The 54,749-nt window shown below is 62.6% G+C and carries 60 protein-coding genes (2 of these 60 only partly in view); 33 read left to right on the forward strand and 27 right to left on the reverse strand.

Going from position 1 to position 54,749, the window contains the following annotated elements; translation table 11 throughout:
* The 3 genes from lysS to BSG09_RS04015 form a co-directional block, all read left to right on the forward strand.
* On the forward strand, nt 1-499 hold the 3' portion of the coding sequence (gene lysS, locus BSG09_RS04005) for a lysine--tRNA ligase (RefSeq protein WP_092930419.1). The gene continues 1,190 nt to the left of window position 1, outside the view; 499 of the gene's 1,689 nt are visible here — the last part of the coding sequence; its start codon lies off the left edge, out of view; its stop codon occupies nt 497-499.
* Between the two features lie 171 nt (nt 500-670).
* Complete coding sequence (locus tag BSG09_RS04010; RefSeq protein ID WP_092930421.1) at nt 671-2,512, forward strand: site-2 protease family protein; 1,842 nt, start codon at nt 671-673, stop codon at nt 2,510-2,512.
* A gap of 137 nt (nt 2,513-2,649) precedes the next feature.
* A complete protein-coding gene (locus BSG09_RS04015) occupies nt 2,650-4,134 on the forward strand; it encodes a heme-binding protein (RefSeq protein WP_092930423.1) in 1,485 nt (494 codons plus the stop codon).
* A gap of 44 nt (nt 4,135-4,178) precedes the next feature.
* Here the strand turns inward: BSG09_RS04015 and BSG09_RS04020 are convergent, their stop codons facing one another.
* Nucleotides 4,179-4,367 carry a hypothetical protein gene (locus tag BSG09_RS04020; RefSeq protein WP_092930425.1) on the reverse strand — a complete coding sequence of 63 codons (189 nt, stop codon included), beginning with the start codon at nt 4,365-4,367 and terminating at the stop codon, nt 4,179-4,181.
* A 400-nt stretch (nt 4,368-4,767) separates the two neighbouring features.
* On the opposite strand from BSG09_RS04020, the gene BSG09_RS04025 reads away from it, so the two are divergent.
* Nucleotides 4,768-5,904, forward strand: a complete 1,137-nt coding sequence (locus BSG09_RS04025) for a DUF1214 domain-containing protein (protein ID WP_092930427.1) — start codon at nt 4,768-4,770, stop codon at nt 5,902-5,904.
* A gap of 423 nt (nt 5,905-6,327) precedes the next feature.
* Here the strand turns inward: BSG09_RS04025 and BSG09_RS04030 are convergent, their stop codons facing one another.
* A complete protein-coding gene (locus BSG09_RS04030; protein WP_092930429.1) occupies nt 6,328-6,711 on the reverse strand; it encodes a DUF5611 family protein in 384 nt (127 codons plus the stop codon).
* A gap of 195 nt (nt 6,712-6,906) precedes the next feature.
* On the reverse strand, nt 6,907-7,992 hold the full coding sequence (locus BSG09_RS04035; RefSeq protein WP_092930431.1) for a DUF7093 family protein: 1,086 nt from the start codon (nt 7,990-7,992) through the stop codon (nt 6,907-6,909).
* 221 nt (nt 7,993-8,213) lie between these two features.
* Between BSG09_RS04035 and BSG09_RS04040 the strand changes: the two genes are divergently transcribed.
* From BSG09_RS04040 to BSG09_RS04055, 4 genes are all read left to right on the forward strand, one after another.
* Nucleotides 8,214-8,510, forward strand: a complete 297-nt coding sequence (locus BSG09_RS04040) for a DUF6432 family protein (RefSeq protein WP_092930433.1) — start codon at nt 8,214-8,216, stop codon at nt 8,508-8,510.
* A 39-nt stretch (nt 8,511-8,549) separates the two neighbouring features.
* Nucleotides 8,550-9,641, forward strand: a complete 1,092-nt coding sequence (gene ygfZ / locus BSG09_RS04045; protein ID WP_092930435.1) for a CAF17-like 4Fe-4S cluster assembly/insertion protein YgfZ — start codon at nt 8,550-8,552, stop codon at nt 9,639-9,641.
* Between the two features lie 67 nt (nt 9,642-9,708).
* Nucleotides 9,709-10,836: a pyruvate dehydrogenase (acetyl-transferring) E1 component subunit alpha gene (pdhA, locus tag BSG09_RS04050; protein WP_092930437.1), complete on the forward strand. Its 1,128-nt coding sequence runs from the start codon at nt 9,709-9,711 to the stop codon at nt 10,834-10,836.
* Nucleotides 10,837-10,913: 77 nt separating this feature from the next.
* Nucleotides 10,914-11,417 (forward strand): hypothetical protein, encoded by a 504-nt coding sequence (locus BSG09_RS04055; protein ID WP_092930439.1) that lies wholly within the window; start codon nt 10,914-10,916, stop codon nt 11,415-11,417.
* An 88-nt stretch (nt 11,418-11,505) separates the two neighbouring features.
* On the opposite strand, the gene BSG09_RS04060 is transcribed toward BSG09_RS04055, so the two are convergent.
* The 3 genes from BSG09_RS04060 to glnA form a co-directional block, all read right to left on the reverse strand.
* Nucleotides 11,506-12,024 (reverse strand): gamma carbonic anhydrase family protein, encoded by a 519-nt coding sequence (locus tag BSG09_RS04060; RefSeq protein ID WP_092930441.1) that lies wholly within the window; start codon nt 12,022-12,024, stop codon nt 11,506-11,508.
* A gap of 151 nt (nt 12,025-12,175) precedes the next feature.
* A complete protein-coding gene (locus BSG09_RS04065; protein ID WP_092930443.1) occupies nt 12,176-12,445 on the reverse strand; it encodes a hypothetical protein in 270 nt (89 codons plus the stop codon).
* A 229-nt stretch (nt 12,446-12,674) separates the two neighbouring features.
* Entirely contained in the window at nt 12,675-14,030 is a 1,356-nt protein-coding gene (gene glnA / locus BSG09_RS04070) for a type I glutamate--ammonia ligase (protein WP_092930445.1), read from the reverse strand.
* 126 nt (nt 14,031-14,156) lie between these two features.
* Here glnA and lrp point away from each other — a divergent pair, with 126 nt between their 5' ends.
* From lrp to BSG09_RS04085, 4 genes are all read left to right on the forward strand, one after another.
* A complete protein-coding gene (lrp, locus tag BSG09_RS04075; RefSeq protein ID WP_092930448.1) occupies nt 14,157-14,624 on the forward strand; it encodes an HTH-type transcriptional regulator Lrp in 468 nt (155 codons plus the stop codon).
* Between the two features lie 223 nt (nt 14,625-14,847).
* On the forward strand, nt 14,848-15,036 hold the full coding sequence (locus BSG09_RS20640; protein ID WP_175542135.1) for a hypothetical protein: 189 nt from the start codon (nt 14,848-14,850) through the stop codon (nt 15,034-15,036).
* A gap of 271 nt (nt 15,037-15,307) precedes the next feature.
* Entirely contained in the window at nt 15,308-16,579 is a 1,272-nt protein-coding gene (locus BSG09_RS04080; protein ID WP_139246182.1) for a chymotrypsin family serine protease, read from the forward strand.
* A gap of 10 nt (nt 16,580-16,589) precedes the next feature.
* Nucleotides 16,590-16,835, forward strand: a complete 246-nt coding sequence (locus BSG09_RS04085; protein WP_092930452.1) for a hypothetical protein — start codon at nt 16,590-16,592, stop codon at nt 16,833-16,835.
* A 276-nt stretch (nt 16,836-17,111) separates the two neighbouring features.
* Here BSG09_RS04085 and thsB read toward each other — a convergent pair whose 3' ends face one another.
* Entirely contained in the window at nt 17,112-18,764 is a 1,653-nt protein-coding gene (thsB, locus tag BSG09_RS04090; protein WP_092930454.1) for a thermosome subunit beta, read from the reverse strand.
* Nucleotides 18,765-19,082: 318 nt separating this feature from the next.
* On the opposite strand from thsB, the gene BSG09_RS04095 reads away from it, so the two are divergent.
* A complete protein-coding gene (locus tag BSG09_RS04095) occupies nt 19,083-19,844 on the forward strand; it encodes a hypothetical protein (RefSeq protein WP_092930456.1) in 762 nt (253 codons plus the stop codon).
* Nucleotides 19,845-19,881: 37 nt separating this feature from the next.
* Here the strand turns inward: BSG09_RS04095 and BSG09_RS04100 are convergent, their stop codons facing one another.
* The 3 genes from BSG09_RS04100 to BSG09_RS04110 form a co-directional block, all read right to left on the reverse strand.
* On the reverse strand, nt 19,882-20,208 hold the full coding sequence (locus tag BSG09_RS04100; RefSeq protein WP_092930458.1) for a DUF7577 domain-containing protein: 327 nt from the start codon (nt 20,206-20,208) through the stop codon (nt 19,882-19,884).
* A 74-nt stretch (nt 20,209-20,282) separates the two neighbouring features.
* Entirely contained in the window at nt 20,283-21,182 is a 900-nt protein-coding gene (locus BSG09_RS04105; RefSeq protein ID WP_092930460.1) for an acyltransferase, read from the reverse strand.
* 100 nt (nt 21,183-21,282) lie between these two features.
* On the reverse strand, nt 21,283-21,498 hold the full coding sequence (locus tag BSG09_RS04110) for a hypothetical protein (protein WP_092930462.1): 216 nt from the start codon (nt 21,496-21,498) through the stop codon (nt 21,283-21,285).
* 120 nt (nt 21,499-21,618) lie between these two features.
* Here BSG09_RS04110 and BSG09_RS04115 point away from each other — a divergent pair, with 120 nt between their 5' ends.
* Entirely contained in the window at nt 21,619-22,674 is a 1,056-nt protein-coding gene (locus BSG09_RS04115; protein WP_092930464.1) for an aldo/keto reductase, read from the forward strand.
* A 45-nt stretch (nt 22,675-22,719) separates the two neighbouring features.
* On the opposite strand, the gene BSG09_RS04120 is transcribed toward BSG09_RS04115, so the two are convergent.
* Nucleotides 22,720-22,995 (reverse strand): hypothetical protein, encoded by a 276-nt coding sequence (locus tag BSG09_RS04120; RefSeq protein ID WP_092930466.1) that lies wholly within the window; start codon nt 22,993-22,995, stop codon nt 22,720-22,722.
* Between the two features lie 260 nt (nt 22,996-23,255).
* Here BSG09_RS04120 and BSG09_RS04125 point away from each other — a divergent pair, with 260 nt between their 5' ends.
* On the forward strand, nt 23,256-23,390 hold the full coding sequence (locus BSG09_RS04125; protein ID WP_092930468.1) for a DUF7560 family zinc ribbon protein: 135 nt from the start codon (nt 23,256-23,258) through the stop codon (nt 23,388-23,390).
* Between the two features lie 156 nt (nt 23,391-23,546).
* The gene (locus BSG09_RS04130; protein WP_092930470.1) at nt 23,547-23,999 is read left to right on the forward strand and encodes an NUDIX hydrolase; all 453 of its coding nucleotides are present in this window, start codon (nt 23,547-23,549) and stop codon (nt 23,997-23,999) included.
* 17 nt (nt 24,000-24,016) lie between these two features.
* Here BSG09_RS04130 and BSG09_RS04135 read toward each other — a convergent pair whose 3' ends face one another.
* Together BSG09_RS04135 and BSG09_RS04140 are read right to left on the reverse strand one after the other, a co-directional pair.
* Nucleotides 24,017-25,447, reverse strand: coding sequence for a ribonuclease FAU-1 family protein (locus tag BSG09_RS04135; protein ID WP_092930472.1), 1,431 nt, complete (start codon nt 25,445-25,447; stop codon nt 24,017-24,019).
* A 67-nt stretch (nt 25,448-25,514) separates the two neighbouring features.
* A complete protein-coding gene (locus tag BSG09_RS04140) occupies nt 25,515-25,892 on the reverse strand; it encodes a DUF7532 family protein (RefSeq protein ID WP_092930746.1) in 378 nt (125 codons plus the stop codon).
* A gap of 158 nt (nt 25,893-26,050) precedes the next feature.
* On the opposite strand from BSG09_RS04140, the gene BSG09_RS04145 reads away from it, so the two are divergent.
* Both BSG09_RS04145 and BSG09_RS04150 read left to right on the forward strand, forming a co-directional pair.
* Complete coding sequence (locus BSG09_RS04145) at nt 26,051-26,476, forward strand: DUF7522 family protein (RefSeq protein WP_092930474.1); 426 nt, start codon at nt 26,051-26,053, stop codon at nt 26,474-26,476.
* Between the two features lie 110 nt (nt 26,477-26,586).
* Nucleotides 26,587-27,603, forward strand: coding sequence for a PrsW family intramembrane metalloprotease (locus BSG09_RS04150; RefSeq protein WP_092930476.1), 1,017 nt, complete (start codon nt 26,587-26,589; stop codon nt 27,601-27,603).
* A 29-nt stretch (nt 27,604-27,632) separates the two neighbouring features.
* Here BSG09_RS04150 and BSG09_RS04155 read toward each other — a convergent pair whose 3' ends face one another.
* Nucleotides 27,633-28,244, reverse strand: a complete 612-nt coding sequence (locus BSG09_RS04155) for a riboflavin synthase (protein WP_092930478.1) — start codon at nt 28,242-28,244, stop codon at nt 27,633-27,635.
* 84 nt (nt 28,245-28,328) lie between these two features.
* On the reverse strand, nt 28,329-30,245 hold the full coding sequence (locus BSG09_RS04160; protein WP_092930748.1) for a sensor histidine kinase: 1,917 nt from the start codon (nt 30,243-30,245) through the stop codon (nt 28,329-28,331).
* A gap of 185 nt (nt 30,246-30,430) precedes the next feature.
* Here BSG09_RS04160 and BSG09_RS04165 point away from each other — a divergent pair, with 185 nt between their 5' ends.
* Complete coding sequence (locus tag BSG09_RS04165; RefSeq protein WP_092930480.1) at nt 30,431-30,685, forward strand: DUF7533 family protein; 255 nt, start codon at nt 30,431-30,433, stop codon at nt 30,683-30,685.
* Nucleotides 30,686-30,718: 33 nt separating this feature from the next.
* On the opposite strand, the gene BSG09_RS04170 is transcribed toward BSG09_RS04165, so the two are convergent.
* From BSG09_RS04170 to BSG09_RS04180, 4 genes are all read right to left on the reverse strand, one after another.
* Nucleotides 30,719-31,885 carry a M24 family metallopeptidase gene (locus BSG09_RS04170; RefSeq protein ID WP_092930482.1) on the reverse strand — a complete coding sequence of 389 codons (1,167 nt, stop codon included), beginning with the start codon at nt 31,883-31,885 and terminating at the stop codon, nt 30,719-30,721.
* A complete protein-coding gene (locus tag BSG09_RS04175) occupies nt 31,882-33,753 on the reverse strand; it encodes a UvrD-helicase domain-containing protein (RefSeq protein WP_092930484.1) in 1,872 nt (623 codons plus the stop codon). Before BSG09_RS04175 ends, BSG09_RS04170 begins: the two co-directional genes overlap by 4 nt.
* A 63-nt stretch (nt 33,754-33,816) precedes the next feature.
* Nucleotides 33,817-33,975, reverse strand: a complete 159-nt coding sequence (locus BSG09_RS21820; protein WP_449289258.1) for a DUF7563 family protein — start codon at nt 33,973-33,975, stop codon at nt 33,817-33,819.
* 157 nt (nt 33,976-34,132) lie between these two features.
* Entirely contained in the window at nt 34,133-34,318 is a 186-nt protein-coding gene (locus tag BSG09_RS04180) for an HVO_0416 family zinc finger protein (RefSeq protein ID WP_092930487.1), read from the reverse strand.
* 160 nt (nt 34,319-34,478) lie between these two features.
* On the opposite strand from BSG09_RS04180, the gene ubaA reads away from it, so the two are divergent.
* A complete protein-coding gene (gene ubaA / locus BSG09_RS04185) occupies nt 34,479-35,315 on the forward strand; it encodes an SAMP-activating enzyme E1 (protein ID WP_092930750.1) in 837 nt (278 codons plus the stop codon).
* Between the two features lie 27 nt (nt 35,316-35,342).
* On the opposite strand, the gene BSG09_RS04190 is transcribed toward ubaA, so the two are convergent.
* Together BSG09_RS04190 and BSG09_RS04195 are read right to left on the reverse strand one after the other, a co-directional pair.
* Entirely contained in the window at nt 35,343-36,314 is a 972-nt protein-coding gene (locus tag BSG09_RS04190) for a hypothetical protein (protein WP_092930489.1), read from the reverse strand.
* A gap of 88 nt (nt 36,315-36,402) precedes the next feature.
* Nucleotides 36,403-37,188, reverse strand: coding sequence for an SDR family oxidoreductase (locus BSG09_RS04195; protein WP_092930491.1), 786 nt, complete (start codon nt 37,186-37,188; stop codon nt 36,403-36,405).
* A gap of 113 nt (nt 37,189-37,301) precedes the next feature.
* Here BSG09_RS04195 and BSG09_RS04200 point away from each other — a divergent pair, with 113 nt between their 5' ends.
* Nucleotides 37,302-37,625: a DMT family transporter gene (locus tag BSG09_RS04200; RefSeq protein WP_092930493.1), complete on the forward strand. Its 324-nt coding sequence runs from the start codon at nt 37,302-37,304 to the stop codon at nt 37,623-37,625.
* Between the two features lie 16 nt (nt 37,626-37,641).
* Here BSG09_RS04200 and BSG09_RS04205 read toward each other — a convergent pair whose 3' ends face one another.
* The 3 genes from BSG09_RS04205 to BSG09_RS04215 all read right to left on the reverse strand — a co-directional run bounded on the left by BSG09_RS04205 (nt 37,642) and on the right by BSG09_RS04215 (nt 40,067).
* A complete protein-coding gene (locus BSG09_RS04205; RefSeq protein ID WP_092930495.1) occupies nt 37,642-38,100 on the reverse strand; it encodes a Tfx family DNA-binding protein in 459 nt (152 codons plus the stop codon).
* Between the two features lie 242 nt (nt 38,101-38,342).
* Nucleotides 38,343-39,335 carry an MBL fold metallo-hydrolase gene (locus BSG09_RS04210; protein ID WP_092930497.1) on the reverse strand — a complete coding sequence of 331 codons (993 nt, stop codon included), beginning with the start codon at nt 39,333-39,335 and terminating at the stop codon, nt 38,343-38,345.
* Nucleotides 39,336-39,602: 267 nt separating this feature from the next.
* Nucleotides 39,603-40,067 carry a TRAM domain-containing protein gene (locus BSG09_RS04215; protein WP_092930499.1) on the reverse strand — a complete coding sequence of 155 codons (465 nt, stop codon included), beginning with the start codon at nt 40,065-40,067 and terminating at the stop codon, nt 39,603-39,605.
* A 206-nt stretch (nt 40,068-40,273) separates the two neighbouring features.
* On the opposite strand from BSG09_RS04215, the gene BSG09_RS04220 reads away from it, so the two are divergent.
* From BSG09_RS04220 to BSG09_RS04230, 3 genes are all read left to right on the forward strand, one after another.
* The gene (locus BSG09_RS04220) at nt 40,274-41,065 is read left to right on the forward strand and encodes an electron transfer flavoprotein subunit beta/FixA family protein (RefSeq protein ID WP_092930752.1); all 792 of its coding nucleotides are present in this window, start codon (nt 40,274-40,276) and stop codon (nt 41,063-41,065) included.
* Entirely contained in the window at nt 41,062-42,015 is a 954-nt protein-coding gene (locus BSG09_RS04225; RefSeq protein WP_092930501.1) for an electron transfer flavoprotein subunit alpha/FixB family protein, read from the forward strand. The genes BSG09_RS04220 and BSG09_RS04225 overlap by 4 nt, the downstream gene beginning before the upstream one ends.
* A gap of 181 nt (nt 42,016-42,196) precedes the next feature.
* Nucleotides 42,197-43,039 carry a polyprenyl synthetase family protein gene (locus BSG09_RS04230; protein ID WP_092930503.1) on the forward strand — a complete coding sequence of 281 codons (843 nt, stop codon included), beginning with the start codon at nt 42,197-42,199 and terminating at the stop codon, nt 43,037-43,039.
* Nucleotides 43,040-43,048: 9 nt separating this feature from the next.
* Here the strand turns inward: BSG09_RS04230 and BSG09_RS04235 are convergent, their stop codons facing one another.
* Entirely contained in the window at nt 43,049-44,164 is a 1,116-nt protein-coding gene (locus BSG09_RS04235; protein WP_092930505.1) for a DUF373 family protein, read from the reverse strand.
* Between the two features lie 183 nt (nt 44,165-44,347).
* Here BSG09_RS04235 and BSG09_RS04240 point away from each other — a divergent pair, with 183 nt between their 5' ends.
* Complete coding sequence (locus BSG09_RS04240; protein WP_092930507.1) at nt 44,348-45,343, forward strand: radical SAM protein; 996 nt, start codon at nt 44,348-44,350, stop codon at nt 45,341-45,343.
* 190 nt (nt 45,344-45,533) lie between these two features.
* Nucleotides 45,534-46,244, forward strand: a complete 711-nt coding sequence (locus BSG09_RS04245) for a hypothetical protein (RefSeq protein ID WP_092930509.1) — start codon at nt 45,534-45,536, stop codon at nt 46,242-46,244.
* A gap of 36 nt (nt 46,245-46,280) precedes the next feature.
* Here the strand turns inward: BSG09_RS04245 and BSG09_RS04250 are convergent, their stop codons facing one another.
* The gene (locus BSG09_RS04250) at nt 46,281-47,429 is read right to left on the reverse strand and encodes a helix-turn-helix transcriptional regulator (protein ID WP_092930511.1); all 1,149 of its coding nucleotides are present in this window, start codon (nt 47,427-47,429) and stop codon (nt 46,281-46,283) included.
* A gap of 423 nt (nt 47,430-47,852) precedes the next feature.
* Here BSG09_RS04250 and BSG09_RS04255 point away from each other — a divergent pair, with 423 nt between their 5' ends.
* Both BSG09_RS04255 and BSG09_RS04260 read left to right on the forward strand, forming a co-directional pair.
* Entirely contained in the window at nt 47,853-49,082 is a 1,230-nt protein-coding gene (locus tag BSG09_RS04255; RefSeq protein ID WP_463508176.1) for a DUF7096 domain-containing protein, read from the forward strand.
* 70 nt (nt 49,083-49,152) lie between these two features.
* Nucleotides 49,153-49,650 (forward strand): type IV pilin N-terminal domain-containing protein, encoded by a 498-nt coding sequence (locus BSG09_RS04260; RefSeq protein ID WP_092930515.1) that lies wholly within the window; start codon nt 49,153-49,155, stop codon nt 49,648-49,650.
* A 4-nt stretch (nt 49,651-49,654) separates the two neighbouring features.
* On the opposite strand, the gene BSG09_RS04265 is transcribed toward BSG09_RS04260, so the two are convergent.
* Entirely contained in the window at nt 49,655-50,278 is a 624-nt protein-coding gene (locus tag BSG09_RS04265) for a methyltransferase domain-containing protein (RefSeq protein WP_092930517.1), read from the reverse strand.
* A gap of 157 nt (nt 50,279-50,435) precedes the next feature.
* Between BSG09_RS04265 and ahaH the strand changes: the two genes are divergently transcribed.
* The 5 genes in view from ahaH to BSG09_RS04290 are tightly spaced (at most 22 nt apart) and all read left to right on the forward strand, a layout consistent with a single transcriptional unit that may run on beyond the window.
* Nucleotides 50,436-50,768: an ATP synthase archaeal subunit H gene (gene ahaH, locus BSG09_RS04270; RefSeq protein ID WP_092930519.1), complete on the forward strand. Its 333-nt coding sequence runs from the start codon at nt 50,436-50,438 to the stop codon at nt 50,766-50,768.
* Nucleotides 50,755-52,983, forward strand: coding sequence for a V-type ATP synthase subunit I (locus BSG09_RS04275; RefSeq protein WP_092930521.1), 2,229 nt, complete (start codon nt 50,755-50,757; stop codon nt 52,981-52,983). Before ahaH ends, BSG09_RS04275 begins: the two co-directional genes overlap by 14 nt.
* Nucleotides 52,984-52,985: 2 nt before the next feature.
* Nucleotides 52,986-53,231 (forward strand): hypothetical protein, encoded by a 246-nt coding sequence (locus BSG09_RS04280; RefSeq protein WP_092930523.1) that lies wholly within the window; start codon nt 52,986-52,988, stop codon nt 53,229-53,231.
* Nucleotides 53,232-53,253: 22 nt separating this feature from the next.
* On the forward strand, nt 53,254-53,835 hold the full coding sequence (locus tag BSG09_RS04285) for a V-type ATP synthase subunit E (RefSeq protein WP_092930525.1): 582 nt from the start codon (nt 53,254-53,256) through the stop codon (nt 53,833-53,835).
* Nucleotides 53,832-54,749: the 5' portion of a V-type ATP synthase subunit C gene (locus tag BSG09_RS04290; RefSeq protein WP_092930527.1), read on the forward strand. Its footprint extends 150 nt past the window's final position; the window shows 918 of its 1,068 coding nt (coding positions 1-918); its start codon is at nt 53,832-53,834; its stop codon lies beyond the right edge, outside the window. The genes BSG09_RS04285 and BSG09_RS04290 overlap by 4 nt, the downstream gene beginning before the upstream one ends.

Consider the following 54,749-nt stretch of genomic DNA (forward strand, 5'->3'; position numbering starts at 1 on the left):
CTATCCGTTCGTGGTCGAGGAGCCACGCGAAGAACGCATTCGACTGCCCTACACCTTCGCGGCGGTGCTCGGGATGACCGACGATCCCGATCTTCGCGAAGAGATCGCCCGCCGCGAGGGCCACATTCCCGACGATCCGCCCGAGTGGGCCGTCGAGGGTGCCCTAAAGCGCGTCGAGCGGGCCCGCAACTGGGCGCGCCGAACTGGCAACGAGTTCGATTACGAACTCAAGCGCAGCGAGATTCCGGCCCACGACTTCGGTGCGGACACCGAAGCCGCACTCGCGGAACTAGCCGACTTTATTGAGGAGGGCCACGAGCCCGACGAGATTCAGGGCGAGATCTACGAGACCGCGAAACGCAACGACGTCGATGTCGGCGACTTCTTCGGGGCTGGCTACCGGCTGTTCTTCGACGAAGACCAGGGACCGAAACTCGGCCCCTTCCTCGCGAAAGTCGACCAGGAATTCGTCGTCGACCGGCTCCGGCGCGAACGCTGAGCCGGTCCCGGACGACAAACCAACAATTAGTGACAGGCAACTGACTTGCAGCAGCCGGCCCAACGGGCGGTCGTCTGCGCTCGAGACGTGATTCGAGAGGGGTACCAGTCTCGGTTCCGACCAATGGGATAGACAAAAGCCATTTGAGACTGCCGGCCCGAATCACTACCAATGGATCACGGTTTCCCCGCTGTCGTCTCACCCCCCGAGATCTACGGATCGGAGGTGCTGACGTGGGTTCTGGTCGGCCTCCTCCTCTACTGGGTCGCAGTCCTCAGCCTGCGAAATGGCGGCTATTTGCCCGACTACATCGGTACACAGGGGCCGATTCTCACGTTCCACACCAAACGCGGCCGTGCCCTGCTCGACCGGCTCGCACAGCCAAAGCGGTTCTGGCGTGCGTGGTCGAATCTCGGCGTTGGCATTGCGATCGTCGTGATGGTGAGCATGTTCGTGTTCCTCATCCGTGCGGCGATGGTCACGCTCTCGTCGCCACAGGTGTCGTCATCGGCAGTCCGACAGCCACGCAACGTCCTCGTGATCCCCGGCGTCAACGACTTCCTGCCGCTTGCGGCCACACCGGGCATCGTCTTCGGGCTGCTCGTCGGGCTCGTCGTCCACGAGGGTGGCCACGGGCTGCTCTGTCGCGTCGAGGACATCGACATCGACTCCATGGGTGTTGCGATGCTCGCCATCCTCCCCGTCGGTGCGTTCGTCGAACCCGATCAAGAGAGCAGCAAGGCGGCCTCCCGTGGCGGCCAGACGCGGATGTTCGCCGCCGGCGTCACGAACAACTTCGCGATCACGATCCTCGCCTTTGCGCTCCTCTTTGGTCCGGTTGCTGGCTCGATCGCCATCGCACCGGGCGCTGCCGTCGGCGGCGTCGCGGACAGTTCCCCTGCTGCCGACGCCGGGATCGAACCCAACGACCGCATCACGGCGATCAACGGCACCGCAGTCGAGAGCAACGGCGACCTTGCGAACCGACTCGAGGCCACCAACGGCGAGCAGGTGCGTGTCGAACTCAACGGCGAGGAGACGGTCCCCGTTGACCGCGCGCTGCTCGTGACCGCGGCGACCGACGACGGGCCGACAGGACTGTCCGCTGGCGATAAGGTCCGGGCGGTCGATGGGCAGTCGGTCGCGACTGAACGCGGCTTCACCGACGCTGTCGGCGACAACGAGCGCGTCACGCTGACGATCGAACCCGAAAACAGCGGGGAGCGCACTGAACGTGAGGTAACGATCGGTGCTGCAGTTTCGATCGTCGACGACGAGCCACTCGAGTCTCAGACTGGGCCGACCGACGAGACGTTCGTCATCACCCACTTCGATGGCGAACGGGTGCACGACTACGGGAGCCTCGCCGGGCTGCTCGAGGACACCGAGCCGGGCCAGGAGGTCACCGTCGAGGGCTATTTCGGCGATGAGCGTGGGACCTACACTGTCACCCTTGACGAGCATCCGCGCACCGACAGCGGGTTCCTCGGCATTCAGCCCCAGCCGGGAACGTCCGGCATCTCGATGAGCGATATCGGCGTCCAGCTCTACCCCGCAGGCGAATATCTCGGCCTGCTCGGTGGCGACAGCGAGACGCGGTTCGGCCCGGTTGCCGACACCTTCCTCGGTAAGATCGGCGTGGCACTGTTGCTGCCCGTTATCGGCGTCAGCGGCGTGCTTCCCTTCAACTTCGCCGGCTTCACCGGTGGGATTCAGAACTTCTACGAGGTCCAGGGCGCACTCGGCGCGTTCGGCGACGGAGGCATCTTCCTGCTGGCGAACCTGTTGTTCTGGACCGGCTGGATCAACGTCCAGCTCGGCTTTTTCAACTGCATCCCGGCGTTCCCGCTCGACGGCGGGCACATCCTCCGGACGAGCACCGAAGCGATCGTCTCGCGGCTCCCGATCAACGCCACCCGTGGCATGGTCCGCGTGGTGACGACCACGATCGGCGTGACGATGCTCGTCAGCTTCCTCATGTTGCTGTTCGGGCCGCAACTGCTCGCGGGCTGAACCCGGAGCTGGGGCGGTCAGCCGACGAAACAGCCGATAACGCGCAGTGTGCGCGACCGCTCACAGACAGGAGGATCATCACACGATATTGGGGAGAAACCCGGCCCTTCTTAGCGTCGCCGTCCTAACCCGCGTCTATGGAACGACGGCAACCACCACAGACCGAAGAGGGCTGGTACGTCCTGCACGACTTCCGGTCGATCGACTGGGACGCCTGGCGAGACGCGCCCGAGCGACGGCGCGAACGGGCGATCGAGGAGGGTATGGAGTATCTCACGTCCTGTGAACACGTCGACGACGCCGACGAGGGCGAGTCGGCAACGTTCGCGGTGCTCGGCCACAAGGCCGACCTGCTCGTCTTGCACCTGCGGCCGACGCTCGCCGACATCGACACGCTCGAGCGCCGGTTCGAACACACCGCCCTCGCCGAGTTCACCGAGCGGACCGACTCCTATCTCTCGGTGACGGAAGTCTCGGGCTATATGTCCCAGGACTACTTCGAGGAGGGCGAAACCGCCGACACCGGGATCGCAAACTACATCGAGTCCCGGCTCAAGCCAGAGCTGCCGGACAGCGACTTCCTCTGTTTCTACCCGATGGACAAGCGCCGCGGGCCCGACCACAACTGGTACGAGCTGCCCTTCGACGAGCGCGCGGACTACCTCTCGAACCACGGCGAGATCGGCAAGGACTACGCCGGTCGCGTCACACAGATCATCGCCGGCAGCATCGGTTTCGACGACTTCGAGTGGGGGATCACCCTCTTTGGCGACGACCCGACCGACGTCAAGGAACTGCTCTACGAGATGCGCTTCGATCCCTCGAGTTCCCGCTTCGCCGAGTTCGGACAGTTCTTCTCGGCCCGCCGGATGGATCCCACCGATCTGGATGCCTATCTCGCGGGCGAGCCGGTGCCACAGGAAGACGATGCACACGGCGGCCACCCCCATGCGAGCAGCGACACCGAAGGCCACCACCACGGCGAGTCGGGCGGCCACCATGGCGGCTCCGGCGGCTCACACGGCGACGACGAGGACGTCCGCAGCGAACTCAAGGAGCAGGGCGTCTACGCGGGCCAACCACACGGCGAAGACGTCCACGCGGTCGTGCTCTACTCCGAGGCCAACGCCGATGAGCTCTCCGACGAAGTCGACGGGCTGCGCCAGAACTTCGACCACTACGACACGCACGTGAAGACGGCCGTCTACGAGGCACGGGACGAAGACAGCGAGACCGCAGTCGTCAGCCTCTGGGACACCGAACGCGCTGCGAACACGGCTGCCGGCTTCCTCGCGGACCTCCCTGATATCGTCCGGCAGGCGGGCGACGACGAGGACGACTCGTGGGGCACGATGGGGATGTTCTACACGGTCAAGCCGGAGCATCGCAGCGACTTCACCGGCGTGTTCGATGACGCCGCCGACATGCTCGCCGACATGGACGGCCACCGAAAGACCGACCTGCTGGTCAACCGCGAGGACGAAAACGACATGTTCATCGCCAGCCGCTGGGACTCTCGCGAGGACGCCATGGAGTTCTTCCGCAGCGACGCCTTCTCGGAGACCGTCGAGTTCGGTCGCGACGTCCTCGCCGACCGGCCGCGACACGTCTTCCTCGCCTGAACACTGGGCGCTTTTTCCGACCGGCTCGAGATCGAGACTCGAGCTTAAATCGCGCCTGCGTCCGACGACTCGTCGTAGAAGAAGTACGCGGCGACCCCGGCTAACCCGAACGCGAGCGTCACGAACGGCCACTTGCCGGCCTCGGTCTCAGTCAGGCGCGCGTGGCCGGTCACGAACAGTGCGAGCCCGACGTGGGCAACGAGCGTTGCAACGACAAACGCCTGTGGGTCCATGACTCGAGGGTTCGACGCAGCGATCAAAGCCGTTACGAAGAGGACAGCATCCAATTCCTCACAAGGTATTGATTTCAGATAGAGACGAATGAATCAACTGATCAGTGTCTCTGCGAACGTATCGCAGAATTGTCTCCCAGTTGGAGCACATGTTTTGGGAGGCGTGCGAGATACACAGCGCAAGTGCAACACGAACTGACGGGTGAATAGCGGGGTCCGTGAACGCTCACTACAGGGACAGGAGGTCCATTGAGAATTTAGAAACACTCAGCAATCTACTACCAACATCACATCATGAAATCATTCTCGAGTCGTGTCACTGTATTATATGGAATGCTGGAGTGGATGCGTGTGAGTCGGCCGCAACTGCTGCTGTGGGCCACTCAGAGAGGCACGAGCCATGCGTAACGAGTCAAATGACACGACACCAGAATCGGACTTCGAACCGCTTCGGGCAACGCGTCGAACCGCGCTTCGCGGGGCAGGTCTCGCCGGAATACTCGCGCTAGCCAGTGGCAGTGCCACTGCCAGCCAAAACTCCTCGGAGGCGAACACCCAGCAGACGGACCAGCAGTCGTCAGCAGCTGACGAGTCGATCCCAGTGACGTGGGAGAACTACCCACGCGCCAACTGTCATGCTTCGTTCCAGGCAACCGTCGACGAGGGCGGGTTCGGACAGCTCTATAATTTCAGAAATATAACTCCAGTCAGCGAGCAGTTGGACGTCGAGCCAAATCGTGACACGGTCTACTCACTCGGGGTGTTCGATTTGACCGAACCAGTCTCTATCACGCTCCCAGACAGTGGTGACCGCTACCAGTCAATGAGTGTCCAGAACGAGGATCAATACGTGAAGATATTCGCCACCGACGCCGGCGAGTACACGATCACACAAGATATGGTTGGGACTCGGTATGCTGGCGTCCTGATCCGCATGTTTGTTGACCCGAACGATCCGACTGATCTGGACCAGGTCCGGCAACTCCAAGACGAGATCAGCGTCGAACAAGCATCGTCTGGCTCGTTCGAGATCCCCAACTGGGATCAGCAATCGTTCAAACAGCTCGACGAGGCGATGACAACGGTTTTTAGAACGCTCGAAGACTTCTCGGGCGCGTATGGTGACGTCGACCAGGTCGACCCGGTGAAATTCTTCGTCGCCAGCCCGTCGGGGTGGACCGGCCCCCCGCAGCCATCGGAAGCGCTGTTCCTCCAACGGATTCCAACCCAGAACGACGGCACAACGCCATACACCCTCACCGTTGGCGATGTCCCGGTCGACGCGTTCTGGTCGGTCACCGTCTACAACAGTGATCTCTTCCTCGAGGAGAACGAGTTCGACGCGTATTCGGTCAACAACGTGACCGCAGAACCAAACGACGACGGCAGCGTCACGATCCACTTCGGTGGCGACCCCGACCAGCCGAACTTCATCTACACGCCAGAAGGATGGCACTATATCATCCGGCTCTACCAACCGCGCGAACCAATCATCGACGGAAGTTATCAGTTCCCCGAAGCCCAGCCGGTCGAGTGAGGGAACCGCACGGATATCGGTCTTGAGGCTTCAGGCGACTGAATCGTCGCGATATCAAACGTCGACTCGTCTTCCATCTTCAACCGACGAGCGTACTGCACTGGATTCACACCGAATACAGCGGCCTGTGGCCGAGAGCCGTCCGACCCAACGGAAGCACACGCTCTTCCGAGCAGCGAGGGACCAACAGTCGGCGCTTTACGCCGACGACGTCGCGGACGCGAGCGTCCGCTCAACGAGGGATAACGAGCAAGCGGGCCGACGACCGACCCGTAGGGGAGAGGAGTGCTTTTGATCAACACTAAGCGGGAGCGTCGCTCCCGCGAGGTCCGAGAGAGCTTTGCTCTCTCAAGATTTCACCGAGGGGCGTCGCGAGCGAGACGCTACGCGCTCGCTCGCGACAGACCGCAGTGTAAAAGGGTGTTAGAAGTCGTGGTCGCCGTCGTCTTCGACTTTCCGCTTCATCGAGTCGCGGCGAGACTTGGCGTCGCGGCCGGTCGCCTCGAGCAGGAAGTCGTTTTTGGCGTCGACGGCATCGGCGGCGGCCTCGAGTTCGTCGGGGCCGAGTTCGGTGGGGTCGCGTTCGTGGAACTCGACGCCGAGTTTGTCCTTCTTGCCGGAGTACTCGACGGCACCGACGACGATCTTCTCGAAGACAGGGTTGGCAGGCTCCTCGATGCAGAAGAGCTCGCTGCCCTTGTACTCCTGGGTGCCCGTGATCGGACCGAAGTAGTCCTCGACGGTCGACTCCAGATCCGGAATTCGCTCCTCGAGATATTCACCGCGGCGCATCTTGTACTCCTTCATGGGTTGGGAGAAACACGGCGGAGCGTTTACCTCTTTTCATAGCCGACGTTTCGGTCTCCTGACCGATCACTGCTACTGAACGCGCTTGTCGGGCTACGGGGGTGCGTATTCGACCACCGGCTGGGTGGGTCGTCGACCGATCGGCCGGCCAGCAGCGGTGTAAGTGAACGGACGACCACAACTGGTGGGTGACGGCTACTGATGCTCGCGTTCACTGAGATAGCCTTTGCGACAGTCAGGACAGATGTCGCCGGCGCGCAGCGAGGTGCGGTCGCCGCTGGCGACGTAGTCACACCGCGGACAGTAGAACTCGGTCGGAACGTCATCTGCGGTGTCATTTTCGCGTTCGGTCGGCGTCGGAACCGAGTCGGCCCACTCGATACCGCTCGCCGACTCGGACGAGGCGTCGTTGGTCGCGTCGTCAGTCGCGTCGGTCGGGGGCGCTGCGGTCACTGACCGAGCGTCGTTTCTGGTATCTGCTGGCACGTCGTTGTCAATCACGACCGCGTCGTCGTCGGTCGAGGGCGGGTCGGATGCCACGTCTTCGGTGTCAGTCTCAGTGTCGGTGTCATCATCGGGCCATGCCGTCGGGGAGGAGTCGGCACCGACCGGTGGACCGACGTCGCTCGAGTCGGGCCACTCACCGTGTTCGCGGTCCCGTTCGGGGGCATGATCGTCGTCCTCGAGGATCTCGCCGTCATCGACGACGGGGTCGCCGTTTTCGTCGGTCGGGAGATCGATATCGTCGGTGGCCGTGGTCTCCGCGGCGGCAGTCACCGTGTCCGAGTCAGTGGCTGTGCTTTCAGCGGTCGACTCGGTGGTGTCGTCGATACCATCGACATCGGTCTCGGAACCGGATTCGTCGGCGTCGATGAACTCCGCATCCGACTCGATGGCAGGTTCGTCAGCGTCAACGAACGCAGCGTCCCCTCCGGAATCGGGTTCGTCGGCGTCGATGAACTCCGCATCCGTCTCAGTGACGGATTCGTCAGTATCGATGACCGCGGCGTCCGTTTCGGACGTGAGTTCGTCAGTAGCGTCTGGCTCGAGGGGCGGTTCAGTTGGCTCGGGATCGTGATCGTTGGGGAGTGAGTCGGCATCTGTTCCGGCGGCAAGGCTGGTCACCTCAGTGTTCTCGCTGATGACGTTGCGCTCGCCACAGCGGGAACACTCTTCGAATTCCTGGACGGTGACGACGACCTCACTGCCCCGTTCTTCGCGCTCGTGTTCGACTTCGGTGTCGCCGAAGTCGTGTCCGAGCAGCGAACATCGCAGGACCATTGTCCAATCGTACCGATCCAGTCCATAAAAAACGTACTGCCTGTATGTCTGCTATTCGTGAAAGTAATTCGAACTGTCTTGCGGTTCCAGCCTGTCGAAAAGCGCAACGGTGTCCGTTCAGGTCCGATCCCAATACTGTGATTGAGTATCGTGAATCGAGCCGATCGCCACGTCGTCAGAACGACAAACGTCAAATCCCGGGTCGTCGAATGGGAACATGGATGAGAGCAAAGCGGGAGTACCGGAACCGAGAGGGGACGGAGGTGGCGATACTCGATGCCTTGGTCGATCGCGCCGATGACGGCATGACCGTCTTCGAACTCCGGGCGGCCGTCGAGGTCGACATCGATGAACTCGAGCAGGCCCTGTCGATGCTCAAAGAAGACGATCTGATCGTCGTCGAGTCGAACTCAGAGACGGTGATCAAGCCCGCTGACCGCGTCGTCCCCGACGAGCCGGCCGACGAGGACGACGAGCAATCGATCGGCGAGTGGCTGCGCGATCGGATGCCTTTTTGAATCGAAACGCCTGATACGCGCAGCGCCCAGAGGGTATCCATGAGCGTCATCGAGTCCATCCACGAAGATCTCGGGGCCACGTTCGGCGAGCGCGCAGACCAGCGGATCGTCGAACACTACGGGCGACCGGAGCGCACGCATCGGGCGGTTCGCAACGGCGTCGGCTTACTCGAGTTGGCTTACGGCGTACTCGTCGTCGAGGGTGACGACCGTCTCGAGTACGTCGACAACGTGGTGTCGAACCGCGTTCCAGCAGAAGACGGACAGGGGTGTTACGCGCTCGTGCTCGATCCACAGGGCGGGATCGAGGTCGAACTCTACATTTACAATGCGGGCGAGCGACTCCTCTTGTTTACCCAGCCCGAGACCGCCGAGGGGCTGGCCGAGGAGTGGTCTGAGAAGGTGTTCATCCAGGACGTCGAGATTCGCGTTGCAACCGACGAGTACGCGATTTTCGGAATTCACGGCCCACAGGCCACCGAGAAGATCGCAAGTGTCCTCAACGGTGCCGGTTCGCCCGAGCAGCGCTACTCGTTCGTCCGCGGGACGATGGGTGACGAAGGCGTTACCGTCATCCGCACCGACGCGCTCACCGGCGAGGAGAGCTACGAGGTGGTCTGTGCCGCCGATGACGCCGAGGCCGTCTACGACACGCTGCTCAATCAGGGGCTGAACGCCGCCCCCTTCGGTTACCGGACCTTCGAGAGTCTCGCACTTGAGGCCGGCTCGCCACTGTTTCACACTGAACTCGAGGGAACGCTCCCGAACGTTCTCGGCCTGCAAAGCGCCTTGGACTTCGAGAAGGGCTGTTACGTCGGTCAGGAGGTCGTCTCCCGCGTTGAGAACCGCGGACAGCCCAGCCGCCAACTCGTCGGGTTGACCCTCGAAGGCGAGGCGGTCCCCGAGTCCGGCGCGGCCATCTTCGACGGTGACGCGTCGGTCGGCGAGATCACCCGCGCGGGCGAGAGTCCAATGTGCGAGGCGGTTCTCGCGCTCGCGCTCGTCGACTACGGCCTCGAGAGCGACGAACTCACGGTCCGGGTTGGCGGCGATGAAGTTGCTGCGACCCGCACGGAACTCCCGTTCGTCGACGGTTCAGACCGGTCGGATCGGCTGCCAGTGTATGAGTAATCGGGTGGGGCGGAGCTAACCCGCGTTCGGAACCACTGTTATATAGGCCGCACTCGAGTGACAATCCATGGCAGGAGACGGCCGCGAGCGCGACCTTCTCGAGCGGGCACCGGACGATCGGATACAGGTGCTCGACGCCGACGGGACCGTCGTCGCACCCGAACTAGAACCGGAGCTCGAGCCGGAGACGTTACGCTCGATGTACCGGGATATGCGGTTTTCTCGGCGGTTCGACGAGCGGATGATCAGCCTCCAGCGGCAGGGCCGGCTGGGAACGTACTCCTCGCTGGCCGGCCAGGAGGGGTCTCAGATCGGGTCGACGTACGCGCTGGCCGACGACGACACCATCTCCTTTCAGTACCGCGAACACGGCGCGCTTGCGGCGCGGGGGATGCCGTGGGAATATCTGCTCTACTGGATGGGCCACGAGGACGGCAACGCCGCGCTGGCCGAAATCGATGTCTTCCCGCTGAATATCTCGATCGCCGGACATCTGCCTCACATAGTGGGCTGGTCGTGGGCGGCAAAACTAGACGGTGACGAGCGCGTCGGCGTCGCTCACTTCGGCGATGGCTCGACCTCAGAGGGAGACTTCCACGAGGCGATGAATTTCGCAGGGGTGTTCGACACGCCGACCGTCTTCGTCTGTCACAACAACCAGTGGGCCATCTCGGTCCCGCGCGAGAACCAGACCGCGAGCGCGACCATCGCGCAGAAAGCCCACGCCTACGGTTTTGCGGGCGTCCAGGTCGATGGCATGGATCCGCTCGCGACCTACGTCGTGACGGCGGCCGCGCGGGAAAAAGCACTCGAGCCAGCCGGCGACCAGTCCCGACCGACGCTGATCGAGGCCGTCCAGTACCGCTACGGCGCGCATACGACGGCGGACGACCCCAGCGTCTACCGGGACGACGAAGAGGTCCAGCGATGGCGCGAGCGGGACCCGATCGATCGGTTCGAGACATACCTGCGAAACAAGGGCGTCATCGACGACGAGCGGATCGACGCGATCGAGTCCGAGATCGAGGAGACGCTGGCGTCGCTGATCGAGCGCGCCGAAGGCATCGATGAAGATCCCAGCGAGATGTTCGAGTACACCTACGCGGAGCCGACGCCACGGCTCGAGGCCCAACACGAGTCTCTCGAGACGTTGCGCGAAACCCACGGCGACGACGCATTACTCGAGGACGAGTAAACTCGCAATCGATCGGATAAAGTCCGCAATGGGACAGGCAAACGGCTACCCGGTCATCGCATCGAAGTGCAGTCGAGATGCAACTCGAGCAGTCGTCTCGGGAGACGACGGGAAACTGGAGCGGCACGGTGCCGAGCGCGATCGACGTGCGGGTGCTCGGGTTGGTCGTCGTGACGGCCGCCCTCGCCGCGTCGATTAACGTCCCCTATGGCGGCCTGGCGATGGCAGCCGTCGCGTTCGCACTGCTTTCGGGCGGCGGCATCGCCCTCCATCTGCTCGGTGAACGAAAGCTCCGCCGCCTCACCGACGACCTCGTTGAGCGGTGGGTCGCTGCCGGTGGAGAAATCGAAGCCGTCACTCGATCGTCGGCCGGGATGGAGACGGCGTGGCACGTTCACACGCCCGGTGGTGAGATCGTCATCGGCGGGGTCGCACTGGTGCCGATCACCCAGCTGTCCGTCGAGTGGCAGGGCATCGGCGATACGATGGCCGCCGGCGAGGCTGAAGCAAACATCGATCGTCTCGCCGAGAGCCTCTACCGGGAGATCTTCGAACTCGGCTCAGCGACCCAGCACGCCTGATACGGTCTGCTGTCACTGGTTCCCGTCGCAACCGCAGCACGGTCGCGGTTGCGCCGGAACTGACTGACAGCGGTCCGTATGAGACCGATCACTCGAACAGTTCTTCGTGGCGCTTGGCCAGATCCGTGTACTCGCCCGAGGAGTACTCCTCGAGGATCGCCTCGGCGTCGATCCCCGTTTTCTCGAGTGGCGTAATCTCGGCCGGCACGCCACGGACGAACGACTCCGGCGGAATATCGTAGCCGTCTGGGACGACGGTGCCTGCGGCGACGATGCTGCCGCTGCCGATCGTGACGTCGGAGTTAGTCGTCGCGTTGAACCCGACCAGCGCCCGATCCTCGACGGTCGTCTCGTTGAGAATGGCCCCGTGGCCCACCATGACCTGCTCCCCGAGCTGGGAGGCGTGAATCGTCGCGTTATCGCCGACGTGCGTTTCACGGCCGATGCGGACGGGACCGACGTCACCGCGAAGCACGACACCGGGCCAGACGCTCGCGTCGGCACCGATGTCGACATCACCAACGAGCGTCGCCTCTCGGCTTACCTGTGCTGTCTCATCGATCGTCGGTTGAGTCCCCTCGAACGCGTAGGTTCGCCTGTCAACCATGTCCGCGTGCTCAACGATCAGACATATAATACTGAAGTGTGTTAGATGTGACAATCACGCCGCGGCTACATTCGCGGGTGCCGAAACGATGATTTGATCGACTGTGCGTGCCCACGCGGCGGCTCGAGCCGGGTGTGTCGACAGAGCGAGCTTACGATTCGATCTTGTCGACGATCTCACGCGCCTCTTCTTTCGCTGTGTCCTCATCGACGTGTTTGTCGATCAGAACGCCCGTGACCTCCCAGTCGTCTTCACCCTCGAGTCTTCCCGTGCGGACCTCACTGCCTGCCGAGACCGACCGCGCCGGTTGCTCCGTCCAGTCTGGAGTCCGAATCTCCTCGTATCGATCGAGATCGCGAAACCGGACGTGGATGTAGTCGTCTTCCGTCTCGACTTTATTGATATCAGGGGTGTTAGCCATACGCGGTCGTCAGACGGCCACACCGCTACGCTTCGACCTTGAACGTGCGCGTCGGGTGTGCAATGCCTGGCCGTCGCTCCAACAGCTGCCCGGGAAACGTCGCCAGTGGTGCTATCCGGTGGATCTCGCGCCCGCGTGGGAGCACGCTCGAGGGCCACGACACGACCGATTAGCGACTGACCGACCGCAATATAAAAGAACCGACGCTATGGGAACAGCAGGAACCGGGTTAGAACGTTTCGAGGTAGCGGTCGAGTTCCCACTCGGAGACGTCGATGAGGTATTCCTCGAACTCCTGGCGTTTGGCCTCGATGAACTTGGAGGCGACGTGATCGCCGAGCGCGCTGTACATCGCTTCGTCTTCCTCTAAGGCGTCGACGGCCTCGCCGAGGTTGGCCGGCAGCGTATCGATGCCGTACTCCTCGCGTTTCTGTTCGTCGAAGTCGTAGATGTTCTCGCGAACCGGGTCGGGACACTCGAGTCCCTGCTCGATGCCGTCGAGACCGGCGTGGATCATGACCGCAAGCGCGAGGTAGGGGTTACACGACGGGTCGGGCGAGCGCAGTTCGATGCGCGACGCGGCGGGCGTGCGTGCGGCAGGTCGGCGGATCAGTGCCGAGCGGTTGCGGTCGGACCACGCGACGTAGACGGGAGCTTCGTAGCCCGGCACCAGTCGCTTGTAGCTGTTGACAGTGGGGTTTGCGATCGCCGTGATCGCAGGTGCGTGCTCTAAGATCCCGGCGGTGAAGGCGTGGGCCTCCTCGCTCAGGTTGAACTCGTCGTCGTCGTCGTGGAAGGCGTTCTCGCCGTCCTCGGTGAACAACGAGATGTGCGTGTGCATCCCCGAGCCGTTGATCTTCGGGATGGGCTTGGGCATGAACGTCGCGTGCAGATCGTGCTGGGCGGCGATTGCACGGACGACCGTGCGGAAGGTACCGACGTTGTCGGCCGTCGTCAGGGCGTCGTCGTAGGTGAAGTTGATCTCGTGTTGGCCTTCAGCGACCTCGTGGTGGCTGGCTTCGACCTCGAAGCCCATGCTCTCGAGGCCGTAGATGATGTCACGGCGAACGTCGGAGGCGAGGTCTTTCGGCGCGAGGTCGAAGTAGCCGCCGGCGTCGTTGGTCTTGGTCGTCGCGCGGCCCTCTTCGTCTTCTTCGAACAGGAAGAATTCCGGCTCGGGTGCGGCGTTGACCGTATAGCCCATCTCGTTGGCGCGGTCGAGCGCGTTCTTGAGGACGCGACGCGGGTCACCCTCGAAGGGTTCGCTGGTATAGGTGTCGTAGACGTCACAGATCATTCGGGCGGCAGCGCTGCCCTCTTTCTTGCGCCACGGCAGAATCGCAAACGTCTCTGGGTCGGGCTTGAGCCGCATGTCCGATTCCTGAATGCGCACGAAGCCTTCGATAGAAGAACCGTCGAAATAGATCCCCTCTTCAAAGGCCTTCTCGGCCTGACGGGCTGGGACGGAGACGTTCTTGACCGTTCCGAGAATGTCGGTAAACTGCAGTCGGAGGAAGTCAACGTCTTTTTCCTCGATCTCGTCCAGCACCGCCTGTTCTGTTTCTGTGAGGTTTCCGCTTGTCATCTTTCTCGTCGTCGTATTCTCGTAACCCGCTTACTAAAACACTACTGTTCCGAGCAAATCTTCTCTCTCCCGTCCCAAACTGCATATTCGTAAAGTTCTAAAGGCTTCAATGAGTGAGTCGATGTGATGACGTACGAAAATCTCGATGCAAAACTAGTGAATGCACTTCTCGGCGACGGTCGGGCGAGCCTGCGCAGCCTCGCCGAGGAGCTCGACGTCTCCGTGACGACCGTCTCGAATCACCTCTCCGATCTCGAGGAAGAGGGTGTCATCGAGGGCTATACCCCCCGCGTCGATTACGACGCGGTTGGCTACGACGTAACCGCCGTCATCCAGCTGCAAGTCGAGGGGAATGCCCTGCCTGACGTCACCGACACGCTACGCGACCACCGCCAGATGACCAGCGTCTACGAGGTCACCGGCGACTACGACGTGATCGCCATCGGCAAGTTCGAAAACACTGACGGCATGAACGACCAGATCAAAGAACTGCTGACCGACCCCGATATCAAAGCCTCGAACACCAGCGTCGTGTTGAACGCCGTTTCCGAGAACGAACAGTTCGAGCTCGAGGTCGACGAGGAAGCGGCCTAATTCGGAGGGACACCGGAGGGGGAAGTGAGCAGCCGAAAACACTCCTGAACGCGAAAAGAAACTGAAATTCTCGACGAGGTCGATGTGTGCAGCGGTATCGACTGCTGTTTTAAGTGTATCTGTGCCGGGCGGGTCAGTACGACGCCACTGTTCTTTCGGATTGCAAACGGCGTGTTCCGAAGCCGAAGCGTTGACTATCTCACCGCCGATACGGGTGGACAGGATGGACGATAGTTCCGACACGCAATCTACAACTCCTCCACGGACACGCCCACCGCTTCCGGCCGAGAACATGATGGTCACTGACACGTACCGACGCGAAGACGAGGTCTGGTTCGTCGTGACCAGTATGTCGACGCCGCTGGTCGAATTTCACGTCCACGAAGGCGTCATCGAACCGATCGAAGGATAACGCCGTACTGATCGAGGGGGCCTGCCTTGGTGGGGCCATCGAACGGGAACCCACTTTTCAACCCGAGACGCTTCCGACTGCGGTCGCGTCGACTCGTCACCACTGAAAATAATCCCGCACATGTATTGCGGGGATTGAGAGTTCACCCACGCTGATAAGCAAGTAATATTACTAATAATTATATTTTTGTGCGTAGTAATGGTGGGCATGCCTTGCCGGACGCGGCTGACGACCAGTATCGGACGACGAGTACTGACACGGAGGTCCTACAATGGCACAGATACAAGCAATGGAAATCCCAGAATCGATCCGCGAAGAGCTTGAATCGACTGAAAACGTAACTGGAACGGCGTTCGGGCTGAAACAGACTCGAGACGAGGGAATAACGGATACAGAAGCGATCGTGGTCTACGTCGACGAGAAACGGCCGGAAGAGGAACTGGCCGACGAGGAGATCCTCCCCGAGGAACTCGAAATCGACGACGAGACCTATAAAGTCGACGTCCAGGAATCAGGCGACGTGAAGATGCTCGAGCAGGCGCTGCGGCCGGCAGAACCACCGATGGAGATCGCCGAAGCGGAGCCGGAACTCGAGGCGATCCCGTCGAGTCTCTCTCGAAAAGAAAAGTGGCGACCAGCGCCGGCCGGCGTCTCCGTGGGCCACCCGAACGTGACTGCGGGGACACTCGGAACGCCACCGTTGCGGACGACAGACGGACGCACGGTTTTCCTCACAAACTCGCACGTGGCCGCAGACAGCGGGGACGCAAGTCAGGGCGACGACGTGTATCAGCCCGGCACGTACGATGGCGGCGGGGCAAACGATATCATCGGGACCCTGGTCGACTTCAGCGAAATCTCGACGAGCGAGGACAACACCACCGATAGCGCGCTCGTCGAGGTCCGCCCGGATCACCTCCAATCGGATATCTTCGAAGTCGAGTCGGACCTGCGAGCGTTCACCGACGCGGAGCTCGGACAACGGCACACGAAAAGTGGTCGAACGACCTCGGTGACTGCCGGGAAATGCACTGCACGAAACGCCACGTTCAACGTGGGGTCCAAACACGGCACCGCCAAATTCGTCGGGCTCGACGTCTTCGAGCCGATCGCATCCGGCGGAGACAGCGGGAGCCTCATTGGTCTCGAGCGGGCCGACGGCTTCTACGGCACGAGCCTCCTGTTTGCCGGAAGTAGCAGTCTGACGCTCGGAATCCCGATGGACACCGTCCAGCAGTTCCACGGGCAGCTCGAGCCGATGACCGGCCGAGAACTGGTCGACCCGGACGACCTCCGGATTACGGGGACCACGTTCTCGATGACGCTCAAGGGCGGACAGACGATCGCCCGATGGAGTGGCCCCTGGAACGACCGCTACAACGTCGACTTCGATGCGATCCCGACCACGACGGACGGATGGGTAAGCAGTTCGGTCGAGTCGGTGTACAAAACGAACAGCGGGATCTATTATCGAATCCGCATGGAGAACAAGCGGTCCAATTCACCGGTCGACTGTGACGTCAAATACGTCGTCAGACGGTAGTGAGTACACAATGGAAATAACGATCACGACCCACGACTCGGAACCCGTCGACGTCGTCACCGAGACAGCCGAATCGGAACGTCACCATGCTGACAGCCAGCCGCCGGAGGAGTCACCTGCGGAAACCGTCGTGTCTCCGCCCGAGCGATATCAACCCCAGCAGCTGACGATCGCCGTCGAGTCCAACCTCCCCACCGAAGAGGGGACCGATGTTGCCGGTCCGCCACCTGCATTCGGCCCGCCTGGTTCGTGGTAGGCCAGCCACGCGGATCGATGAGGGATCAGCCCTCGATGAATCACACCCGGTAAATACTCTTCCGGGGCTGCATTTTATTTGTCGATAATTGGATGCAAACCGGAGTCAATCGTTCGAGAAATCGTCCGATTCGTCGACGTACCGACTGGCGGAAAAATCGGGGTCCGTCGTGTTTCAGCGAGCGAATCAGCGCTGAAACGCGTTGTTCGGCACCTGAAAAGTGCCGATCGACGTTTCGCGGTCCGTTCGTCTATGGGTGCGTGGGCAAGCCCTCGCTTACATCATGCCGCCCATGCCGCCGCCCATACCGCCCATGCCGCCGGCACCGGGTGCGCCTTCTTCGTCGTCGCCCTTGTCGGTCGACAGGTCACCGGCGGAGATGATGTCGTCGATTTTGAGCACGAGGTTGGCCGCTTCGGCAGCGGAGGTGACGGCCTGTTCCTTGGCGTGGGCCGGTTCGACGACGCCAGCTTCGAAGGTGTCCTCGACATCGCCCGAGAAGACGTTCAGGCCGGCCGTAATCTGACCGTCGTCGTGGGCCGCACGAAGGTCGACCAGCGTGTCGATCGAGTCGAGCCCGGCGTTCCCGGCGAGGACGCGCGGGACGAGCTCAAGCGAGTCGGCGAACGCTTCGACGGCGAGTTGCTCGCGACCGGAGACCGAGTCAGCGTAGTCACGGAGTCGCGAGGCGAGTTCGACTTCGATCGCACCGCCGCCCGCGAGGACGCGGCCGTCGGAGACGGTCTGCGCGACGACGTCGAGCGCGTCGTTGACGCCGCGCTCGAGTTCGTCGACGACGTGGTCGGTCGAACCACGCAGCAGGAGGGTGACGCCGTGGGCGTCCTCGCCTTCGACGTAGAACAGTTCGTCCTCGTCGTCGCGGGTCACGTCACCGAAGCCGAGGTCGTCCTCCTCGGCGCTCTCGAGGTCGGAGACGATGTTCGCCTCGACGACTTCCTTGAGGAACTCGAGGTCGGACTTCTTGGCGCGGCGGACTGCGAGGATGCCTTCCTTGGCGAGGTAGTGCTGTGCGAGGTCGTCGATGCCCTTCTGGCAGAAGACGACGTCAGCACCGAGATCGGCGATCGTGTCAACCTTCTCCTGAAGCTGTTTCTCCTCGCGGTCGAGGAACTGCTGGAGCTGGTCGGGGTCCGTAACGGAGACCTCGGTGTCGATGTCGGTTTCCTCGACCTCGATGGCCTCGTTGAGCAGCAGGATGTCGGCGTCTTCGGCCGACGTGGGCATGTTGTCGTGGACAGGGTCTTTGTCCACGATGCCGCCCTCGAGCAGATCGGACTCGCCGGCACCGCGGCCGGTCTGGGTCTCGATATTGAGGAACTCGAGGTCGACGACGTTCTCGCCGTCCTCGCTCTCGACGGTGACCTGGCGGACGGCCTCGACGATGAGTTCGGCGAGATACTCCTTGTTGACCTCGGTGCCCTTGCCGGTCATCGAGGTTTCGGCGGTCTTGCGGAGGACCTCCTCGTCGCTGGTGTCGATGTCGGTTGCGATGTCGTCGATCTCCTCACGGGCCTGCTCGCTGGCGAGGTGGAAGCCCTTGATGATCGCCGTCGGGTGGATGTCCTGCTCGAGCAGGTCCTCGGCGTTCTTGAGGAGTTCACCGGCAATCGCGACGGCCGTCGTGGTGCCGTCGCCGGCTTCGTCTTCCTGCGTTTCGGCGACTTCGATGATCATCTCGGCCGTCGGGTTGTCGATGTCCATCTCCTTGAGGATGGTGACGCCGTCGTTGGTGATCGTCACCGATCCCATGGAGTCGACGAGCATCTTGTCCATCCCTTTCGGGCCGAGTGTCGAACGGACTGCTTCAGCGACCGCACGGGCGGCGCTGATGTTGTAATCCTGCGCGTCCTTGTCCTTGACGCGCTGGGAGTCCTCGCTCATTACGATCATCGGCTGACCCTGCTGCATTCGCTGACTCATAGTCGGTCGAGTGATTGATTGTGATTCTATATAAGCATTTCCCTATTCTCTCACACTCCGATCGCAGCCTGTTCGGTCGTTGATCGAGGAAAACCGTGGCAGTGCGGGACGATGTCGACGGTTTTGCTCGGCTGAAGTCGGTCGTTACTCGTTCCCAATCGGTCAGTGACAGAGTGTTTTTATTAGGTCACTCGAGCGCCAGCCACGACGCGTGTGGGTCCGCCATCACGAGTAAGATAGACAACTCGAACTCGAGTTAATACAGCGGAAGCGTTATAGCGGTAGTCACGTATTACTCTACGAGCAATGGACGAGCCCTCCTCGTTCGCCGAATCGTTCGACGATCCTCGGATCACCGCCCAGTTCTGCCGCCGACTTCCCGACACGACCGGCGACCTCGTGTTGATCGGCGTCGTCCACGACCATCCCGCCAGCGTCGCCCGTGTCGAGCGCGTCTTGGAACACGTCGACCCGACGACGCTCGCACTCGAGTTGCCGCCGATCGCGCTACCACTGTACCGCGTGTACGGCCGCACGGGCGATGCTGACGAGTCGACAGCGTCGACGCCGCCACGGTTCGGTGGTGAAATGAGTGCAGCGATCCGCGCTGCGCCCGACGCCGAAGCCGTCGGCATCGACGCCCCGAACTGGTCGTTTCTTCGCCGGCTCGTCACGCGACTGGTCGCCGACCGTGTCTCGCCCGCGACGGCGCGAGGTGTCCTCTCAAGTGTCGGTAACGCGACCCGTGATGCACTCACCTATCGGATCGCCGCGACGCTGACCCATGCGACATCGATGACCGTCGTGCCCGGCGACACGGTCGAATACGATGTCGATCACGGGGATTCGCCGGATCGACAGGCCGCCCACGAGCGCGCCCACGTCGCCAGCATTCAGGCACTGCTTGGCAGCGTCGACACGGGCGGCACCACCCTGGCGTACCGAGACGACACACGCGAGCGTTGTATGATCGAGCGACTCGAGGAGATCCGCTCGGAGCCGGGCGCGGCCGTCGCTGTCGTCGGCGTCGATCACCTCGACCGCCTTGCGACAGCGCTGGCGCAATAAGACAGCCACCACTCGGCGGCCGCGTCAGTGACGCCAATTATCGCCGTAAGCCCGACGCGCAGTTCCAGCAGTACGTAAACGTCTGATCGGCCTCGTTTGGTGCGCCACAGTGGGGACAGCGGATCGTCTCCCCGTCGAACTCGCGATCAGTGTCGTGATCCCGGTCAGCATCGTGTCCCTCGTCCGTGGCACGCGGATAGCGATCGGGACCGGGCGACGAGCGAAGGCTCGCGTGGTTGGGATCGGCAAACGACGGCGTTCGCTCGTTCTCGCTGTCGCTGCGCCGGACGTACAGGTAATACAGTAACAGGTGGAGCAGGGCAAACAGCGCGACGTAGCCGATGAGCCAGCCCCAGAGTGCCATCAGTGTGCGATACGGTCTCGAGGCACTTGGATATTCCCCGCTGTCGGGGCTGACGAGAGTCAGGTCGACGAGAACTACTGGGGCGGCTGCAGGTCACGGCCGAACTCGTCGAAGACCTCGAGGCCGTCGGGCAGGTCGTACTCGAGGTGACGTTCGTCCTGGCGATTGACGCCGGCCTCGTTGATCGGAGTCGCAACATCCTCCCAGCCGGGTTTGATTTTGACGCTCTGTGCGGGCATACCGACGGCGATGTGGTGGGCGGGGATGTCGTGTTGCACGACGCCACGCGCGCCAACGACGGCGTTTTCGCCGACCTTGTTGCCCGCACGGACCATCGAGTCGTAGGTGAGCCGGACATCGTCCTCGACGATGGTGTGATAGTTGCGAACCTCGGTCTGGTCGACGACGTCGTGGTCGTGGCTGTAGATGTGGACGCCGTCGGAGATCGAGACACGGTCGCCGATGGTGAGTTTCCCGCGGTCGTCCAAGTGGACGTCGTCGTGAACGACGGTGTTGTCGCCGATCGAGATGTTGTGCCCGTAGGTGAACGTAATGCCCTTGAAAAAGCGGCAGTTGTCGCCACACTCCTCGAAGAGGTGATTGGCGAGCATCCGCCGGAACCGAAGCGCGAACTCGACGTTGTCCGCGATCGGCAGGCTATCGAACTGCCGCCAGAGCCACTGGAGGTGCTTGGAGCGGCGAAACGTCGCCTCGTCTTTCTCGGCGTAGTACTCGCTCTCTAAGGTCGTGTTACAGGGATCGTAGCTCTGGAGGCGGATGCGTTCGGCTGGTGGCACCGACTCGCCGCGCTGCCAGCGTTCGTAGGCCTCGCGGTCGCCCGAGAGGTCGATCAGAACGTCCTCGACGACCGAGCAGGTGTCCTCGTCGCTCGCAAGCCGTCGATCGACCTCATCGATGAACTCGCGCATCCCCGTTTCTGCCTCTTCGGGGAGCGACACGTACCGCTTTGTCATACCCCGACGTATTGCCCGCCGAGTTCATAGGGGTTCGGTTGTGCGTCCGTGGTTGCCGGACCAACTAACGTGTGTGTTACTGGGCCGTTCTGACAGGTACTCACTCCTGACCGGACTGCCACCCAGCAAAGAGCAACGCGGGTAGTGCAAGCGTGCCGACGACCAGCAACGTCCCGACGAGCACCGCGCCAATCGAAAGTCGGTCTCTCGGAATCTCGAGTCGGCTCACAGCGAGGAGGGCAAGCGACAGGCTGCCAAGGAGGACGGCGAGCAGGACCCATCTGGGATCGCGCGAGTCGCGGCGGGAACTGGGCATACGAATACGTCTCAACCGACACCCAAGAGCGATTCGCCTCACAAAATGCGACCGAGTCGGTTCGGCACGAAATTCAGGCGTTCCGGTCACCCTAAGTTCCCCCGCTGCAAAGGAGCACGTATGCACTACAGCGAACTCGGCGAGTCCGGAGTCGAGGTCAGCGAAGTCGGCTTCGGCGCATGGACCGTCGGTACCGACTGGTGGGGCGACCGCTCCGAAGACGACGCCATCGAAATGCTCCAGTATGCGGTCGAGCAGGGGATCACCTACTTCGATACGGGCGATGTCTACGGCCACGGCCACAGCGAGGAACTGGTCGGGAAGGCACTGGCCGAGGTCCGCGACGAGGTGACCATCGCGACCAAGGTCGGCTATGACTTCTACAACAACCCCCAGGCCGGCCACGGCGAACTCCCCAAGGAGATGGACCCCGAGTATCTCCGGGAGGCCGTCGAGAAGAGTCTCGAGCGCCTCGAGATGGACTCCGTCGACGTGCTCCAACTGCACAACGCCGACGTCGACGAGATCACGCCCGATGTCCTCGAGTTGTTCGACGAACTCGAGGAGGAAGGCAAGATCGACGCGACCGGCCTCGCGCTGGGTCCCTCGATCGGCTGGCTCGCCGAGGGCGACCTCGCGATCGAAGAGGAGTTCGACTCCGTGCAACTCGTCTGGAACGTCTTAGAACAGGAGGTCGGCAACCACTTCCTCGAGACGATCGAGCGGACCGGCTCGTCGACCAGCCTGATCCCCCGCGTGCCACACTCCTCGGGCATCCTCAACGAGCAGGTCACGCCCGAAACCGAACTCGACGAGGGCGACCACCGCGGCTTCCGCCCCGACGAGTGGTACGAGACCGGCTGGGAGAAACTCGAGCAACTGCGCTTCTTAGAGCGTGACGGCGAGCGCACGATGGGGCAGGCCTCGATCGCGTGGCTACTCTCCCACGAGCCTGTCGCGACCGTCACCCCGACGTTCCGCACGAAAGCGGACATCGACGAGTGGGCAGCCGCAAGCGACGTGCCAAAGCTCTCCGACGAAGAGATGGATCGCGTCGCAGACCTCTACGCGAATGACTTCGACATCGACCGCGACGACGGCATGGACGCGCTGCGCTCGTCGGTCGACGGCGAAGACATCGAGTCCGCCGGACTGGACAAGCTCGCAGCTGACTGATCGAGCCACTGCGGCAGGCGCGAGCGGTCACACCCGTGGACGGAGCTATTCTTTGGGAGACGACGACTCCGTGAGTCGGAACTCGAACTCGAGTTTGCCGTCCGTCCGCACGTCGACGCCACCGAGTTGCTCCGAGAGCTGATCCCGCGCTCGAGCGCTCGGCTCGATGGTGACGGAGACGCTGTTGCTGTTGGCGTTGTACGAGATGTTCCCCACCGTCACGTCGAACTCGAAAAACTCCGGCACGTCCTCCCGAAGCTGTGTTCTGACGTCGTCGATATCCGACCGCACGTCGGCCATCTCCTCGTTGAGCGAACTCATAGATACTGGTATGTGATACCACCCCGTAACGGTTTACCCTGTTCGGTCGACCTCGTAACGGGTCCTGTAACTCATTCGGTGCGTTCAGATCGGCATTCGAAGCGCATACAGGATCGCGAGCAATCCACAGAGTTTGCTACACTGGCTGCGGACAGCGGCGAGCGTCAGGGTCGATAACTTATATATGCCCCTCCATATCTGGGCCCCTCGTCTAACCCGAACAGTCCCTTCTCTCTAGACGTGCCAGCACACTCAGACCTATGACATCATACGAGTTTACCTGTCCGGACTGCCAGCGGTCGATCACGGTAACAGACCCGATGCGAGCGGCGACGCTTGCCAACGGCTGTCCGGTCTGCGGACGATCGGTGACGGAAGGCAACTTCGCACTCTGAGGACTCGAGCGGCGAACCACAGGATCGACGCGCCATCGACGGCTCGAACGGCCCTCCGTTTCTCAAGCACGGCTTGCAGACCACAGAGGGTCCTTAGCCTCCTTTAATATCCCCTATGATAGGTTTTTACGAGAGAACGTCGTGGTAACTGGTAACATGAACGAGGTCACGTACGTCCAGAAGGCGTGTGCCTACATCACTCGCGGAATGAACGAACTCCTGGTCTTCGAAGGGCCGGGCCACGACGGGCTCCAGATTCCGAAAGGGACCCTCGAGCCCGGCGAGTCGCCCCGGGAGGCGCTGTTCAGGGAAGTTCGCGAGGAGAGCGGACTCGGCACGCTGAGTGACACCCGCCATCTGACGACCGACATCTGGACGCGACGCGCGGGAAGGCGGTACGTCCGCCACTTCTTTCATGCGACGGTGCACGAACCCCGCGACCGGTGGACCCACATCGTCACTGACGGCGGAGGCGAACACGGCGCAACGTTTTCGTTTCGCTGGGTTCGGCCGACGACCGCGCAGGCGTTCGCACTCGAGCTCGACGAGTACGTTGGTCTGTTGCCGACCGCGTCCCGAACCGACGAGGTGTCGACCCTCTCAGACTGAACCGCCCGTCGACCGTCCTATGAGAGCGCGCGCTCGACGGCTTCCGCGACGTCCATCGCTTTGGCAGCCAGTTCGTCCGACACCAGCCCATCTGCGACGGCGGCCTCGAGTTCGTCGGCGTCGACGATTTCGACCGTTCCATCAGGCTGGCGGATTACGTCGACGTAGAGGTCGACGTACCGCACGCAGTCGGGGAAGAGTTCGACCGGCGTACAGACGTTGACGTAGGTCCCTTTCGACGTGCCGTCGGCGGCCTTGTAGGTCGTCGGATACCACCACCGGCCCTCGCGGAACTTCGTCACGGCCACGTCGCCGTCGTCTTTAGGAGTGCCGAGCGCGTCGTAGCTGCCGCCTCCACGCATCGAGCGCTCGAGCGTGAGCTTGCCCTCGGGGTCCCAGTCGGTGACCTCGCCGCGACCGAGCGAGATCAGTCGGCCGTCGGGTTTGCCGTGGCCGATCTCGAGGCGGTCGCCAGTCGTGGGGCCGAACTGGCGCGTGACGGCTGCAAACGGGAAGTCATCGCCGTCTGCGGCATCGTCGGCCGGCCCACAGACTGCCTCCGCGAAGTCGACCGCCGCACTCGCGGCGCGGTCGGCTGCCTTCGTCCGGTGATGGCCCGGCATTGTCGTCTCCACGCGCCGGCGCACCCCATCGAGTGCAAACCGGGATTGGCGGCCGAACCAGCCCCACGCGGTTCGCTGGGGAGCGGCAAGCAGCGCCGGCTCGCCGGGTTCGTCGGATGCGTCGGTAAGTTCGTCTTCGAGCAGGCGCGCACGATTCGCCGCGTCCTCGAGCGCGGTGCCCATCGCCTCGAGGTCAGCGTCGGCCGCGGCGTGTTGCCAGCGGATCCCCCACCCATCGGGGACCTCGACCGAGAGGAAGTCGGTCATACCGACGAGTTCGTCCGCGCGCTCGCCGCGCATCGCCGCTGAGACGCCGCTCCGGTCCCGCGAAAGGGTACAGAGCCCGTCCTGCACCTCGAGGGTCGGCCGCACGAGTGGTCGGTCGTCGTCCCACGGCGGTGTGGGCTCGGTGACCTGCACCCGGTAGCGATTGCCGGCCTCAACGTAGCCATCGACGTCGTCGTAGCTGAGATAGCCCCGTCGGCCATCACCGAGGTCGACGACGGCACCGCTGCCGCCGTCGGCCTCGAGCACCTCGGCGTCGAAGACCGCGCCACGGGCGGCGTCGTCGTCCCAGCGGAAGGTGTCGATCGCAAGTCCCTCGAGTTCGGCCATGGCCGTCTCGACCGCGTCGGGATCGCCCGACACCTCGACACCCTGTCGGTCGCGGGTGGTCTCGATCGAGACGTCGGCCGGAACAGTGTCGAACGACTGATCGAACCGCTCCCGAATCGGGTCGGAGGCCTGAACGACCTCGAAATCGGCCTCGCTCAGGAGTTGGGTAACTGCCGTCGTGTAGATCCCGCGGACGCGCGCCGTCGTCATCGGTCGCCCTCCGTCGTGCGTCGTGGATCACTCGAGTGCAATCGTCTGGTGGCCGCGAACATGGCGATCACCGCAGCGTCTCGCGGTCGGGCGCGAACCGCACCCGATCGTCGATCGTCGACCCGAGCGTGAGTTCGACGGACCCATCGTCCAGCAGTCGGCCGTCCTCGATGGAGACCCCCCACGTGTCGAACCGGAGCCAGCCGCGCATCTCGTCGGCGTGGGTCGTGATGTCGGCATACTCGACGGTGTGTTCAGGATACTCGGCACTCGAGTGGGCCATCTCCATGTCGGAGTAGACGGTGTCGTGTTCGTCAAAAAAATCCTCGAGTGCTGCCGCGTCCTCGGCGACGGCCTCGACGACGGCCTCCGAAGCGGCCCGGAGGTCGTCGATCTCGAGGCCGACGTCGCGAAGCGCCTGCTGAGTTCGCTGGTCGAAATGCATAGCCGCCGGTTGGGCCGGGAGACCTTTGATCATTCCGAGTTCGTGCCGGTCGCTGCGTTGCGTATCCACGCGGCTGCCGGACCCATCAGCCTGGCTGTCGTTCCGGTCACGAGTACTGTAGGCGAAACGTTTGATACTGGGAACAGCCAACAATGCGCATGAGTGGTAAACTCTACAGAACGGACCTCAACGACGAACTCGCAACCGGGATCGTCAGTGCCGCACGGACCAGTCTCGGTGACACGCTTCGGAGCGTTCTCTATTTCACGCCGTCGGCGTTCGACATCCTGTATCTCCGGCAGGACCTCTACGACTCGACAGCCGACGCCCGTGATGCCAAAGCGCAACTGGTCGAGTTCGAACAAGCCGGCTTTTCCGAGGTCCCTGTTCGGACGGCGATCGCCCGCAAAGAGAGTAGCTCGGACATCGGGGACTACGAATTTACCGTCCGGTTCCACGAAAGTGGGTTCGTCGTCCGGGTGCTCCAGCGCGACGTCGGCGTCCTGCTGACGATCGACAGTATGGACGTCAACGCGTTCGAAGACGCTGCCGTCGCGATTCAGGGGCTCCTCCACGGCGAGTAGACCGCTGACTCGAGCAGCGCCACGACGATCCAGATGTGAGAGACCGGCGATGCAACGCTCGCGTCGCCGATTGCCGAACCTATACCGGGCCGGCGCACCAACGCACGACCATGCAGCGCAGGCGCGACCCGGTCGAGCGGGCCGAGGAGCGACGGAGCGATGGACCAGTCGATCTCTACGACATCTCGACGTGGGAGCCGCGGTCGGCCATCGATTTGCTCGCGTACACGCTCTACGGGACGGTTAGCTACGCGCTCCGTGCGCTCGTCTTGCTGACTGCCATCGCGATCACCGTCTCGTTGCTCATCTCGCCGGCCGCAATCGTCCTCGAGGATCCGTTCGTCGCGATCTTCTTCGGGCTCTCGGTCGTTCCCGCGGGGTTGCTCGCGGGGTATATCTGGTATGCGGACATCACGACGAGCGAACCCCTCGGGTTGCTCGTCGCGACCTTTCTGCTCGCGGTCCTGTTCGCGACGTTTGCAGCACTCATCAATTCGCTCAGTCAGGTCGCTCTCGGCTTCGGCAGCGGCGTGCTCTTTTTTTACCTGATCGTCGGCCCCGTCGAGGAGACGGTCAAGCTCCTCGCTGTCTACGTGTTTGCCTATCGAAGCAGCAGCTTCACCGCCGTCATCGACGGGGCAGTCTACGGAGCCGTCGCCGGGCTTGGCTTTGCAGCCATCGAAAACGCCGTCTATATCAGCCGCGTCATCGGCGAAGCAAGTCCCGAAGTAAACCTCTTCGTTACCGCCAGCGGGATCGCGACGGTTCGCGCGCTGGCCGGTCCCGGTCACGTCATCTATTCAGCGATCGCGGGCTACTACCTCGGCTTAGCGAAGTTCAACCGAGAGTACGCCGGTCCGATCGTCCTCAAAGGGTTGCTCATTGCCGCGTTCGTCCACGGCACGTACAACGTCACGGTCGGCATCGTTCCACAACTCCTCGCCGACGTCTTGCCCGTCGGCTACGGCGTCGCGTTCGTGGGGTACGTAATCGGCTACGACCTCACGATCGGCTACTACCTTTATCGGAAACTCGCCCGCTACCGGGACGCCTATCTGACGGTTAGTGAGGACAACGTCGACGCACCGCGCCCGGAGCTGACGGAGTTCGAGCCGCCACAGCGCTGACTCACACGGTCGAGCGTCGGGCTCGCGACTCAGTCGTCTTCAAATCGTGCCTCGAGCAACCGTTCGACGTACTTCGCGAGCACGTCGACCTCGAGATGCACCGGGTCGCCGGGTTCTTTCTCCGAAAGCGTCGTCATATCGTAGGTCGTTGGGATGATCGCAACGGTAACCCGACCGGCATCCGCGTCGAGATCGGCGACGGTCAGACTGATTCCATCGAGCGTGATCGAGCCCTTCTCGACGGCGTAGCGGTCGTACTCTTCCGGAAGCTCGAACTCGAAGAACCAGTCTTCCTCGACTGACTCGACGTTCGTCACCGTCGCGACCGCATCGACGTGGCCCTGCACGACGTGGCCATCAAATCGGCCGTCGGCCGGCATCGCCCGCTCGAGGTTGACCGCGTCGCCGACCTCGAGGTCGCCGAGATAGGTTCGCTCGACGGTTTCGGTCGCCAGGAAGACCTCGAACCACGCGCCCTCGTCGTATCGCTCGACGGTGAGACACGCGCCGCTGACGCTGATACTCTGGCCGTGCTCGAGGCCTGTCGCGACCTCGTCGGCCCCGATCCGCAGTCGAAGGCCGTCGTCGGTCCGCTCGCGCGCGACGATCTCGCCGGTCTCCTCGACGATCCCCGTAAACATATCTACAAGTGACGGGCGATGGGGGAAAGCCGTTCCGGGTCCAGCCCACAGCGGAGCCACGTCCGGGTGTTCGCGGTCTGGACGTCAGGATGATGGCGCGACCGACTCGTCGCCGACGGCGGTGCGTACGCCGGAGAACTCGAACCGCGCGCCGCCAGCCGCGCTTTCGGTAACGTCGATGTCCCACTCGTGAGCCTGTGCGATCTCACAGACGATATTCAGGCCAAGTCCGGTTCCGTCGGGGTTCGTGGTCCAGCCGGGCTCGAGGACGCGGTCGCGCTCGTCCGGCGGAATCCCCGGCCCGTCGTCGGCGATATAAAATCCATCCTCGACGAGTCCGACAGTCACGGTAACCCCCTTGCCACCGTTCTCAACGGCGTCCTGCCGAGCATTCGAGGCAGGGCTTGTGGAGCCGTGCTCCACAGCGTTTCGAAACAGGTTCTCGAACAGGTTCCGGATGCGGCTCGCGTCGGCGAACAACTGCCCATCGGCTTCGATCTCGAGCGAGGCATCGGCAGTCGCGACGGTGTCCCAACAGGACGTGACGACGTTACCGAACGCGAGCGCGTCGATCGACTCGAGATCGTACCCACACCGAACCATCGTCAACACATCGTCGATGATCCCCGCCATCCGGTCGAGGACGTCGTCGAGGTCGTCCAAGTGGTCGAGGTCAGCTTCGGTTTGTGCGGTCGCAAGGAGGCCCTGAGCGACGTTCAGGGGATTGCGAAGGTCGTGGGCGACGACGCTCACGAACTCGTCTAGACGATCGTTCTGACGCTCGAGGTTCCGTTCGTACGCGAGTCGGTTGAGCGCGATTTCGGCGTTCAGCGACAACACGAACGCGAGGTCTTCATCCGACTGGTCAAACGCGCCAGCGTCGGGATCGACGATACTGATCACGCCATGGTCACCGAGCGGGAGGTACATCGCAGCGTGGGCCTCGCCGCGATCGTGGTCGTCCTCGAGCGATCGAACGTCATCGTACCGGATCGGCTCACCGCTTCGGTAGGCGCAGCTGACCGGTGAGTCACCGTCGACCGGATACGCCGGCCGCTCACCTAGCTCCGTTTCCGCTTGCTCTGTTACGGCGACCGCCTGCAGAGACGTTTCGTCGGCGAGTCGAACGACGTTGTGCTCGTAGCCGAGGATCGCACTCGCAGCATCGGCGACGAGCTGCGCGATCTCTTCGCTGTCGTCGGCCTCCATCAGCCAGCGCGTCGCTGTGTGAAGCGCCTGCAGCTGTCGCTCGTACTCCTTTCGGGCCGTCACATCCCGGAAGACCCCTGCAACCAGCTGTCGCTCCTGCAGTTCGAAGACGTGGGCGTTGATCTCAACCGGGACCCGTTTGCTGTCTTTGGTTTCGACGTAGATGTCAGAGCCGTCCGGAAACTGCGTGAAGATCGACTGGCCGGCACCGACGTGGTTTTCGAAGAGCTCACGGTAAGACGCGTTTTCGCCCGACGGGTGGACGACCGTCTGGGGCTCACCGATGAGTTCGGCTGGCTCGTATCCCGAGAGGTCGGCTACCTGCCGGTTCGCTTCGATGACCTCGCCCGTCTCCGCGTCCGCAACGAGGACCGCATCCGGCACTGCCTCGAGGATCGTCCGGTACTTCGTTCGAAGCGCTTCCTGCTCGCTGATATCTCGGACGGCAGCCATGAACTCGCGGTTCCCGTCGGTCTCGATCGGACTCTGGCTGACGTCGACCGGGAATTTCGAGCCGTCCTTTCGCTGGCCCGAGAGCTCGAGGGTGACGCCCATCGGACGAACCGCCGGGTCAGCAATATATGCGTCTCGCTGGGCGACATGTTCGTCTTGAACGGACTCCGGAACGAGGATTTCGATCGGCTCACCGAGGAGGTCGGCCGGCTCGTACCCGAACAGATCGGTCACGCGCGCGTTCGCGTAGGTGATCCGACCATCGTGATCGACGAGGAGGATGGCATCAGGGGAGGCTTCACAGATCGCTTCGTATCGCTGTCTCGATTGGCGTGGCATGACGTGCATTCGTCGGGCTCGGAGCCGATACTCGTACCCCGAGCGCCATCTATTTCAAAGTTTTAGTGAATAGTCAATTCCGCATACCGAAAGTAACTCCATTCAACCGGATGTCGACAGCGCCAACGGAAGCGATTGAAATCACTGTCGTCGCGTTTTTACGCCGCAGGCGCGATATACCGCCAATGGCCGGCATCATCGACACGATCAAACTCGCAGGCACGCTCGTCCTCGCGCTTCCGGCTGCGATCGCCGGGCTCGAGCTCGTGTTGATTCGTGGACAGACGACGATCGGCATCGCCCTCATCGGACTCGCGATCGGACTCGTCGTCATCCAACACTGGCTGACGCTTCCGACGGACATCCCCGAACTGCTCGCAAAACGGCTCGTCGGAGTCGTCTCAAAGGAGCCAGAGCCCGACGCCGAAGACGAGCGATAACGCGACAGGACGAACCGAACTGATACCGGATTGCTATTGCTCGAGCAGCGCCGCTGGCGATAGCGAGTGTGCGGGTGCCGCGAGTCGCTCGGGTCGCTCGCCCTCGTCGGTGACGACCAGCACGTCAGCGATCCGAAGGCGGCTCGTCTCGTCGACGCGGGCAGCCACATCGAGTCGGACGACGGCCCCGGGTTCGATCTCGTCGCTGCCGTCACTCGGCCCTTCGCAGGGCTCGAGGCCGATGCCGGAGACAGTGGCCTCGATCTCGTCGCTATCGTCGAAGCCGAACGAGCGAACTTCTGCCTCGAGATCGGCCGCGACGGTCCGCACGGACGCCGAGCCGGTCGTCAGCAGCGACCGCGCGGAGCGAAACGACTGGGTGACGGCGACGTGGACGCGCCGTTCCCGGCCGCCGTCGCTGTCGACGACGAGCGTCCGGACGAGTCCCCCGTAGTAGCCGGTCGGCCCGCGGGGTGTGGCCGCGAGTACGACCGGCTTGTCGGGCCGGAGCGCCGCGTCGTCGGTGTCTGGAGATGAGGCAGTATCCGGATTAACAGCGGTGTTGCCGGCCGGAAACGCACCCGCACCGACGATCGCCTCGTCGATGGCGATTCGCAGGCGAGCGGGCGTCAACGGGACGGTGTCACCGTTCCCATCCGCGACCGCGAGCCGACCGTCAACGATCGCCGCGTCGGCCAGGACCGACGCGGCCCGTCGAATCCCGACGCTCGCCGCGCGTTGTGCGGCTGCGATTCGGTCGCGCTCGCCGGCGGTCTTCGTCGCTCGTGCCCGCGCGATGGCGTCCGTCGAGGCCAACTCGAAGCCCGCGTTCTCGAGGTAGAGCGCCGCATCGTGTGGAACGTGCGGCGGGGTCAGGATCGTCCCCTCGCAACCGCGATCTGTAAGCGTCGCCGCGAGGTCGGCAGCAGGATGGCCGTCGCAGACGTCAGCCGAGCGGGCGAGCCACTCGTCGGCAGTGCTGTCGTACGCAACGGCAGTACGCCCGTCTGGAAGTGACTCGCAGCTGTAACGGATCGCCGGATCGCGTTCCAAACCGGCGTGGACGAACGCGGTCGCGTCTCGCTTCTCGAGTGTCGCAGCCAGCACGCTGGCCGCATGGTCGTGCCGCTCACGGGCGAGCGCCGACGGAACGCTGGCCCGCTGGCCGTACTCGAGAGTGTGTTCGTCTGCGCCGGTCACGGCGCTTCGGCTTCGATCTCGTCGGCGTCTGCGTCGTCGACTGGCTGCTGGGCCTCCTCGACGAGTTCCTCGAGGGTGAGCTCCGTCAATTCGTTTTTCAGCAGGACGTCGACCGGCAGCGTGGGAGCGCCATCGACTAAGTTCTCGAGGAGGACGAGCCGCTCGCGGGCGCGAGACATGCCGACGTAGAAGACGCGCCGTTCGTTGTCCGTCAAGACGGGCACTGGCGAGGTCGTCTTGGTGAACTCCTCGCAGTGGGGGACGTCAGTCGGATCGTCGACGGTGGCGACCATCTGCTCAACGACTTTTTCGGTGAGGTCGGTGCCGACGAAGACGTGGTCGGCCTCACGACCCTTCGCGGAGTGGATCGTCCCAAGGCGGACGCGGTCGGTGTCCATCCCCTGGTACTCGCCGATCGCGAAGTAGGCTCGAACGCTCTTTTTCTGGAAGTTCGTCACTTTTCGGAGCATATCCGAGGCAGAGGCAGGGCCGGGCATGAACGGCACGTGGTCGCTGATGACCTCGGCCGGGATCATGAGCTCCGCGAGATCGTCGATGCCAGCGTCTTCCTGGCGTTCGTCGATCTCGTCAAAGAGGTCGTCACGGTCGGTGGTGCCGAACGCCGAGTCCTGGAGCATATCGGCGAGTCTGCGGGCCTGCAGGCCGGTGACGTCCTCGCCAGCGTCGATCGCTTCGACCGCGCGGACGTACTGCGTGAGTCGGTCGGTCCACATCCGCTGGTCGGTCAGCGAGGTAAAGGGCACGCCTTCGGTGATGAACTCATCGATGAACTGGAACATCTGGTAGCGAGCCCGGAACAACACCATGATGGTGCCGTCGCCCTCGACGAGCGTACGCCGCACCATCCGGACCACGTCGAGCATCGACGCGTTCGTGCGTGCCTCGACGGCCCCGCCTTCCTTGCGGGGCTTGAGGTCTTTGTCCTGTCGCTGGTCGATATGGCGGATCTCCTTGTTGACCGCGTTGAGGACGTTCGATGGCAGCCGATAGGAGTTCGGGAGAATGATGTCGTCGTCAACCTCCTCCTCGAGCAAGAGCGCGGGATCGGCCCCTTGCCAGGAGTAGACGACCTGATCGTCGTCGCCGGCGATCAGCACTTGTTCCATGTGGGGTTTCCACTCCTCGTAGACGTCGTACTGCAGCGTCGTGATGTCCTGGAACTCGTCGATCACGAGGTAGTCGACGTTGGGCAGCAGCGAGCGCTGTTCGACGCGTTCGAGCATGTCAGCGAAGCCGATCTTGCCCTGCTCGCCCTTGTAGGAACGCCAGGCGCGGATCGCTTCGGGGACGTCGATCCGGTCGTCGTCGCTTGGCCAAGTCGGGGTGTATTTGTTCCCTTCCTGGGCGTTGGGATCGATCTCGGGTGGCAGTCGAACTTCCTCTTCGTCCCACTGGAACGGGACGTCGTACCAGTCAGAGACGTCGCGGCTGGTTCGCTGGAGCCACTGACTGGTCGCGATGACTTTGTTGCCGATCGTCGTCGACCGGGCGGTCCGGCGGCCAGCACCCGAGTACTCGTCTTCGTACTCGATGCCGTACTCGTCACAGAAGTCCTCTTTGTCGGATTCGCCGATGACGTCACTTCGAGAGAGATCAAGGAGCTCGTAGGCCTTCGCGTGCATCGTACAGACGTTGCCCTGCAGCGCACGCGGGCTCTCGCCGAGACGTTCGGCGAGTCGTTCTCGAACCTCTTGCGCTGCCGCTCGCGTGTACGAGACAACGAGAATGTCTCGAAAGGTGACGCCGTCCTGGTCGAGAATGTCCTCGACGTGGTCGAGAAGCGCTGTCGTCTTCCCGCTTCCCGGACCACCGAACAGGCGGGTAACCGTCGTGTCCGTCGTAGCCATTGTAGCTGTACAAGAGCGCGACACGCATAAGTGACGTGGGTTTTCGTCGACAGAAACGAGTGCTCACGGATCGCGTGCAGAGCGGGCCTCGCGGACGTCAGCACCGTCGCGGATTTTATCCTGACAGTCTGGACATACGCGTGGCTCGTCGACGCCGCGTGGGGTGAACACTCGTGCGTATCGTTTGGTAACGAACGCGCCACAGTTCTGGCATTCCGGCATAGTCAGTTCAGTTGACAGTAACGAACAGTGACCCATAATTATATTGTAGGTAACATGATAAACGACGGCGAGTGCGCTAGTTCCACTGAGTACAACGGCCGGGACGGATCACGACAGCAGCGTGTGCTGTGTGTCGTGTCCCGAGGAAAAAGACGTCTTACGACGCTGGTTCCCAGCCACAGACGGTACAGGCGCTGGCGGACGTATCGTGAAGACCGCCACACTCCGGACACTGCTTTTTGTTATAGTCGCGTTCCCACCCTACTCGTTCGACCGAGTGACCGCGATCGGCGAGGAATTGATCAATGACGTCGTCACCGGCATCATTGGGTGAGGTTGCCATAGGTGTGTGAACGTACACCACAGTAATAAATCGTTGGGTCGGTGAAGATACTGCCCCCTCCACAAGCCCATGCTGGCGAAGTGACAACAACCGAGCCACCATGTGCCGGGCAAGCCAAACGACCCGCGTTCTTTTCTCGCTCTCGTCCGAATACTACGGTATGAGCGACCTCCGCCTCGATACCACCCAACTCGATCGCTACTCGAGACACGTCATCATGGACGAAATCGGTCCTGAAGGTCAACAGCGGCTGCTCGAGGGATCGGTCCTGATCGTCGGCGCTGGCGGGCTCGGCGCGCCGGCGATTCAGTACCTCGCAGCGGCCGGCGTCGGCCGGCTGGGAATCGTCGACGACGACGACGTCGAACGCTCGAACTTGCAGCGCCAGATCGTCCACGGCGACGACGACATCGGCCGGCCGAAAGTCGCGAGCGCGGCCGACCACGTCGCAGCGCTAAACCCCGATATCGACGTCGAAACCCACCAAACCCGCGTCACCGCGTCGAACGTCGACGAACTGGTCGCCGACTACGACGTTGTCCTCGATGCCAGCGACAACTTCGCCACCCGATACCTCCTCAACGACCACTGTGTGCTCACCGAGACGCCATTGTTCCACGGCGCGATCTACCGGTTCGAGGGCCAGATCACGTCGTTTACTAACGATCGCAGCGGCGACGACGACCCGCCGTGCTATCGCTGTATCTTCCCCGAAGCCCCCGAGCCGGGCACCGTCCCCGACTGTGCGACCACGGGCGTCCTCGGCGTCCTTCCAGGCACCGTCGGCTGCATTCAGGCCACCGAAGTCGTCAAATACCTCATCGGGAAGGGCGACCTGCTCGAGGGCCGCCTGCTGATGTACGATGCGATGGATATGACCTTCGAGGAAGTGCCGGTACAGTCGAACCCGGCGTGTCCGGTCTGTGGAGACGACCCCGAGATCGAGTCCGTCGAGGACGTGGCCTACGAGGGAACCTGCGAGATTTCGGCGGATTGACTGGCGAGCCGTGTCTCGAGGAGACCACTATCGACCGAGCGGCGACTGACCGACGCGCGAGCGCACGAGGGTCGGTAGCTCCAGTCCGCCAGCGACGGCGAGACAGGAGACGAACGCGGTCGTCCCGAGTTTGCCGCCCGCACCGGCGAGGGCGGGCGCGACCACAACGTAGACGAGCCCACAGACGAGGCCGGCCCCCGCGACCTGGACGTGGGTCTCGAGCCGGTCGGCACTTGACATCCCGGCGAACGACCCGCAGTAGGCCACAGCAGCCAGCGTCGGCCCCACTGTCGGGAGGAAGACGGGAAACACGAGGCCAGCAGCCACCCCGACCGCTGCGGACGCGACGACCGCGCTCGCGCCGGCGTGCGTACGTAACACGACAGTTGCGACCGCTGCGACGACGGCGACTGCGACGATCGCAGGTACAACGTCCCAGACGAGTGTGCTGCCAGCGGCGTAATCGGCACCGAGCAGGGCACCGCTCGTGAGACAGCCAAAGAGTGCGAGCGTGCCGTATTTGCCACCGAAACCGCCGAAGACGTCCGCCGTCGCGACAAACGCGAGCCCGGCAACCGTCCCCGCGAGTACGACTCCCTCGAGCGACGGCAGGACGGCCGGAGAGACCATCCCGACGAACGACCCGCAGTAGGCCGCACCGTCGACTCGCGGGAGTCCGAGGCCGACGGCCAGTCCGACGAGTGCAGAGGCACGGACTGGCCCGAGGCCGGCGTGAACGCTCAGTCCGTACGTCAGGACTGCCGCCGTGGCAACCGCGAGCGCGTCGACAGTATCCGCTCGATCGAGACCGATCGCGTCGGCGCTCGAGAGGCGCTGGCGTTCCGTCTCGGCGACGACAGTGCCTGCGAGCGCGACCCCGAACGGAACGCTCAGGAGCCCGGTCGAGAGGTCGGGCGGCGCGCGAACGGCACCAAAGAGTAACGCGGCGGGCGTAACGAGCAACGCGACGTAACCGACGAATCGAACCGGACCGTACACACACCGATCTTCGCTCGAGGGGACGGGAGTGGGTTACGGTTCGACACGCGAGTCCTGACCGTCGGAGTGGCGAACGGACATCGGAGATCTAGCTTCGAAGCAGGCCGCCGTCGATCGGAAGTTCAGCTCCGGTGACGAAACTCGCGCGTGGACTCGAGAGGAAGGCGACCACGTCGCCAAGCTCGCGGGGCTCGCCGATGCGGTTCATCGGGATGTCGCCGGCCATCGCCGCCAGTCCTTCCTCGTAGTCGTCGTAGGTGCCCCGTTCGACTCTGGCATCGATGAGTTCCTCGATTCGGGACGTCTCAATCGTCCCCGGCAACACCGCGTTCGCGCGGATTTCGGGTGCGAACTCCCGGGAAACCGTCTTGACGAGGCCGATCACGCCGCGGCGAACCGAGTTCGACAGCAGCAGGCCGTCGACGACTTCCCGAACGGTTCTGGAGGTGATACAGGTGATCGTCCCGTACTCAGAGTCGAGCAGGTGCTCGTAGCTCTCCTCGATCGTCCAGACGACGCTCATCACCAGCAGGTCGTAGGCTCGGTACCAGTCCTGTTCGTCGGTCTCGAGAAAGGTCGTACTCGGCGGCCCGCCCGATGACGTGACGAGGTGGTCGAGGCCGCCGAAGGCGTCGACCGTCTCGCGGACGAGGTGGGAGACAGCATCCGGGTCAGTCAGGTCGGCCTGCACCGCGAGCACGTTACCCGTTCCCACCGCGTCCAGTTCTGCGCGGGCGTCCGCGAGTCGCTCCTCATTGCGGCCACAGATTGCGACATTCGCGCCGTCTTCGGCGAGTGCCTGTGCGCTCGCGAAACCGAGGCCGCTCGAGGACGCGGTCACCAACGCCGAATTGCCGTCGAGTTCGAGGTCCATGCCTGACTCGACGACAGGCGCGTACAAATCTCTCGGGGAGCCGGCAGGGGATCTCGCTGTGGCCGTCAGGTATCGCTGTACTATAGGTCGGCGAGAGCCGAGTGGTAGCACCGATGTCATGGCCGCTGCTGTTCGGTGCAGGACTGTTCGAAGTCGCATGGGCAATCGGGCTCCACTACTCCGATGGTTTCTCGAAACCGGTGCCGACGGTCGGAACAGCGATTGCACTCGTCCTGAGCATGGTGTTGCTCGCGAACGCGGTTCAAACGCTACCGATCGGTACCGCGTACGCAGTCTGGACGGGGATTGGCGCGGTCGGGACGGCAACGCTCGGCATCGTGTTGCTCGACGAGCCAGCAACGGTCGCCCGACTCGCCTTCATCTGCTGTATCGTCGTCGGGGTCGTCGGTCTCAACGTCGTCTCGAGCGGGCACTGACTGACAGGCGTCCGTCTCAGTCCTGGTGGCGGACCCGAACCATTCCCTCCGAGGTCACCCCAACGATCAGCGGCGTCGATATCTGTCGGCCCGTAACCGCGCTGCCGGCGGCGTCGCTGACGACCTTCATCAGGTCCGGCGCAGTGTAATCGACCTTGACGCCGGCCTCATCGCAGGCGTCGTAGACCAGTTCGGGCACGTCATAGAGGTCGGTTCCGGCGGGAACGCGAACCCGGACCGGCGCGCGAAGCGCCTCCGCAAACGCGACCGTCTCACGGGCTTTCGTGACGTTCTCGCGGGCGCTTGACTCGATCGATGAGACGTTCGCTCGAGAGGTCCCCAGCGCCTCGGCGATGTCGGCCTGCGAGACGTCGCGTTCGCGTAACGCGAGCACCTGTGCCTGCCGGTAGGTCAACACGCTGGTCTCAGGATCGAACCCGATCTCCTCGAGCAGGTCCGCAACCTCGTCGATCACGGCGACCCGCCCCCGCAGACGTTGCAGGCTCGCGTGGCCATAGTAGACTCTAGCTGTCGGCGGGATCAAAGCTTCCACGGTCCCGGCCATCGTCTCCACGCCGGTACACGGCGGTCGACGGTGACGCTGCTGGGTGCAGGGGATCAGTGAACAGTACGCGAGGAGCAGCGAGTGAGCCGGCCCGCAAGATGTGGCATTCCGAGCAGGCACGACGGACAGATACCTCGAGTTCCCGCCGACTCTCAGAACGCGAGTTCCCAGCGCTCTTCGTCGAGCTCGGCGAGCGTATCGGCGACGCCGTCAGCGAGGCGATACTCGGCTCCCTCTCTGACGACGGTCCCCTCGCGCGCTAAGTGCTCGAGGTGTGCGCCGGACTCACCGGGGCCATGGAGGATGTGAATGTCCTCGAGTTCCCCGAACAGGTCGGCACTGACGGTCCAGGCATCACAGGGGCCGCGTCGGTCCAGCGCGTCGAGAACCCGCCAGGAACGCTCCTCGTGGTGCTCGATGATGTACTGGGCACGACCAGCCGGGTCATCGATCGGCGTCCGATGCCCCGGCCACGCGCGGTCGTAGTCGGCGTCGACGATTCCCTGTAGCGCGCGGAGGTACTTCTCGAGCGGTCGGTCGACGCGGATGTCCGCACCGCCGACGTTGGGCGTATAGACTGGCAACAGTGCATCGCCGGAGAAGACCTGTCGCTCGCCGTCCATCTCCGTCTCGAACATACAGAGCCCAGCGGCGTGTCCGGAGGTGTGAACGACCTCGAGGTCGATGCCGGTGACTGAGAACGTCTCGCCGTCCTCGAACGTGGTGACCGTCGGCGTCTCGACGGTCGTCTCGCCGTCGGTCAACCGTTCACGAAGGGTTGTCTGTTTGTCTTCGGGCATTCCCCACTCCTCGAAGGACTGCTGGTAGCGGTCGTCCATCGCGTTCCAGGCCGCTTCGTCGCCCTCGACAAGCGCCGCGTCGTCGGTGTGGACGTACACGTCAGCGCCGCTTTCGGCCTGAATCTCGCCGGCCAGCCCACAGTGGTCGTGGTGCCAGTGAGTCAGAAGGATCCGGTCGATATCCGCCAGCCCGAGGCCGTGCTGAAAAAGTGCCGTCTCGAGTTGCTCGCGAGTCGTCGCCATCCAGTCACCGGTATCGATCAGCGTCACCGCCGAGCCATCCGCGAACAGATATGCGTTGTTATCACCTTCGAACGCGGCGTTCGACAGCGAAAGACGTTCCATGAACACGTATCACACGCTAGTTGAGAAAACGTTACCTGAAGCGGCACAGGAGAGCCGAGCCCATGTTTGCGACCAGTCGGATTCCCGCGCGCAAAGAATAGGTATTACGGCAACAAGCACGGTGGCCGAGACGAGAACGGCCGCCACCGTGCGGTCGGTAGGGTCAGCGATGACTACAATCGAGCCGTCGATGCCGTCTGCCGTATCAGCGGTTATCTCGTCCTGTCCGGACTCGCCACGGCCCGCGTCGACTGTCCACTCGAGACGCTAGGAGCCCCAGAAGTTCTCGCGGCTACCGAGTCGCTCACGGTCGGGCGAGCGACCGTCATCGGATTCGTCGTCGACATCGTCTGCCGTTGCAGGCTCGTCGTCTTCGTCGTCCTCGTCTTCGGCGGGTTCCATCGGCAGGAGCTCGAGTTCCTCTGCTCGGGCGTGATTGCTGTGGACCCGCGTAATTTCGACGCGAGCGCGCGCTTCCGGCAGGACGCCGTCGACCATCACGATAAATCCGTCCTCGGTTCGGCCGACGCCGGCACCGCTTTCGTGCATGTCGACGACGTCGATGACGACCTCCTCGCCTGCCTTGACCGGCTGGGTTTTGAGATCCTCGATCGGCTGGTTGTAGTGGTTACACCACTCCTTGCCACCCCGGTCGCCGTAGTGTTGGCATCCCATACCCGAGATCCGTTCGGAGAACTCCGGGCAGTCGTCGGCGAGTGGACAGTCTGCCATGCACAGTACTACTGGCGGCGGTGTTAAACCGTTTCCGTCTTCGAGACGGGGACGGAAGACGAACAAAACGCTGGTAGCAAACAATAGAGATAGTGAAAGCAGATCTAACTCAGATCGAATAATTATTAAAATATGGTAGCTGAACGGGGGGTGAATAGCTTCCGATTTCGAAAAGGTTTACGGGGTGGGCGTTGCACTATCCCATGATGAAAATTCTCGTTACGGTCAAAGAGGTGGCGACCGTCGAAGACGAGTTCGAAATCGAGGGAACCGAAATCGCGGACAAGTACCTCGGTGCCGACCTGAACGAGTGGGACGACTACGCGATCGAAGAGGCCGTCCAGCTCCAAGAAGACGGACTCGCCGATGAAGTCGTCGCGGTCACAATCGGGCCGGAAGACTGTGAACAGACCATTCGGCAGGCACTCGCGAAGGGTGCCGACCGTGCTGTCCGCGTCTGGGACGACGCCTTAGCGGACGTCGACCTGCTCGACGTCAACGCCAAGACCGAAATCCTCAGCGCCGTCATCGAGGCCGAAGAGCCTGACCTCGTGCTCTCGGGCGTTCAGGCTGGCGACGACAGCTTTGGCGCGACCGGCGTTTCGGTCGCCGAAGAAATCGGCTTCCAGTGGGGTGCCGTCGTCAATCACTTAGAACACGATCTCGAGGACGGCGTCGCGTCGGTTCGACGCGAACTCGAGGGCGGTGTCGAGGAGCTGACCGATATCGAACTGCCAGCGGTCCTGACGATCCAGACCGGGATCAACGAGCCCCGGTATGCGAGCCTGCGGGGCATTCGGCAGGCCCAACGCAAGGAACTCGACGTCCAGACGCTCGATGATATCGGCGTCGACGAGAGCGCGATCGAAACCGAACTCGAGCTGACGGACATGTACGAGCCAGAGAGCGAAAGCGACGCGACCGTCTGGGAGGGAAGCGCCGACGAGACGGCTGCAGAGCTCGGTGACCTGCTTCGCGACAAGGGGGTGGCACAATGAGCGACGTCCTCGCAGTCGCGGACCACCGACGCGGTGACCTCCGCGATGTCAGCTACGAGATCATCACCGCCGGCCGCGAACTCGCCGACGAAACCGGCGGCGACCTCCACCTTGCGGTCATCAGCGGCACCGTCGACGACTTCGCGGACAAACTCAACCGCGACGGCGTCGACGCGATCCACACCGTCGACCACGGCGAAGAATTCAACCACGACGTTTACGCACAAGCGGTCACGCAGCTCTACGACGAACTCGCCCCACAGTACGTCCTCACTCCCAACAGCGTCAACGGACTCGATTACGCGCCCGCCGTCGCGAACGATCTCGATCTGCCGGTCGTCACCGACACCGTCGAGCTCGAGGCCGACGGCGAGACGCTCGTCGCCACCCGCGAGATGTACGGCGGCAAAGTCGAGACGACCACCGAACTCGAGGGCGACGCCGTCGTCACGATCCGCGGTGCCGAATGGCCCGCCGCCGAGGGCACCGGCGACGCCGCGATCGAAGCCTTCGATGCCGACATCGACGAGGACACGGTCGGCTCGACCGTCACCGGCTTCGAGGAAGTCGGCGGCGGCGACGTCGACATCAGCGAAGCCGAGCTGCTGGTCTCGGTCGGCCGTGGGATCGAAGAAGAGGAGAACCTCGAGATGATCCGCGAACTGGCTGACGCACTCGATGCGACGTTGTCGTCCTCGCGCCCGATCGTCGACAACGGCTGGCTGCCCAAAAACCGGCAGGTCGGCCAGTCCGGGAAGGTCGTCACGCCCGACGTCTACATCGCGATCGGTATCTCGGGTGCCGTCCAGCACGTCGCTGGCATGAAAGGCTCCGATACGATCGTCGCGATCAACACCGACCCCAACGCGCCGATCATGGACATTGCCGACTACGCGATCGTCGACGACCTCTTCGATGTCGTCCCCGAACTCATCGACGAATTCCAGTAGCCAAACCGCGAACGAGCAGCGCGAGTGAGCAGTCGTCCTCGGAAACGGCGTGAACGAGGGCGCGACAGCGCTTCACTCTTCCAGTGTTTTTGTCCGGTATTTTTTGTATGGATCACTGATTGTGCAAAAGTTTCGTTTCGGATCCGTCAGCTACTTTTCTACCCACTCCTAAGCGCGGTTGATGGAACTGCTGGAGCGCCGACGGGCACTGATCGAAAAGCGCCTCGTCGAGGTGGTCGAAGGGGTCGAGCCCGAGACGCTCTCCAACGAAGTTCGCCACATCGCGCTTTCCGGGGGGAAGCGCGTCCGGCCAATGGTGACGCTGTTGGCCTGCGAAACGGTGGGTGGACGGGCAGAGGACGCCGTCGAGTTCGGCGTCGGCATCGAACTCGTCCATACGGCGTCGCTTGTCATCGACGACATCATCGATCGCTCCGAACTGCGACGCGGGACGACCAGTACCTGGGCTGAGTTCGGTCACGGCCCGGCGATTATCACCAGCGACGGCTTACTGGGCGAGGCGTTCGCGCTCTTTTCACCCGATCCGGACGCGACGCGCGTCGTCGCCGAGGCGATGGTCGAACTTGGCGTCGGCGAGGCGACCGAACTGGCAGCCCAGCCAGCCAACGAAGACGAGTATATGACGCTCGCACGCCGAAAGACCGGCGCGCTGTTCCGGGCTGCCGCCGAACTGGGCGCGATCGCTGCCGACTCCGACCCCGTCACCGTCGATGCGCTAGGCGAATACGCAGAACGGGTCGGCGTTGCCTTCCAGATCAGAGACGACGTGTTAGACGCCGTCGCCGATCCCGAAGCGCTCGGCAAACCGACCGGCCACGACGCTGCCCTCGAGCGGCCGTCGGTCGTTCAGGTGACTGATCTCACGCCGGACGAGGCCAACGCCGCCGCCCGGCGGGAAGCCGACCGCGCGATCGACGCCTTGGATCGTGTCGAGGTCGCTGATTCCGACGCCCGACAGTATCTCCTCGAGCTCGCGGAATTCGTCGTTCAGCGTGAACGGTAACACAACTCGTTAGATCCGCTCAGCCTGTTGCGTTCCCTCCTCGCGCTCCGTGTCGGATAGTCGTGATTCCGCGACAGCAAACGTAAGTGTGCTTATAATTCCTAGTACCGTCCCTGCAGTCAGCGCCACCGCGAGATACGTCATCTCGACAGTGCCGAGGAAGAACGCGCTCACCGCATGAAGGACGACCGCGATCGAGAGCACGTAGAAAGGCGCGTTGAGATAACGCCACTCGAGCGAGCCAGCGATGTACTCGTCGGTGATCTGACCGAGACTGGTCGTCAGTCCCGCCGCGGCAAACCAGTGGATCGAGCCATAGACGAGTGCGGCGAGTATGACGGGAGCCTCGAGGTCGCCACCGGACGACGCCCGGATGGCCGCGAGACTGTCGCGTCCGCTGACGCCACCGAGGACGAACAGAGCGGCGGCGACGACGTACGCAAACAGGGTCGTCCGGCCGGCGTATAGCGATCGGCGAGCGCGTTCGACAGCCGTATCGAGCCGGTCACCGAGGCCAAGTCCACGCGAGATGAGATAGAGTCCAAGCAGTGTCGACGTCGTTCCCAACACCATTCCTGGGAGGTTCAGGACGGCTCCGACCAGCGCAAGCGGGTAGATCAACAGGAGAATGCCAAGCGGGATCAGGACCGTTCCGCGCGTCTCGGGGTCGTCGAGCACTTGCTTGATCGTGTAGTACATCGACTCTAAGTTCTGGGCCTGCCGGACGACGACCCGCCGGACGCCGTCGATGGGGACTCGCGAACGGATGATCGGAATGACGGATTCATCTTGTGCACCGTCGGTGATCACGAGCGCAGTGACGTCCTCGCCGGTCGAGAGACTCGCGAGGACGGTATCGACTTCGTTACCGACCTCGCGGTTGGCGCTAACATCGCCCTGATCGTTGCCGGTGACGACGGCGACCTCGACGCTCTCGTCGCGCTCGGCAAGGTCGTCGTAGATATGCAATCCCTGGAAGATGACGTTGACGTCCGAGTCCTCCGGATCCGCGGTCGCGAGGGCGACGGCCGCCTCCTCGACTGGGTCGCGACCGATGACCGGCGTCGAAAAGCCGGTCTTGCGGCCGAGATCGTCGTCGAGGTCGACACAGAGGACCAGCAGCATCGGCTCATAGTTGCACACCGCGCTATTTCCGTCTTCTGGGACGGACCATCCCAGTCCGTGTCCGATGGGCGTCGGATCGCATCGAGACACACCAACGGGTCGACCCACGACACGGATCAACGGGGCACAGCGACGACGTGGATTCGTACCCCTTTTGAGGCTCGGACGGGTACGTTTGTCCGAATGATCTCGAAGGGCTGTGAGCAGTGCGCGAAAGGGGGGAAGATGGTGCTGTTCGTCTACGGCTACTGCGACCAGCGCGACTGCTTTTACTGCCCGCTTGGCGAGAATCGCAAAAACGTCACCGACGTCTACGCCAACGAACGACGTGTCGAAAGCGACGAAGACGTCCTCACCGAAGCCCACCGAATGGACGCACTCGGCACATCGATCACTGGCGGCGAGCCCCAGGAGGCGCTGGGGCGGACCTGTCACTACCTCGAGCTCCTGAAAGACGAGTTCGGCGAGGACCACCACACCCACCTCTACACCGGGATCACCGGGGGTCGCGAGAACATGCGTCGCCTTTCCGAAGCGGGCTTAGACGAGATTCGCTTCCATCCGCCCTACGAACAGTGGGGTGAGCTCCACGGCACCGAATGGGAGGAGATCCTCTATATCGCTCGCGAAGAAGGGCTCACGCCCGCCTTCGAGATTCCCGGCATCCGCGCCGAAGCGGAGTTCCTCGAGTTCCTCGATGAGGGCGCAGCCGAGTTCTGTAACATCAACGAGTTCGAGATGAGCGACGGGAACTACCGTCGGATGCAGGAACAAGGATACGAGCTCAAAGAGGACCACATGAGCGCTGTCGACGGCGACCGCGAGGACATTCTCGAGGTCATGGGCGATCACGAGCGAGTCTACTTCTGTACCTCCGTGTTCAAGGACGCAGCCCAGCACCGCCGCCGCCTGAAACGCATCGCCCGCAACGTCCGCCGCGAGTTCGACGACATCACCGACGACGGCACGCTCGTCTACGGGAAAACGTATGCCGATCCTGAACGCTTCGAGGCGCTTGGCGTCCCCGAAGAGTTCTACACAGTCAAGACGAACCACGTCGAGGTCGCCTGGTGGCTCTTAGAGGAGATGATCGAAGAAGGCGATCTCGAGGACGGTGAGATCGTCGAGCAGTATCCGACCTACGACGGACAAGTCGTTGAGCGGACGCCGTTAGCCTAGGGGCCGCAAGCGGTTTTTGGGAAGGCAGCGCAGTCAAAGCGACTTTTTGCACAGTATAATGTTCGTCCCGCAACGTACAACGTCCCGAAAATAGCCGTTTCAGCCCGTTTCTGGTCTATTCGCAGTCGATCGAGTGGCGACCACTTATCGAGGGTGTAGTAATGGCGCTGTCCCGGAAGACGTGACTACGATGCAATTCCGAAACGCCGCAGTTGTCGCCGTTGCACTGCTTGTGGCCCTCTCCGGGTGTAGTGCCCTCGGAGGTACCCCAGCCGGTGAACCGGCAAACGAGACCGACACGAAGTCAGTGACCGACCCAGTCACAAACGGAACCGCCGATGCGAACACCACTTCGACTGTCGAACCGAACGGAACCGAGGACGATACGAGCACGGATCGTAGCGATGACACCGCCGATGCAGCATGGTATCCGCCCGAAGAGCCGAATCGGCCGCTGGAAGACAAACGCGAGGACCGAATCGAGTCCGTCACGTTCGTCGACAAAGTGCCCGCCGAAAGCGGTGACGGATACTCGAACTTCAACCTCGAGGTCGTCGCCAACACCAGCATGGAAGACGTTGATCCGGCTGAACACGGCGACCTAGAGGGCGAGCCGTACTTCTTCGTCAAGATCAACGAAGGCGAGGACAACCGGAAGATTATCGAACGAACGGACGAGGTCAGGATGGACGAAAACGGGACGTTCCACATCGACGTTCGACCGGCAGGGATCGAAGAATTCGGCGCTGGCTCGCTGACCGTCGAGGTCTTCCTGATGGACGAAGACAAAGATTGGGATGATATCTACGACGCGGTCGGTACCGAGATTCAATACACCCCGGACACGGACGCTAACGGCTCGAGTTCGACCGCCTCCGACTCGGAATCGGCCGAGAACTAAGCACTGGCCCACCTCATCACGGTCGTACCGAGCCGATCAGTCGAAATTAGTCAGATCGACGCCCGGCAACGTGATGAGGTTCTCCCGCCCGATGCGGAGTTTCTCGATCTCGTCGTCGTCGTCCATCTTCGATAGCAACTGCGAGACCTTGGCGTTCGACCAGCCGGTCTCCGAGACGATCGACGCCTGTTTCATTCGGCCGCCGTTTTGTTGGAGGAGACGGAGGACACGCTCCTCGTCGCTTAACAGCTCGGGGTCGACATCCTGATGGGTGGATTCCTCGAACTCGAGACTGGTTCCGCGACCACGGTCAGCATCGTTCTCTCCTGTGACGGCCCCGTCAGCTGGCTCTGAGCCGGCTAAGGAGTCCCCAGATTCGGATCCGGACTCGGACCTGCTGGCGGTCTCCGCCGCTCGAGCAGCGTGCTCGTCGGTATCGCGGTCGCCGAATCCGAGCCGTTCGTGCAACGGCAGTCGATCGATCGGGATCGGAAGCTCGGTCCTGCCGTCACGTTTCGCCAACAGGTAGCCACCGGTTCCGATGGTAGCGATAAGCACGAGGACACCCCCGATCAGCCAGCCAGACATCGACGACGGAAGGGTTCCGGTCCGAACGAACACGATCTCGAGTTCGTCGGCGGTAAACTCGTAGGGACCATCCCAGGTGAGCGATGTCGGCGTCTCGAGGGCGTATTGAGGTGGTGTTTCAATGACGAGACGCTGTCCTTCGGTCAGTCCCATCCACGTTCCATCATCCGTCTGAAACGCATCACCGAAGTGGATTCGATCACCGTCGACGGTCGCAAAGTTAGTCCAGGTAAACGAATATGAGATGACTCCGAGCCGAGCGTTCTCGGTGGTGGGATTCGATTCGTCGCTGCCGTCACCGTCGGCCGATGGCTCGGTGATTCGCGGTTCGTCCCACTGGGCGTCTTTGATCGACATCTCGCGACCGGTTTCCTGTTGAGCGATCTGACGGAAACGTTCGAACTGCTCGGGTGTGAGACCAACAATTCGCTCGCCGGCCGTGACCTGGTCGGCGTACGCTCGAAACGACTCAACGTCGCTCTCGTTCGTCAGGAGAAACCGACTTTCGATTGTCCATCGAACGTCCCCATTATCGCGAACGGTGAGCCGAATGACCTGCTTTGGCGTCGCTTCCGGAGTCGAACTAGTCGACTGCACTGCAGTGGGAACCGATACTGACTGTTCGACTGACCACGCGTGAGAATCACTCGAAAGCGGGGACGTGACATGATCCAGTGATACACGGGGCCGATCGGGATCTGCAGCCGTCTGTTCGGGCGCGGGGGAAGCGGCTGCACCCGGTATAGCGACCACCGTCCCAAGGAAAGACGCCACCAGGAGGGCTGAGAGGGCAACTGTGATGGCGGTGGATACCCGCATGCGTATCAACGGGTGGTTTCCCGGGGGAAAAAACACTTTCCATCGAAAAATAAAGCGTTACCAGCGGAAGCGAAGCGGCTCGAGGGCGGAGAGCGCTTCTAATTCAGTGTCAATACATGATTAGGGCACGGTCATTTCTCATCCTCGTGGGTCAATAGCAGTGCGACCAGTTTTTGTATCAGGAGAGGTTACGATTCGACGATGAACCGCTCGATTCCGCCCCTCCTCGCATTACTTCTCGTCTCATCCCTGACTGTCGTCCCAGGGATGGCGACATCCGGATCTTCAGCAGGCGCACCCGCAACGATGTCGGTTCAGCATGAGGTAGCGGCTATCGACCCGGCTGACTCCGGGCTCCAGCCAGTGTCGAATACGACGAACCGGCTCTCGCTCGGGGGTGCAGCCAGAAGCGAGTACGCCGAGTACGGCCCTGACCTTGGTGTCGCGCTCGCGAGCACGGACGACGAGCTTCGGATCGATCATACCCAGTACGTCACGCTCGATCGACAGTTCACCGATGCAACCACTGCAGAACGGCGTGCCTTACTCCAAACCACATACGACCGGCTGAAAGACCGCTCGAATACCCTCAGGGAACGCGAAAAGCAGGCGGTGAGAGCACACGCTGCTGGGGACCTCTCGAGTAGACAATTGCTGAAAACGTTGCTCCGAAATTATCAGGAGGCAGCAGCCCTCTCCGAAGCGTTCGATACACTCGAAGAGCGGTCGGATCGTGTTTCTGGGAGTTCACTATCGGTCGCAGACCAGCAAGACAAACTCAAGATGCATCGCACCCAAATCCGCGACCAGCTTTGGTCGAGCGCGTATGGAAACGGCGCAATCGCGTATATCTCCGTCGAGACATCCGAGAGTGGATACGTTCTCGAGACGCTCGACGAGGACTACCTCCGCGAAGCGACCCGATTCGACAACCGGGATACATCGACGTCGACCCAGTTCGCCAATCTCCCGGAGGCATACGGGCACAGCGATGACCTCTATCCCTGGGCGTACGACACGGGGCAGTCACCGTCGGTGAGCGAATACACGACGGCACAGCTGTACCAGATCGACATCTCCCACGAGCAAGGTGAGCTCAAAGCGTACCTTGATGGCGGCACAGGGGATATTCATCGTGAGCTACAGACACTGGTCCCAGAGATATTGCCAACGGTTCGTCAGCAAGAGTGGCAGAAAGACGGGCTCAAGGTCGTCGTCGACAAGACGGCCGCAAACGGCCCACAGAAAGTGACTGTCACCAACCGAGAGAGCGGCGAGCCAGTTACAGCAACGATCACGATCAGCGGCTTCAACGTCGGCGAGACGAACGCGGATGGCAGCCTCTGGTATGTCCCACCCAGTGGCGGATACGAACTCACGATAGAGCGGCCGACGGGATCCAACGTCACCGTCCCAGTTTCGAATAGCTAGTGGTGCCGGCCAGCGCCCGGTCGACGGGCAAGCTGACCTTTATACGGTAATACGCGGCCAGACGGTCGTGATGGCGAGCGAAGAGGCAAGCACGATCGCCGATAGCAGGTCGCGCGGTATCAGCCAGAGTCTTGGTGTCATCTTGCTGCTAGCGCTGACCGTCTGTCTGGCATCGATCGTCGCCGTTGGTGCTGGTGCGTGGACGCTCGAGCCAGCCGGCCCAACCGCGACGTTCGAGCTCTCGGCTGACGGCGACAGCGCCGCGATCGTGATCGAACACCTCGCAGGAGATGACATCGACGTCGAGACGCTGTCGGTGACGATCGCAATCAACGGCACGGAGTTGGCCGCACAACCGCCGGTTCCGTTCGTCGGCGCGCGCGGGTTCGATGGCGCGCCCGACGGCCCGTTCAATGCGAAAAGCGATTCGACGTGGACAGCAGGAGAACGTGCCGGCGTGTCGATCGCGGGAACGAACAGGCCGACGCTTACAGCAGGCGATTCGGTCACCGTCACGCTCGCCGTCGACGATCGACAGGTGGCGACACTCGAGACGACGGCGAGCTAAGCCGCTATTCGGGTGCGCGGCCGATCGTCGTGATCGCGACGTCAGGTTCGTACGACGGGCCCATAAAGGCGTGTTTCACGTCCTCGAAGCCGGCGGTCTTGAACATCTGATCGGCCTCGTACTCGTCATAGAAGAGCATAATCGAGTCGGCAAGCAGTTGGCTGATGACGTTATCGGGATAGTTCGGGCCGACGACGAGCACCTGCCCACCGGGTTTGAGGACGCGGCGGAATTCCCGGAGCGCAAGGATCGGGTTCGGCCAGTACTCGATCGAGCCCGAGGACCAGACGACATCGAACGTGTCGGTCGCAAACGGGAGTCGTTCGGCGTCACCACGGTGGAAGTGCACCGGCGGCGCGTGTTTGCCGAACTTCTCGTAGGCCTGTGCGAGCTGGTGTTCGCTCTGGTCGAGCGCGTAGACCTCGTCGACGTGCTCGAGCAGCCCCTCGGTCGCGAAGCCGGTCCCACAGCCGACGTCGAGGACGGTCATTTCCTCCTCGATATCGAGCAGGGAGAGGGCATCGTCGCGCATCTCCTCGGTCCAGATGAAGGGGTTCACCTGATCGTAGACCCGCGAGAGGTACTTATAAAACAGTCGGGCACGGGCCTTGTTCTCGAGAAGTCCCATTAGTAATCGATTTCGATCCAATCGACATATGTCTGCTGTTCTCGGCGCTATGAGCTGCGACTAATGCGGTATTACCAGATATTCGAGAACGACAGCCACTGAGTCACTTTCGCAACTACCATATACACGCTCTGGCAAACGTCTGATTGCTTAGAGTATGCCGAGGCCAGAGGTTCTCGAACGAATTCAGTCGGCCGAAGACGAGGCCGACGAGATCGTCGCACTGGCAGAAAACGACCGCGACGAGCGAATAGCCGAGGCCCGGAAACGTGCCGAGGAAATTCGCACAGAAGCGGAACAGGAGGCGCAGGAGCTCAAAGAGCGCCGCCTGGAGGAGGCTCGCGAAGAGATCGATGCAGAATGCGAGCAGGTCCTCGAAGAAGGCGAACAGGAGCGCGCGGCACTCGCCGAGCGCGCCCGAAACCGGGTCGACGAAGTGACCGACCACGTCGTCGAACTGTTCCAGGAGGACGTCCATGCTCAGACCTGAACGGATGAGCAAGGTCTCGGTGACCGGTTCCCGGGGCGTTATGCCCACGGTCATCGAGACGATCCACGGACTGAACCTGGTACATCTCTCGGACTACGACGGCTCATGGGAGGGGTTCGACAACGGTAATCCCATCGCCGGTGCCGATCAGGCATCCGAGAAGCTGGTGACCGTCCGCGCCCTTCAGAGCACCCTGGACGTGTCGGCCGACGACGCCGAACCGGGGAGCATCGACGAGGGCTGGGAAGCGCAACTCGAGGAGATCCGCACGCGGGTCAACGAACTCGACGATCGCCGCGGCGAGATCACCAACGAACTGCGGCAGGTCGACGAGAAGATCGACCGTGTCGCGCCCTTTGCCGAACTGGGCATCGACCTCGACTTGCTGTCGGGGTACGAATCGGTCGATGTCGTCGTCGTTGAAGGCAACGTCGACGCAATCGACGACGCCGTCGGCGCGTCCGACGAGATTCGGGCCTTCGAGACGTTCACCGGTGGTGACGTCGTGGCGGTTGTCGCCGCACCCACCGAAGACGCCGGTGAGGCTCCGATCGACGACGCGCTCGTCGGCGTCGACGTCACCCGCCACGAGGTTCCCGAGACCGAACAGAGCCCCGAGGCGTACGTCGCAGAGCTCGAGGACGAAAAGCAGTCCCTCGAGTCGCGACGTGACGAGATCGACACGGAGCTCGAGGAGATCAAGCAAGCGGAAGCCGACTTCCTCCTTCGAGTCGAAGAACACCTCACGATGGAGGTTCAGCAGGCGGAAGCGCCGCTACAGTTCGCGACGACAGATCGCGCGTTCGTCTCGGAAGGCTGGATCCCGACCGGCGACTACGACCGACTCGTCGCTGCGTTGAACGACGCGGTCGGCGACAGCGTCGAGATCGAAGAACTCGAGCGGGCGGATTACGACCGCCACGGCGCACACGCCCACACTGAAACGGATCTGGAGGGCACGCAGCCGGCGGCCGACGAAGACGAATCGCCCGCCGACGCGGACGAGCAGCAGCAGAAGGCAGTTACCGACGGCGGATCGGCGGTCACGATGGGCGACGAGCCGCCGACGGTACAGGACAATCCGGGTCCAGCGAAGCCGTTCGAAGTGCTGGTGCAGGCGGTCAGCATGCCGAAATACAGCGAGTTCGATCCGACGATCTTCCTGTTCCTGACGTTCCCGTTGTTCTTCGGGTTCATGATCGGTGACGCCGGCTACGGCATCATCTACATGGCCATCGGAGGCTACATGGTAACGCAGGTCGACAACGACGCGATCTCCAGTCTCGGCGGTGTCGCCGTCTGGGCTGGTCTATTCACGACCATCTTCGGGTTCGTGTACGGCGAAATCTTCGGCCTGCACGTCCTGGGCGCAGTCGTCTGGAGCAACGTCGAACTGCTCCCGCTGAACAAGGGACTCGAGCCGGCAGCCGCCGACTTCGCGCTTGGCTGGATGGTCATTAGCGTGCTGGCCGGGATTCTCCACCTCAACATTGGATACATCCTGGACTTCTTCGAGAACCTTAGCCACGGCTTCAAGGATGCCCTGTTCCACAGCGGATCGTGGATCCTGATGCTCAACGGCATCTGGATCTGGATCTTCTCGACCCAGGGCGAGGCCGCGAAGCCGGACTTCCTGTTCGAGACGTTCGCAAGCGGCGGACCGTTCCCGATCGGCTTCACTGGGTTCTCCGGACTGGGACTGTTCACCGTCCCAGGACTCGGGTTCGAGCTGACAGCACCGCTGCTCATGTTCCTGATTGGGCTCGTGATGCTGATCGTCAGCGAACCCGTCGAAGCCGTCGAAGCGCTCGACGTCGTCGTGAACGTCTTCTCGTACACCCGGATGGGCGCAGTGTTGCTCGCGAAGGCCGGTATGGCGTTCGTGGTCAACCTGCTGTTCTTCGGCGCGTACGAGGACCCCAACGGCGAGTTCCACTTCCTTCGAACGCACGAGCCGAGCTACGTCGCCGAACACTACGGCGAGGGTGCCGAGGTCGTCTTCAACGGCCTCATGCACTCGGGCACCGCAGCCCTGCTCGGCGGACTTGTGATTCTCGTACTCGGGCACGTGGTCGTGCTAGCACTTGGCGTGACAAGCGCCGGCTTACAGGCCGTTCGTCTCGAGTACGTCGAATTCTTTAACAAGTTTTATGAAGGCGGTGGGGAGAACTACGAACCGTTCGGAACCGATCGAAACCACATTGAGGACTACTAACAATGAGTGAACTTGACATCGCAATGCAGGCGGCACAGGCGGCCGGACCAACTCTCGAAAACTCTGGCGCAGCGGCAATCGCTGTCGGCCTCGCGGCGCTCGCGGCGGGCTACGCCGAGCGTGGTATCGGCGCAGCGGCAGTCGGCGCAATCGCTGAAGACGACGACATGTTCGTTCCAGGTCTGATCATGACCGTCCTCCCAGAGACACTCGTGATCCTTGCCCTGGTCGTCGTCTTCATCGTGTAAAAGCCACCCCCCTTCTTCACCAATGAGTTTGGACACAGTCGTCAAAGACATTCGAGAAGAGGCCAACGCGCGTGCGGAGGACATCCGCGCCGAGGGCGAAACGCGCGCCGAGGAGATCGAATCGGCCGCCGAGTCCGACGCCGAGGAAATCCTCGCCGACGCGGAAGCGGAAGTTGAGCGCGAGATCGACCAACTCCGCGAACAGCGTCTCTCCAGTGCGAAGCTGGAGGCGAAACAGAAGCGTCTGGAGGCCCGTCGTGACGTCCTCGGAGAAGTCAACGAGGCCGTCGAGGACGAACTCGCCGCCCTCGAGGGCGACACTCGCGAGGAGCTGACCCGCGACCTGCTCGAGGCTGCACGCGACGAGTTCGACGCGGGCGACGACGTCAGCGTCTACGGTCGCAGCGACGACCAGGCACTGCTCGAGTCGATCGTCGACGAATACGACGGCTACGAGTACGCCGGCAGCGTCGACTGTCTCGGCGGCGTCGTCGTCGAGAGCGAGCAATCCCGCGTCCGAGTCAACAACACGTTCGACTCGGTTCTCGAGGACGTGTGGGAAGACAACCTTCAGGAGATCAGCAACCGACTCTTCGAGCAATGAGCGCAGGTGCCTCAAATCCGGAATACGTGAACGCTCGCGTCCGGTCACGCCGAGCCTCGCTGTTCTCGGACGAAGACTACCGCAAGCTGATCCGGATGGGGCCGAGCGAGATCGCGCGGTTCATGGAGGAGACCGAGTACGAGCGCGAGATCAACGAGCTCGGAACGCGCTTTTCGGGCGTCGACCTGATCGAGTACGCGCTCAACCGCAATCTCGCAAAGCACTTCGAGGACATGATCGATTGGTCGCAGGGGCGACTCTACGACCTCATCGCTCGGTACCTCCGGAAGTTCGACGTCTGGAACCTGAAGACGATCTTCCGTGGGATTTACACCGATAGCGATCCCGAAGAGATCCGCACGGACCTCATCCGCGCCGGCGAACTCGACGACCGGACGATCGATCGTCTCCTCGAGACCGACACGATCGAGGACGCGATCGAAGTGCTCTACGGCACGATGTACTACGAGGCGCTGACCGAGGCCTTCGAGGAATACGAAGAGGCGGGCGCGCTCGTCCCCCTCGAGAACGCCTTAGACCGGGAGTTCTACGAGAACTTGCTCGAAGACCTCTCCCGTGGAGCTGGCGACGAGCCACAGGAAGGCCCAGTCGCGAACTATATCGAGTTCCTGCAGGCCGAGATCGACTTCCGGAACGCCCGGAACGCGTTTCGGCTTGCCCGCAGCGGTGCCGACCTCGACCCTGCGGCGTACTACATCGACGGTGGCGTCCTGTTCGACGAGTCCGATCTAAACCGGCTCGTCGGCGACTACGACGCGCTCGTCGATCACATCTCCGAGGACCGCCGCTACGGCGACCGCCTCTCGGAGGCGCTCGATCAGTTGCGCGATGCTGACAGCCTTATCCAGTTCGAGCACGCACTAGACGCTGCGTTACTCGAGTACTCGGATACG

The organism is Natrinema hispanicum, from assembly GCF_900111485.1.
Taxonomy (GTDB): Archaea; Halobacteriota; Halobacteria; order Halobacteriales; family Natrialbaceae; genus Natrinema; species Natrinema hispanicum_A.

What these genes read in the sequence shown, in the direction of transcription:
- BSG09_RS04010 (WP_092930421.1), top strand. Translation starts at nt 671, where the DNA reads ATGGATCACGGTTTCCCCGCTGTCGTCTCACCCCCCGAGATCTACGGA.
- BSG09_RS04015 (WP_092930423.1), top strand. Translation starts at nt 2,650, where the DNA reads ATGGAACGACGGCAACCACCACAGACCGAAGAGGGCTGGTACGTCCTG.
- BSG09_RS04020 (WP_092930425.1), bottom strand. Translation starts at nt 4,367, where the DNA reads ATGGACCCACAGGCGTTTGTCGTTGCAACGCTCGTTGCCCACGTCGGG.
- BSG09_RS04025 (WP_092930427.1), top strand. Translation starts at nt 4,768, where the DNA reads ATGCGTAACGAGTCAAATGACACGACACCAGAATCGGACTTCGAACCG.
- BSG09_RS04030 (WP_092930429.1), bottom strand. Translation starts at nt 6,711, where the DNA reads ATGAAGGAGTACAAGATGCGCCGCGGTGAATATCTCGAGGAGCGAATT.
- BSG09_RS04035 (WP_092930431.1), bottom strand. Translation starts at nt 7,992, where the DNA reads ATGGTCCTGCGATGTTCGCTGCTCGGACACGACTTCGGCGACACCGAA.
- BSG09_RS04040 (WP_092930433.1), top strand. Translation starts at nt 8,214, where the DNA reads ATGAGAGCAAAGCGGGAGTACCGGAACCGAGAGGGGACGGAGGTGGCG.
- ygfZ (WP_092930435.1), top strand. Translation starts at nt 8,550, where the DNA reads ATGAGCGTCATCGAGTCCATCCACGAAGATCTCGGGGCCACGTTCGGC.
- pdhA (WP_092930437.1), top strand. Translation starts at nt 9,709, where the DNA reads ATGGCAGGAGACGGCCGCGAGCGCGACCTTCTCGAGCGGGCACCGGAC.
- BSG09_RS04055 (WP_092930439.1), top strand. Translation starts at nt 10,914, where the DNA reads ATGCAACTCGAGCAGTCGTCTCGGGAGACGACGGGAAACTGGAGCGGC.
- BSG09_RS04060 (WP_092930441.1), bottom strand. Translation starts at nt 12,024, where the DNA reads ATGGTTGACAGGCGAACCTACGCGTTCGAGGGGACTCAACCGACGATC.
- BSG09_RS04065 (WP_092930443.1), bottom strand. Translation starts at nt 12,445, where the DNA reads ATGGCTAACACCCCTGATATCAATAAAGTCGAGACGGAAGACGACTAC.
- glnA (WP_092930445.1), bottom strand. Translation starts at nt 14,030, where the DNA reads ATGACAAGCGGAAACCTCACAGAAACAGAACAGGCGGTGCTGGACGAG.
- lrp (WP_092930448.1), top strand. Translation starts at nt 14,157, where the DNA reads ATGACGTACGAAAATCTCGATGCAAAACTAGTGAATGCACTTCTCGGC.
- BSG09_RS20640 (WP_175542135.1), top strand. Translation starts at nt 14,848, where the DNA reads ATGGACGATAGTTCCGACACGCAATCTACAACTCCTCCACGGACACGC.
- BSG09_RS04080 (WP_139246182.1), top strand. Translation starts at nt 15,308, where the DNA reads ATGGCACAGATACAAGCAATGGAAATCCCAGAATCGATCCGCGAAGAG.
- BSG09_RS04085 (WP_092930452.1), top strand. Translation starts at nt 16,590, where the DNA reads ATGGAAATAACGATCACGACCCACGACTCGGAACCCGTCGACGTCGTC.
- thsB (WP_092930454.1), bottom strand. Translation starts at nt 18,764, where the DNA reads ATGCAGCAGGGTCAGCCGATGATCGTAATGAGCGAGGACTCCCAGCGC.
- BSG09_RS04095 (WP_092930456.1), top strand. Translation starts at nt 19,083, where the DNA reads ATGGACGAGCCCTCCTCGTTCGCCGAATCGTTCGACGATCCTCGGATC.
- BSG09_RS04100 (WP_092930458.1), bottom strand. Translation starts at nt 20,208, where the DNA reads ATGGCACTCTGGGGCTGGCTCATCGGCTACGTCGCGCTGTTTGCCCTG.
- BSG09_RS04105 (WP_092930460.1), bottom strand. Translation starts at nt 21,182, where the DNA reads ATGACAAAGCGGTACGTGTCGCTCCCCGAAGAGGCAGAAACGGGGATG.
- BSG09_RS04110 (WP_092930462.1), bottom strand. Translation starts at nt 21,498, where the DNA reads ATGCCCAGTTCCCGCCGCGACTCGCGCGATCCCAGATGGGTCCTGCTC.
- BSG09_RS04115 (WP_092930464.1), top strand. Translation starts at nt 21,619, where the DNA reads ATGCACTACAGCGAACTCGGCGAGTCCGGAGTCGAGGTCAGCGAAGTC.
- BSG09_RS04120 (WP_092930466.1), bottom strand. Translation starts at nt 22,995, where the DNA reads ATGAGTTCGCTCAACGAGGAGATGGCCGACGTGCGGTCGGATATCGAC.
- BSG09_RS04125 (WP_092930468.1), top strand. Translation starts at nt 23,256, where the DNA reads ATGACATCATACGAGTTTACCTGTCCGGACTGCCAGCGGTCGATCACG.
- BSG09_RS04130 (WP_092930470.1), top strand. Translation starts at nt 23,547, where the DNA reads ATGAACGAGGTCACGTACGTCCAGAAGGCGTGTGCCTACATCACTCGC.
- BSG09_RS04135 (WP_092930472.1), bottom strand. Translation starts at nt 25,447, where the DNA reads ATGACGACGGCGCGCGTCCGCGGGATCTACACGACGGCAGTTACCCAA.
- BSG09_RS04140 (WP_092930746.1), bottom strand. Translation starts at nt 25,892, where the DNA reads ATGCATTTCGACCAGCGAACTCAGCAGGCGCTTCGCGACGTCGGCCTC.
- BSG09_RS04145 (WP_092930474.1), top strand. Translation starts at nt 26,051, where the DNA reads ATGAGTGGTAAACTCTACAGAACGGACCTCAACGACGAACTCGCAACC.
- BSG09_RS04150 (WP_092930476.1), top strand. Translation starts at nt 26,587, where the DNA reads ATGCAGCGCAGGCGCGACCCGGTCGAGCGGGCCGAGGAGCGACGGAGC.
- BSG09_RS04155 (WP_092930478.1), bottom strand. Translation starts at nt 28,244, where the DNA reads ATGTTTACGGGGATCGTCGAGGAGACCGGCGAGATCGTCGCGCGCGAG.
- BSG09_RS04160 (WP_092930748.1), bottom strand. Translation starts at nt 30,245, where the DNA reads ATGCCACGCCAATCGAGACAGCGATACGAAGCGATCTGTGAAGCCTCC.
- BSG09_RS04165 (WP_092930480.1), top strand. Translation starts at nt 30,431, where the DNA reads ATGGCCGGCATCATCGACACGATCAAACTCGCAGGCACGCTCGTCCTC.
- BSG09_RS04175 (WP_092930484.1), bottom strand. Translation starts at nt 33,753, where the DNA reads ATGGCTACGACGGACACGACGGTTACCCGCCTGTTCGGTGGTCCGGGA.
- BSG09_RS21820 (WP_449289258.1), bottom strand. Translation starts at nt 33,975, where the DNA reads ATGCCGGAATGCCAGAACTGTGGCGCGTTCGTTACCAAACGATACGCA.
- BSG09_RS04180 (WP_092930487.1), bottom strand. Translation starts at nt 34,318, where the DNA reads ATGGCAACCTCACCCAATGATGCCGGTGACGACGTCATTGATCAATTC.
- ubaA (WP_092930750.1), top strand. Translation starts at nt 34,479, where the DNA reads ATGAGCGACCTCCGCCTCGATACCACCCAACTCGATCGCTACTCGAGA.
- BSG09_RS04195 (WP_092930491.1), bottom strand. Translation starts at nt 37,188, where the DNA reads ATGGACCTCGAACTCGACGGCAATTCGGCGTTGGTGACCGCGTCCTCG.
- BSG09_RS04200 (WP_092930493.1), top strand. Translation starts at nt 37,302, where the DNA reads ATGTCATGGCCGCTGCTGTTCGGTGCAGGACTGTTCGAAGTCGCATGG.
- BSG09_RS04210 (WP_092930497.1), bottom strand. Translation starts at nt 39,335, where the DNA reads ATGGAACGTCTTTCGCTGTCGAACGCCGCGTTCGAAGGTGATAACAAC.
- BSG09_RS04215 (WP_092930499.1), bottom strand. Translation starts at nt 40,067, where the DNA reads ATGGCAGACTGTCCACTCGCCGACGACTGCCCGGAGTTCTCCGAACGG.
- BSG09_RS04220 (WP_092930752.1), top strand. Translation starts at nt 40,274, where the DNA reads ATGAAAATTCTCGTTACGGTCAAAGAGGTGGCGACCGTCGAAGACGAG.
- BSG09_RS04225 (WP_092930501.1), top strand. Translation starts at nt 41,062, where the DNA reads ATGAGCGACGTCCTCGCAGTCGCGGACCACCGACGCGGTGACCTCCGC.
- BSG09_RS04230 (WP_092930503.1), top strand. Translation starts at nt 42,197, where the DNA reads ATGGAACTGCTGGAGCGCCGACGGGCACTGATCGAAAAGCGCCTCGTC.
- BSG09_RS04235 (WP_092930505.1), bottom strand. Translation starts at nt 44,164, where the DNA reads ATGCTGCTGGTCCTCTGTGTCGACCTCGACGACGATCTCGGCCGCAAG.
- BSG09_RS04240 (WP_092930507.1), top strand. Translation starts at nt 44,348, where the DNA reads ATGATCTCGAAGGGCTGTGAGCAGTGCGCGAAAGGGGGGAAGATGGTG.
- BSG09_RS04245 (WP_092930509.1), top strand. Translation starts at nt 45,534, where the DNA reads ATGCAATTCCGAAACGCCGCAGTTGTCGCCGTTGCACTGCTTGTGGCC.
- BSG09_RS04255 (WP_463508176.1), top strand. Translation starts at nt 47,853, where the DNA reads ATGAACCGCTCGATTCCGCCCCTCCTCGCATTACTTCTCGTCTCATCC.
- BSG09_RS04260 (WP_092930515.1), top strand. Translation starts at nt 49,153, where the DNA reads ATGGCGAGCGAAGAGGCAAGCACGATCGCCGATAGCAGGTCGCGCGGT.
- BSG09_RS04265 (WP_092930517.1), bottom strand. Translation starts at nt 50,278, where the DNA reads ATGGGACTTCTCGAGAACAAGGCCCGTGCCCGACTGTTTTATAAGTAC.
- ahaH (WP_092930519.1), top strand. Translation starts at nt 50,436, where the DNA reads ATGCCGAGGCCAGAGGTTCTCGAACGAATTCAGTCGGCCGAAGACGAG.
- BSG09_RS04275 (WP_092930521.1), top strand. Translation starts at nt 50,755, where the DNA reads ATGCTCAGACCTGAACGGATGAGCAAGGTCTCGGTGACCGGTTCCCGG.
- BSG09_RS04280 (WP_092930523.1), top strand. Translation starts at nt 52,986, where the DNA reads ATGAGTGAACTTGACATCGCAATGCAGGCGGCACAGGCGGCCGGACCA.
- BSG09_RS04285 (WP_092930525.1), top strand. Translation starts at nt 53,254, where the DNA reads ATGAGTTTGGACACAGTCGTCAAAGACATTCGAGAAGAGGCCAACGCG.